Annotated in this window: 49 protein-coding genes and 1 tRNA gene (2 of these 50 cut by a window edge); 20 read left to right on the top strand and 30 right to left on the bottom strand. The window is 69.8% G+C overall.

Annotation, left to right across the window (positions count from 1 at the left end; translation table 11 throughout):
• Positions 1 to 249 carry the 5' portion of a choline ABC transporter substrate-binding protein gene (locus EV662_RS03640; RefSeq protein ID WP_132460787.1) on the bottom strand. 678 nt of this gene lie to the left of the window's left edge, so 249 of the gene's 927 nt are visible here — the first part of the coding sequence; it begins with the start codon at positions 247 to 249; its stop codon lies beyond the left edge, outside the window.
• A gap of 81 nt (positions 250 to 330) precedes the next feature.
• Here EV662_RS03640 and betI point away from each other — a divergent pair, with 81 nt between their 5' ends.
• The 5 genes from betI (at position 331) to EV662_RS03615 (ending at position 6,351) form a co-directional block, all read left to right on the top strand.
• On the top strand, positions 331 to 927 hold the full coding sequence (betI, locus tag EV662_RS03635; protein ID WP_132460786.1) for a transcriptional regulator BetI: 597 nt from the start codon (positions 331 to 333) through the stop codon (positions 925 to 927).
• Positions 924 to 2,381: a betaine-aldehyde dehydrogenase gene (gene betB / locus EV662_RS03630; protein WP_132460785.1), complete on the top strand. Its 1,458-nt coding sequence runs from the start codon at positions 924 to 926 to the stop codon at positions 2,379 to 2,381. The genes betI and betB overlap by 4 nt, the downstream gene beginning before the upstream one ends.
• Before the next feature lie 11 nt (positions 2,382 to 2,392).
• The gene (betA, locus tag EV662_RS03625; RefSeq protein WP_132460784.1) at positions 2,393 to 4,051 is read left to right on the top strand and encodes a choline dehydrogenase; all 1,659 of its coding nucleotides are present in this window, start codon (positions 2,393 to 2,395) and stop codon (positions 4,049 to 4,051) included.
• A gap of 225 nt (positions 4,052 to 4,276) precedes the next feature.
• Positions 4,277 to 5,137, top strand: a complete 861-nt coding sequence (locus EV662_RS03620) for an HTD2 family dehydratase (RefSeq protein ID WP_132460783.1) — start codon at positions 4,277 to 4,279, stop codon at positions 5,135 to 5,137.
• Positions 5,134 to 6,351: a CoA transferase gene (locus tag EV662_RS03615; RefSeq protein ID WP_132460782.1), complete on the top strand. Its 1,218-nt coding sequence runs from the start codon at positions 5,134 to 5,136 to the stop codon at positions 6,349 to 6,351. Before EV662_RS03620 ends, EV662_RS03615 begins: the two co-directional genes overlap by 4 nt.
• 213 nt (positions 6,352 to 6,564) lie before the next feature.
• Here EV662_RS03615 and EV662_RS03610 read toward each other — a convergent pair whose 3' ends face one another.
• Positions 6,565 to 7,425, bottom strand: coding sequence for a lysozyme family protein (locus tag EV662_RS03610; RefSeq protein WP_243695760.1), 861 nt, complete (start codon positions 7,423 to 7,425; stop codon positions 6,565 to 6,567).
• An 83-nt stretch (positions 7,426 to 7,508) separates the two neighbouring features.
• Positions 7,509 to 9,536 (bottom strand): M3 family metallopeptidase, encoded by a 2,028-nt coding sequence (locus EV662_RS03605; protein ID WP_132460781.1) that lies wholly within the window; start codon positions 9,534 to 9,536, stop codon positions 7,509 to 7,511.
• Between the two features lie 316 nt (positions 9,537 to 9,852).
• Between EV662_RS03605 and EV662_RS03600 the strand changes: the two genes are divergently transcribed.
• Together EV662_RS03600 and EV662_RS03595 are read left to right on the top strand one after the other, a co-directional pair.
• Positions 9,853 to 10,407 carry a putative pterin-binding protein gene (locus EV662_RS03600; protein ID WP_243695759.1) on the top strand — a complete coding sequence of 185 codons (555 nt, stop codon included), beginning with the start codon at positions 9,853 to 9,855 and terminating at the stop codon, positions 10,405 to 10,407.
• Complete coding sequence (locus EV662_RS03595; RefSeq protein ID WP_132460780.1) at positions 10,394 to 12,652, top strand: PAS domain-containing hybrid sensor histidine kinase/response regulator; 2,259 nt, start codon at positions 10,394 to 10,396, stop codon at positions 12,650 to 12,652. Before EV662_RS03600 ends, EV662_RS03595 begins: the two co-directional genes overlap by 14 nt.
• A gap of 6 nt (positions 12,653 to 12,658) precedes the next feature.
• Here the strand turns inward: EV662_RS03595 and EV662_RS03590 are convergent, their stop codons facing one another.
• The 3 genes from EV662_RS03590 to EV662_RS03580 are packed head-to-tail and all read right to left on the bottom strand — an operon-like array spanning position 12,659 to position 16,165.
• A complete protein-coding gene (locus EV662_RS03590; RefSeq protein WP_132460779.1) occupies positions 12,659 to 14,278 on the bottom strand; it encodes an ABC transporter ATP-binding protein in 1,620 nt (539 codons plus the stop codon).
• Positions 14,268 to 15,188, bottom strand: coding sequence for an ABC transporter permease (locus tag EV662_RS03585; RefSeq protein ID WP_132460778.1), 921 nt, complete (start codon positions 15,186 to 15,188; stop codon positions 14,268 to 14,270). Before EV662_RS03585 ends, EV662_RS03590 begins: the two co-directional genes overlap by 11 nt.
• On the bottom strand, positions 15,185 to 16,165 hold the full coding sequence (locus EV662_RS03580; RefSeq protein ID WP_132460777.1) for an ABC transporter permease: 981 nt from the start codon (positions 16,163 to 16,165) through the stop codon (positions 15,185 to 15,187). The genes EV662_RS03585 and EV662_RS03580 overlap by 4 nt, the downstream gene beginning before the upstream one ends.
• Positions 16,166 to 16,414: 249 nt before the next feature.
• On the opposite strand from EV662_RS03580, the gene EV662_RS03575 reads away from it, so the two are divergent.
• Positions 16,415 to 18,028 carry an ABC transporter substrate-binding protein gene (locus tag EV662_RS03575; RefSeq protein ID WP_132460776.1) on the top strand — a complete coding sequence of 538 codons (1,614 nt, stop codon included), beginning with the start codon at positions 16,415 to 16,417 and terminating at the stop codon, positions 18,026 to 18,028.
• Positions 18,029 to 18,062: 34 nt separating this feature from the next.
• On the opposite strand, the gene EV662_RS03570 is transcribed toward EV662_RS03575, so the two are convergent.
• Positions 18,063 to 20,060, bottom strand: coding sequence for a CocE/NonD family hydrolase (locus tag EV662_RS03570; RefSeq protein WP_132460775.1), 1,998 nt, complete (start codon positions 20,058 to 20,060; stop codon positions 18,063 to 18,065).
• 185 nt (positions 20,061 to 20,245) lie between these two features.
• Between EV662_RS03570 and EV662_RS03565 the strand changes: the two genes are divergently transcribed.
• Both EV662_RS03565 and hemP read left to right on the top strand, forming a co-directional pair.
• Positions 20,246 to 20,428 (top strand): hypothetical protein, encoded by a 183-nt coding sequence (locus EV662_RS03565; RefSeq protein WP_132460774.1) that lies wholly within the window; start codon positions 20,246 to 20,248, stop codon positions 20,426 to 20,428.
• Between the two features lie 19 nt (positions 20,429 to 20,447).
• Positions 20,448 to 20,612 carry a hemin uptake protein HemP gene (gene hemP, locus EV662_RS03560; RefSeq protein WP_132460773.1) on the top strand — a complete coding sequence of 55 codons (165 nt, stop codon included), beginning with the start codon at positions 20,448 to 20,450 and terminating at the stop codon, positions 20,610 to 20,612.
• Positions 20,613 to 20,618: 6 nt separating this feature from the next.
• Here hemP and EV662_RS03555 read toward each other — a convergent pair whose 3' ends face one another.
• The 3 genes from EV662_RS03555 to EV662_RS03545 all read right to left on the bottom strand — a co-directional run bounded on the left by EV662_RS03555 (position 20,619) and on the right by EV662_RS03545 (position 23,600).
• Positions 20,619 to 21,938: a TRAP transporter large permease gene (locus EV662_RS03555; protein WP_132460772.1), complete on the bottom strand. Its 1,320-nt coding sequence runs from the start codon at positions 21,936 to 21,938 to the stop codon at positions 20,619 to 20,621.
• Positions 21,939 to 21,941: 3 nt separating this feature from the next.
• Positions 21,942 to 22,451: a TRAP transporter small permease subunit gene (locus EV662_RS03550; RefSeq protein WP_132460771.1), complete on the bottom strand. Its 510-nt coding sequence runs from the start codon at positions 22,449 to 22,451 to the stop codon at positions 21,942 to 21,944.
• 66 nt (positions 22,452 to 22,517) lie between these two features.
• Complete coding sequence (locus tag EV662_RS03545; RefSeq protein WP_132460770.1) at positions 22,518 to 23,600, bottom strand: TRAP transporter substrate-binding protein; 1,083 nt, start codon at positions 23,598 to 23,600, stop codon at positions 22,518 to 22,520.
• Between the two features lie 227 nt (positions 23,601 to 23,827).
• Here EV662_RS03545 and EV662_RS03540 point away from each other — a divergent pair, with 227 nt between their 5' ends.
• On the top strand, positions 23,828 to 24,709 hold the full coding sequence (locus tag EV662_RS03540; protein ID WP_132460769.1) for a polysaccharide deacetylase family protein: 882 nt from the start codon (positions 23,828 to 23,830) through the stop codon (positions 24,707 to 24,709).
• A gap of 13 nt (positions 24,710 to 24,722) precedes the next feature.
• Here the strand turns inward: EV662_RS03540 and EV662_RS03535 are convergent, their stop codons facing one another.
• From EV662_RS03535 to EV662_RS03525, 4 genes are all read right to left on the bottom strand, one after another.
• The gene (locus EV662_RS03535) at positions 24,723 to 26,009 is read right to left on the bottom strand and encodes a serine hydrolase domain-containing protein (RefSeq protein ID WP_165915508.1); all 1,287 of its coding nucleotides are present in this window, start codon (positions 26,007 to 26,009) and stop codon (positions 24,723 to 24,725) included.
• Positions 26,010 to 26,025: 16 nt separating this feature from the next.
• Complete coding sequence (locus EV662_RS19430; protein WP_165915507.1) at positions 26,026 to 27,171, bottom strand: hypothetical protein; 1,146 nt, start codon at positions 27,169 to 27,171, stop codon at positions 26,026 to 26,028.
• A 137-nt stretch (positions 27,172 to 27,308) separates the two neighbouring features.
• Complete coding sequence (locus EV662_RS20005) at positions 27,309 to 30,437, bottom strand: ATP-binding protein (RefSeq protein WP_165915506.1); 3,129 nt, start codon at positions 30,435 to 30,437, stop codon at positions 27,309 to 27,311.
• A 576-nt stretch (positions 30,438 to 31,013) separates the two neighbouring features.
• The gene (locus EV662_RS03525) at positions 31,014 to 31,271 is read right to left on the bottom strand and encodes a helix-turn-helix domain-containing protein (protein WP_243695758.1); all 258 of its coding nucleotides are present in this window, start codon (positions 31,269 to 31,271) and stop codon (positions 31,014 to 31,016) included.
• Positions 31,272 to 31,613: 342 nt separating this feature from the next.
• Here EV662_RS03525 and EV662_RS03520 point away from each other — a divergent pair, with 342 nt between their 5' ends.
• The 3 genes from EV662_RS03520 (at position 31,614) to EV662_RS03510 (ending at position 34,206) form a co-directional block, all read left to right on the top strand.
• Positions 31,614 to 32,732 carry a glycosyltransferase family 4 protein gene (locus tag EV662_RS03520; RefSeq protein WP_132460766.1) on the top strand — a complete coding sequence of 373 codons (1,119 nt, stop codon included), beginning with the start codon at positions 31,614 to 31,616 and terminating at the stop codon, positions 32,730 to 32,732.
• The gene (locus EV662_RS03515) at positions 32,729 to 33,721 is read left to right on the top strand and encodes a UDP-2,3-diacylglucosamine diphosphatase (RefSeq protein WP_132460765.1); all 993 of its coding nucleotides are present in this window, start codon (positions 32,729 to 32,731) and stop codon (positions 33,719 to 33,721) included. The genes EV662_RS03520 and EV662_RS03515 overlap by 4 nt, the downstream gene beginning before the upstream one ends.
• 110 nt (positions 33,722 to 33,831) lie before the next feature.
• Positions 33,832 to 34,206, top strand: coding sequence for a diacylglycerol kinase (locus EV662_RS03510; RefSeq protein WP_132460764.1), 375 nt, complete (start codon positions 33,832 to 33,834; stop codon positions 34,204 to 34,206).
• 170 nt (positions 34,207 to 34,376) lie between these two features.
• On the opposite strand, the gene EV662_RS19715 is transcribed toward EV662_RS03510, so the two are convergent.
• On the bottom strand, positions 34,377 to 34,613 hold the full coding sequence (locus tag EV662_RS19715; protein WP_207903585.1) for a hypothetical protein: 237 nt from the start codon (positions 34,611 to 34,613) through the stop codon (positions 34,377 to 34,379).
• Positions 34,614 to 34,978: 365 nt separating this feature from the next.
• On the opposite strand from EV662_RS19715, the gene dusA reads away from it, so the two are divergent.
• The 3 genes from dusA to EV662_RS03490 all read left to right on the top strand — a co-directional run bounded on the left by dusA (position 34,979) and on the right by EV662_RS03490 (position 37,711).
• Positions 34,979 to 35,962, top strand: coding sequence for a tRNA dihydrouridine(20/20a) synthase DusA (gene dusA, locus EV662_RS03500; RefSeq protein WP_132460763.1), 984 nt, complete (start codon positions 34,979 to 34,981; stop codon positions 35,960 to 35,962).
• A 64-nt stretch (positions 35,963 to 36,026) separates the two neighbouring features.
• Positions 36,027 to 36,851, top strand: a complete 825-nt coding sequence (locus tag EV662_RS03495) for a sulfite exporter TauE/SafE family protein (protein ID WP_132460762.1) — start codon at positions 36,027 to 36,029, stop codon at positions 36,849 to 36,851.
• Positions 36,852 to 36,934: 83 nt separating this feature from the next.
• The gene (locus tag EV662_RS03490) at positions 36,935 to 37,711 is read left to right on the top strand and encodes an enoyl-CoA hydratase-related protein (RefSeq protein ID WP_132460761.1); all 777 of its coding nucleotides are present in this window, start codon (positions 36,935 to 36,937) and stop codon (positions 37,709 to 37,711) included.
• Between the two features lie 66 nt (positions 37,712 to 37,777).
• Here the strand turns inward: EV662_RS03490 and gltA are convergent, their stop codons facing one another.
• Both gltA and gltX read right to left on the bottom strand, forming a co-directional pair.
• Complete coding sequence (gene gltA / locus EV662_RS03485; RefSeq protein ID WP_132460760.1) at positions 37,778 to 39,073, bottom strand: citrate synthase; 1,296 nt, start codon at positions 39,071 to 39,073, stop codon at positions 37,778 to 37,780.
• Between the two features lie 82 nt (positions 39,074 to 39,155).
• Positions 39,156 to 40,571 (bottom strand): glutamate--tRNA ligase, encoded by a 1,416-nt coding sequence (gene gltX, locus EV662_RS03480; RefSeq protein WP_132460759.1) that lies wholly within the window; start codon positions 40,569 to 40,571, stop codon positions 39,156 to 39,158.
• Positions 40,572 to 40,699: 128 nt separating this feature from the next.
• Here gltX and EV662_RS03475 point away from each other — a divergent pair, with 128 nt between their 5' ends.
• Positions 40,700 to 42,673, top strand: coding sequence for a ComEC/Rec2 family competence protein (locus EV662_RS03475; RefSeq protein WP_243695756.1), 1,974 nt, complete (start codon positions 40,700 to 40,702; stop codon positions 42,671 to 42,673).
• On the opposite strand, the gene lexA is transcribed toward EV662_RS03475, so the two are convergent.
• From lexA to EV662_RS03445, 6 genes are all read right to left on the bottom strand, one after another.
• Positions 42,667 to 43,359, bottom strand: coding sequence for a transcriptional repressor LexA (gene lexA, locus EV662_RS03470; RefSeq protein ID WP_132460757.1), 693 nt, complete (start codon positions 43,357 to 43,359; stop codon positions 42,667 to 42,669). The two genes, EV662_RS03475 and lexA, sit on opposite strands and share 7 nt — an antisense overlap.
• A 73-nt stretch (positions 43,360 to 43,432) precedes the next feature.
• Positions 43,433 to 44,602, bottom strand: a complete 1,170-nt coding sequence (locus EV662_RS03465) for a molybdopterin molybdotransferase MoeA (protein WP_132460756.1) — start codon at positions 44,600 to 44,602, stop codon at positions 43,433 to 43,435.
• Entirely contained in the window at positions 44,599 to 45,078 is a 480-nt protein-coding gene (gene moaC / locus EV662_RS03460; protein ID WP_132460755.1) for a cyclic pyranopterin monophosphate synthase MoaC, read from the bottom strand. Before moaC ends, EV662_RS03465 begins: the two co-directional genes overlap by 4 nt.
• On the bottom strand, positions 45,078 to 45,887 hold the full coding sequence (gene trpC, locus EV662_RS03455) for an indole-3-glycerol phosphate synthase TrpC (protein WP_132460754.1): 810 nt from the start codon (positions 45,885 to 45,887) through the stop codon (positions 45,078 to 45,080). The genes moaC and trpC overlap by 1 nt, the downstream gene beginning before the upstream one ends.
• A complete protein-coding gene (gene trpD / locus EV662_RS03450) occupies positions 45,884 to 46,903 on the bottom strand; it encodes an anthranilate phosphoribosyltransferase (protein WP_132460753.1) in 1,020 nt (339 codons plus the stop codon). The genes trpC and trpD overlap by 4 nt, the downstream gene beginning before the upstream one ends.
• Complete coding sequence (locus EV662_RS03445) at positions 46,900 to 47,481, bottom strand: anthranilate synthase component II (protein ID WP_132460752.1); 582 nt, start codon at positions 47,479 to 47,481, stop codon at positions 46,900 to 46,902. Before EV662_RS03445 ends, trpD begins: the two co-directional genes overlap by 4 nt.
• Positions 47,482 to 47,636: 155 nt before the next feature.
• Here EV662_RS03445 and EV662_RS03440 point away from each other — a divergent pair, with 155 nt between their 5' ends.
• A complete protein-coding gene (locus EV662_RS03440) occupies positions 47,637 to 49,361 on the top strand; it encodes a polysaccharide deacteylase family 2 protein (RefSeq protein ID WP_132460751.1) in 1,725 nt (574 codons plus the stop codon).
• A gap of 61 nt (positions 49,362 to 49,422) precedes the next feature.
• Here EV662_RS03440 and EV662_RS03435 read toward each other — a convergent pair whose 3' ends face one another.
• From EV662_RS03435 to EV662_RS03410, 7 genes are all read right to left on the bottom strand, one after another.
• Positions 49,423 to 50,166 carry a proteasome-type protease gene (locus tag EV662_RS03435; RefSeq protein WP_132460750.1) on the bottom strand — a complete coding sequence of 248 codons (744 nt, stop codon included), beginning with the start codon at positions 50,164 to 50,166 and terminating at the stop codon, positions 49,423 to 49,425.
• A 23-nt stretch (positions 50,167 to 50,189) separates the two neighbouring features.
• Complete coding sequence (locus EV662_RS03430) at positions 50,190 to 50,987, bottom strand: transglutaminase family protein (protein WP_132460749.1); 798 nt, start codon at positions 50,985 to 50,987, stop codon at positions 50,190 to 50,192.
• A gap of 4 nt (positions 50,988 to 50,991) precedes the next feature.
• A complete protein-coding gene (locus EV662_RS03425) occupies positions 50,992 to 51,933 on the bottom strand; it encodes an alpha-E domain-containing protein (RefSeq protein ID WP_132460748.1) in 942 nt (313 codons plus the stop codon).
• A gap of 6 nt (positions 51,934 to 51,939) precedes the next feature.
• Positions 51,940 to 53,361, bottom strand: a complete 1,422-nt coding sequence (locus EV662_RS03420; RefSeq protein WP_132460747.1) for a circularly permuted type 2 ATP-grasp protein — start codon at positions 53,359 to 53,361, stop codon at positions 51,940 to 51,942.
• 132 nt (positions 53,362 to 53,493) lie between these two features.
• Positions 53,494 to 53,670, bottom strand: coding sequence for a hypothetical protein (locus EV662_RS19425; RefSeq protein ID WP_165915505.1), 177 nt, complete (start codon positions 53,668 to 53,670; stop codon positions 53,494 to 53,496).
• A 129-nt stretch (positions 53,671 to 53,799) separates the two neighbouring features.
• Positions 53,800 to 53,874 (bottom strand) — tRNA-Asn (locus tag EV662_RS03415).
• A gap of 71 nt (positions 53,875 to 53,945) precedes the next feature.
• A complete protein-coding gene (locus tag EV662_RS03410) occupies positions 53,946 to 54,842 on the bottom strand; it encodes an MBL fold metallo-hydrolase (protein WP_132460746.1) in 897 nt (298 codons plus the stop codon).
• A gap of 45 nt (positions 54,843 to 54,887) precedes the next feature.
• Between EV662_RS03410 and EV662_RS03405 the strand changes: the two genes are divergently transcribed.
• Positions 54,888 to 55,536, top strand: partial view of an ATP-binding protein gene (locus EV662_RS03405; RefSeq protein WP_132460745.1) — the 5' end (the start) only. 671 nt of this gene lie beyond the right edge of the window; 649 of the gene's 1,320 nt are visible here — the first part of the coding sequence; its start codon is at positions 54,888 to 54,890; its stop codon lies beyond the right edge, outside the window.

The following is a 55,536-nucleotide window of genomic DNA, read 5'->3' as shown; positions in this document are numbered from 1 at the left end:
CGTGGGCATCCAGTTGCCCAGGAACACGTCGATATCGCCTGCGGCCAGCGAATTGTAGGTCACCGGCACCGCCAGCAGCTTGGTGTCGGTGTCATAGCCCAGCGCCTCGAGAACGGCGGTGGTGGCGGCGGTGGTCGCGGTGATGTCGGTCCAGCCCACGTCCGAGAACACCACCGTGTCGCAGTCGGCCAGGGCGGGCGTTGCCGCCAGTGCAAGAATCCCGGCGGCCAAAGTCGTTGTGAAGCGCATCGCTTCCTCCCCGTTTTTTTAGATTGACTGATCAATCAAAAACAAATTTATCCTCCCGGGGCAACCCCAAGAGGCGGACCCATGCCCAAGGTCGGAATGGAGCCTATCAGGCGCGAGGCGCTTATCAACGCCATCATCGCCGAGATCGGCGAGGCGGGCACGCTGGACGTGCCGGTGGCGCGCATCGCGCGCCGGGCGGGCGTGTCCAGCGCGCTGGCGCATCATTACCTGGGGTCCAAGGAACAGATGTTCCTGACCGCGATGCGCCACACGCTGGCCCGGTACCGTGCCGACGTGGTGCAGGCCCTGGCCGCGGCGGACGGCCCGCGGGCGCGGTTGCGCGCGATCGTCGCGCAAAGTTTCGCGCCCGGCCATTTCCAGCGCGGCACGATCAGCGCCTGGATGAATTTCTATGCGCTGGCTCATGCCCACCCGGTGGCGCGGCGCCTGCTGGAGATCTATCGCCGGCGGCTGCGGTCGAACCTGCGCCATGACCTGCGGCCCCTGGTGGGCGCGCGGGCGGCGGGCGTGGCGGATCGCGTCGCCTTCCTGATCGACGGGGCCTACCTGAACGAGGGGCTGGGCGAGGCGCCGCCCGACGGGGCGGGCGCGGCGGCCCATGTCCTGGCCTATCTCGACCTCGAACTGAGCCGCCCCGAGAAAGGATCCCAGCGATGACCCATGACGCCCAGCCCACCGCCAGCCATTTCGTCAACGGCGCCTACCTGGAGGATACCGCGGGCGCGCCGATCCCGGTGATCTACCCTGCCACCGGCGCGGTGATCGCGACCGTCCACGCCGCCACCCCGGCGGTGATCGAGGCGGCGCTGGCGGGTGCCGTGGCGGCGCAGGCCGAGTGGGCGCAACGCTCGGGGACCGAGCGGGGCCGGGTGCTGCGCCGGGCGGCCGACATCATCCGCGCGCGCAACCGGGAATTGTCGCGGCTGGAGACGCTGGATACCGGCAAGCCGTTGCAGGAAACGCTGGTGGCAGATGCGACCAGCGGGGCGGACGCGCTGGAATATTTCGGGGGCATGGCCGCCACGCTGACCGGCCAGCATATCCCGCTGGGCGCGGACTGGGCCTATACGATCCGCGAACCGCTGGGGGTCTGCGTGGGCATCGGGGCGTGGAACTATCCCACGCAGATCGCCTGCTGGAAGGGGGCGCCGGCCCTGGCCTGCGGCAACGCGATGGTGTTCAAGCCGTCCGAGGTGACGCCGCTTTGCGCGCTGAAGATCGCGGAAATCCTGGTCGAGGCGGGGGCGCCCGCGGGCCTGTTCAACGTGGTGCAGGGGGCGGGTACCGTGGGCGGTGCGCTGGTCGCGGACCCGCGGGTGGCCAAGGTGTCGCTGACCGGCTCGGTGCCCACGGGGCGCCGCGTCTATGCCGCGGCGGCCGAGGGGATGAAGCATGTCACCATGGAACTGGGCGGCAAGTCGCCCTTGCTGATCTTTGACGATGCCGACCTGGACGACGCGGTGGGGGGCGCGATCCTGGGGAATTTCTACTCCACCGGGCAGGTCTGTTCGAACGGCACGCGGGTTTTCGTGCAGAAGGGCATCAAGGAGGCGTTCCTGGCCCGGCTGACCGCGCGGCTGGCCGGCGCGCGGATGGGCGACCCGCTGGACGAGGCCACCAATATCGGCCCGATGGCGAGTGCCGCGCAGCGCGACATCGTCAGGGGCTATATCGAGAAAGGCATCGCCGAGGGCGCGCGGCTGGTGGCGGGCGGCGGCCTGCCCGAGGGCCCGGGATTCTGGGTGGAACCGACCGTCTTTGCCGACGTGACCGACGCGATGACCATCGCGCGCGAGGAAATCTTCGGCCCGGTGATGTGCGTCCTCGACTTCGAGGACGAGGAGGAGGCCATCGCGCGGGCGAACGCCACGGAATACGGCCTGTCGGCGGGGGTATTCACCCGCGACATTTCCCGCGCGCACCGGGTGGTGGCGCGGCTGCAGGCGGGGACGTGTTTCGTCAATTCCTACAACGATGCGCCGGTCGAGGTGCCCTTCGGGGGCGTCAAGATGTCGGGCGTGGGGCGCGAGAACGCGGCCGCCGCCATCGCGCATTATTCGCAGCTGAAATCGGTCTATGTCCGCATGGGCCGTGTCGAGGCGCCGTTCTGAGGGGGCATCGCATGGAGGCCGATTTCGTCATCGTGGGCGCGGGGTCCGCGGGCTGCGTGCTGGCCAACCGGCTGTCCGAGGGCGGGGCGCGGGTGCTGGTGATCGAGTATGGCGGGACGGATGCCGGGCCGCTGATCCAGATGCCCGGCGCGCTGAGCTATCCGATGAACATGGCGCGTTACGACTGGGGCTATCGCACCGAGCCCGAGCCGCACCTGGGCGGGCGGCGGCTGGCCTGTCCGCGGGGCAAGGTGATCGGGGGGTCGTCCAGTATCAACGGCATGGTCTATGTCCGGGGGCACGCGCGCGACTTCGACCACTGGGCGCAGGCGGGCGCGGCGGGCTGGGCCTATGCCGACGTGCTGCCCTATTTCAAGCGGATGGAGCATTGGCATTCCGGCGGGCATGGCGGGGACGCGGCCTGGCGCGGCCGGTCGGGGCCGCTGCATGTCACGCGGGGGCCGCGGGCCAACCCGCTGTACCACGCCTTTGTCGAGGCGGGGCGGCAGGCGGGCTATCAGCTGACCGACGACTATAACGGCGCGCAGCAAGAGGGCTTTGGCCCGATGGAGCAGACCGTCTGGCGCGGGCGGCGCTGGTCGGCGGCGAATGCCTATCTGAAACCGGCGTTGAAACGGGCGAATTGCGGGCTGGTGCGCGGGCTGGCGCGGCGCGTGGTTTTCGAGGGGCGCCGCGCGGTGGGCGTCGAGATCGAGCGCGGCGGGCGCATCGAGGTGATCCGCGCCGCGCGCGAGGTGATCGTCGCGGCCTCGGCGATCAACTCGCCGAAACTGCTGATGCTGTCGGGGATCGGGCCGGGGGCGGACCTGGCCCAGCATGGCATCGAGGTGATCGCCGACCGGCCCGGCGTGGGCGCGAACCTGCAGGACCACCTGGAGCTGTATATCCAGATGGCCGCCAGCCAGCCGGTGACGCTTTATCGTTATTGGAACCTGTTCGGCAAGGCGCTGGTCGGCGCGCGGTGGCTGTTCACCCGGCAGGGGCCGGGGGCGTCGAACAATTTCGAAAGCGCGGCCTTCATCCGGTCGCGCGCGGGCGTGGATTACCCCGATATCCAGTACCATTTCCTGCCCATCGCGGTGCGCTATGACGGGCAGGCCGCGGCCGAGGGGCACGGGTTCCAGGCCCATGTGGGGCCGATGCGCAGCCCCTCGCGCGGGCAGGTCACGCTGGCCGGTTGCGACCCGGCCGAGCCGCCGCGCATCCGGTTCAACTACATGTCGACGGAGCAGGACTGGCGCGACTTCCGCACCTGCATCCGGCTGACCCGCGAGATCTTTGCCCAGGAGGCGTTCCGCCCCTTCACCCGCCACGAGATCGCGCCGGGGGCGGGGGTGCAGAGCGACGACGAGATCGACGATTACGTCCGCCAGCATGTCGAAAGCGCCTATCACCCCTGCGGCACCTGCCGGATGGGGGCGGCGGACGATCCAGGCGCGGTGGTCGACCCCGAGACGCGGGTGATCGGGGTCGAGGGGCTGCGGGTGGCCGACAGCGCGGTGTTCCCGCGCATCCCCAACGGCAACCTGAACGCGCCCACGATCATGCTGGCCGAGAAGGCGAGCGACCACATCCTGGGCCGCGCGGCCCTGCCGCGTGAAGAGACGCCGGTCTGGATCCACCCGGAATGGGAAACGCGCCAGCGCTGAGCCGGATTTCGGGTTTCGCCCCGGCTGACGCCGGGGCGACCCGCGCGGGGGGCGCTGCCCCCCGCGACCCCCCGGAGTATTTCGGCCAAGAAAAAGCACGGGGCTGCGCGGTGGCGTCGCGGCCGGGCGGGGCCGTGCGCAACAATCTTGCACAGGGTCGGGGCGGCGGACTAGGCTGCCAAGGCTGCGGGCCGGGCGGCCGCGGCGCCGAACAAGGGAGGGGGCATGGAAGCCATTGCGAATGTCGACGGGCGGGACTGGATCGGGCGGGTCGAGACCCGCGAGGGGTGCCTGACGCCGAACCTGGCCGGCATGTTGGCGGGCGCGCTGGGCCATCCGGCCGCGCCGGTGCCGGCGCTTGCGCCCGGGGCGCCGATGCCCACGCTGTGGCACTGGGCGGCGTTTCCCGAATTCGTGCCGCTGGGCGAGTTGGGAACGGATGGGCACCCGCGGCTGGGCGGCTTTCTGCCGCCCTTGCCCTATTCGCGGCGGATGTGGGCCGGCGGGCGGCTGCGGTTCGAGGGGGGATTTGCCATCGGCGAGGCGCTGCGCAAACGCTCGGAAATCCTGGCAGTGGACGAAAAGCGCGGGGCGACGGGGCCGATGGTCTTTGTCCGCGTGGGCCATCGCATCGAGGGCGCGCATGGCGGTTGGATCGACGAGGAACAGGACATCGTCTATCTCGACATCCCCGAGCGGTTTACCCCGCCGAAGAAGATCCCCGTGCCCGGGGGCGCCGATTTCACCGAGACGGTGCCGGTGAACGAGGCGCGGCTGTTCCGCTATTCGGCGGCGACCTACAACGCGCATCGCATCCATTACGACCTGCCCTATGCGCGCGAGATCGAGAAATACCCCGCGCTGGTGGTGCATGGGCCGATGCAGGCCACGCTGGTGATGGAGGCCGCGCTGCGCCACGCGGGCGGCACGCCCCGCGCCTTCCGGTTCCGGGGCGTGCACCCGATGTTCGCCGACGAGGACATGACGCTGACGGGCACGCGGGGCGAGGACGGCGCGCTGGAGCTGTGCACCGGGGCGGCGGGATCAGGGCATCAATGCCTGCAGGCCCGGCTGGAGCTGGCGTGATGGGCATCCTGAAGGGCATGCGGGTGGTCGAGGGCTCGGCCTTCGTGGCGATCCCGCTGGCGGGGATGACGCTGGCGCAGATGGGCGCGGACGTGATCCGGTTCGACCGGCTGGAGGGCGGGCTGGACGCCACGCGCTGGCCGGTGACGAAGGACGGACGCAGCCTGTTCTGGGCGGGGCTGAACAAGGGCAAACGCTCGATCGCCATCGACATGAAGCACCCGAGGGGCCGCGAGATCATCACCGAGATCATCTGCGCGCCGGGCGACGACGCGGGGCTGTTCCTGACCAACCTCGCGGTGCGCGGGTTCCTCGACTACCCGACGCTGTCGGCGCGGCGGGCGGACCTGGTGATGGTCTCGCTGTTGGGCGACCGGCACGGGCGGCCGGCGGTGGATTACACGGTGAACCCCTCGGTGGGCTTTCCCGACGCCACCGGCCCCGAGGGCAGCACCGATCCGGTGGCCCATGTCCTGCCCGCCTGGGACTGCATCGCGGGGAACATGGCGGTGACGGGCCTGTTGGCGGCCGAGCGCCACCGGCTGCGCACCAGTCGGGGCCAGCTGGTCGAGATCGCGCTGAAGGACGTGGCCGCGGCGATGCTGGGCAATCTCGGGATCATCGGCGAGGTCGCGGTGAACGGGGTCGACCGGCCCAAGGGCGGCAACGCCCTTTACGGCGCCTACGGGCAGGATTTCCTTTGCGCCGACGGCGAGCGGGTGATGGTGATCGGCCTGACCGAGCGGCAGTGGCACAATCTCGTCAAGGTCACGGGCACGGCCGAGGCGATGGCCGCGCTGGAGGCGGAACTCGGCGTGAGCCTGGCCGAGGAAGGCCAGCGCTGGCTGCACCGGGCGCGGATCAGCGCGGTGCTGGCGCCGTGGTTCGCCGCGCGCCGGGTGGCCGAGTTCGCCGACGCCTTCGAGGCGGCGGGCGTCACCTGGTCGACCTTCCGCAGCTTTGCCCGCGCGCTGCGCGAGGATCCCGATTTCGCGCCGGGCGAGGCGGCGTTGTTCACGGATCTGGACCAGCCGGGGATCGGCCGCTACCCGGTGCCGGGCTCGCCCTTCGGCTTTTCGGCCGCGCCGCGAGAGGCGCCCGCGCCCGCCCCAGCGCTGGGCCAACATACCGAGGAAATCCTGGCCGACGTGGCCGGGCTCCCGGAGGGCGAGATCGCCCGGCTGTTCGACGCGGGCATCGTCAGGGGCGGCTAGGCGCATGGCGGGCAATCGCGCGCCCATCGCCCTTCGGGTTTCGCCTTGGCTGCGCCAAGGCGACCGGCTGGGGGGCTTTGCCCCCCAGACCCCCCAGTGTACTTGTACCAAGAAGAAGAACCCTGTGTCTTCTTCTGGCCACAAATATCCAGGGGGGAGTCCGAAGGACGGGGGGCAGCGCCCCCCTTTGGTCCGGCCCCGGCCGGACGCACCCTAGCCGGGGAAGATCTGCGCCATCTCGGCGTCGAAGCGGGCCCAGGTCATGGTGGCGCGGTTTCCGGCGAAGCCGTGGTAATGCGACTTGCCGCTGGAGGTGGGCAGCCCGGCCCAGATCTGGGCGAGGTTGTTCATGAAGCGGGTGCGGGTGATCCGCCCGGCGGTGAACTCGGCGAACCCGGCATCCTCGAGCAGCAGGTCGGCGAGACGGTCCTGGATCCCGGGCGAGAAAACGGTGTTCAGGTCGATCCCCAGCTCGCGCACCAGCTGGCGCAGCGTCGAGGGGATGAACTGGTAGCGGCCGATGGCGTGCGGCTGGCCCGGCGTGGCGGCGATCCAGGCATAGATTTCGGCGATGGTCATCCGGGTCGGCGGTTTGGCCGGGCGCACCCGTGCGCCGTGCTGGACCGCGTCATAGCCGTCGCGCCCGGCCTCGGCCCGCGCGATCAGGTGGCGGATGCGCGCGGCGGCGTCGGCCGTGGGGCCCGGGGCGTGCAGTGCGGCGCGCAGGCTGGTGCGCATCGCGGCCTCGGGCGCGGGGGGGCGGGGTGCGCGTGGGGCGAACAGGCCGGTGCCCGCGCGCCCGGCGAACAGGCTGGCGCCGTGTGCCGTGGGGGCGGGGTCGGCCGGGGCGGCCGCGGGATAGGCGGCCGGGGCGGCCGTGGGATAGGCGGCCGGGGCGATGTCGGCCGGCGCGGCGGGTTGGGGAATGGGCTGGGCGGCGGGCACCAGCGCGCCGCGCGCGGCGAAAAGCGAGCTGCCCGCCAAGAGCGAGACCGGTTCCGCCGCCGCCGGCGGCGGGGCGGTTGCCAGCGCGGTGACCAGGGCAAGCGCGCGGGTGCGGCCGGTCGGAATCATCCTGTCCTCGTTCTGAGAGCAAGTCGGTTCCGGCGAGCCTCGCCGCAAGAGGTTCACATTTCGTTGCCGCCGGCCCGCGCGGCTCAGGCCGCGGGGACCAGCTTGCGCCCTTTCAGCAGCGCCTCGACGCCGGGCAGGCGGCCGCGGAAGCCGGTATAAAGCGCCTCGGGATCGGCGGTGCCGCCGGTGGACAGCACGTGCCGTTCCAGCGCCCGGGCGGTTTCCGGGTCGAACGGGTCGCCCGTTTCCTCGAAGGCGGCGAAGGCGTCGGCGTCCATCACCTCGGACCACATGTAGGAGTAGTAGCCCGAGGCATAGCCGCCGCCGGCGAAGACATGGGCGAAATGGGGCGTGGCGTGGCGCATGCGGATCGCGCGCGGCATGCCGATCGATTCCAGCACCTCGGCCTGGCGCTGCATCGGGTCGGCGGGGGGCGGGCCGTCGTGGAAGTCGAGATCGACCAGCGCAGAGGCGATGAACTCGACCGTCTGGAAGCCCATGTCGTAGGTCGCGGCCTCGATCAGCCGGGTCAGCAGCGCCTGGGGCATCGCCTCGCCGGTGTCGGCATGGGTGGCGAAGGTCTGCAGGACCTCGGGCACCTCGAGCCAGTGTTCGTAAAGCTGGCTGGGCAGTTCCACGAAATCGCGGGCGACCGAGGTGCCCGAGAGGCTTTCGTAGGTCACGTCGCTGAGCATCTGGTGCAGCGCGTGGCCGAATTCGTGGAACAGGGTTCGCGCGTCGTCCCAGGACAAAAGCGCGGGGCGCCCGGCGGCGGGTTTGGCGAAGTTGCAGACGTTGAGCACATGGGGCCGGATCTCGCCGGCAAGCTTTTGCTGGCTGCGCAGCGCCGAGCACCAGGCGCCCGACCGCTTGCCCGCGCGGGCGAAGTAATCGCCGATGAAGACGCCCATGTGGCGGCCGTCGCGGGTGACTTCCCAGGCGCGGGCGTCGGGGTGGTGAAGGGGGATGTCGAGCGGGGCGAAGTCGAGGCCGAACAGGCGGTGCGCGCAGTCGAAGGCGGCCTCGATCATCCGGTCGAGCTGAAGGTAGGGTTTCAGTTCGGCCTCATCGAGGTCGTGCAGCGCGCGGCGGCGTTTCTCGGCGTAGAAATGCCAGTCCCAGGGTTCGAGGGGGGCGGGATGGCCGTCGTCTTGCAGCATCTGTTCGAGCTGCCCGGCATCGGCCTCGGCGCGGGCGCGGGCAGGGCCCCAGACGGCCATCAGCAACTCGCGCACCGCGGCGGGCGTCTTGGCCATCTCGGTTTCCAGCTTGTAGGCGGCGAAGTTGTCATAGCCCAGAAGTGCGGCGCGTTCGGCGCGCAGCGCCAGCGTTTCGGCGACGATGGCGCGGTTGTCGGTGGCCCCGCCCCGGGCGCCGCGCGCGGTCCACGCCTCGTAGGCGCGGCGGCGCAAGTCACGGTGGGGGGAGAATTGCAGGAAGGGCACGATGACCGAGCGGGACAGCGTGACCACGGGGCCATCGGCGCCGCGTTCGGCACCGGCGGCGCGGGCGGCGTCGGCCACGAAGCCGGGCAGGGCGGCGAGGGCGTCTTGGGGCAGGGGCATCGCCCAGTCGCGTTCATCGGCCAGGAGGTTCTGGGCGAAGGCGGTGCCCAGTTCCGCAAGGCGCGTGTTGATCGCGCGCAGCCGGTCGCGGTCGGCCCCTTCCAGCGCCGCGCCCGCGCGGACGAAATCGCGGCGCTTGATCTCCAGCAGGCGGGCCTGTTCGGGGGTTAGGTCGAGGGTGTCACGGGTCTGCCATAGCGCCTCGATCCGGGCGAAGAGGGCGGCGTTCAGGGTAACGTCGGAGGAGAACTCGGCGAGTTTCGGCGAAAACGCGCGTTGCAGCGCCTCGCGTTCCGGCGTCGCGTCGACCGAGGCCAGCAGGAAGAACACCGACAGCACGTCGGAGAGCGCCCGGCCCGAGCGTTCCAGCGCATGAATCGTGTTCTCGAAATCGGCGGGCGCGGGGTCGGCGGCGATGGCGTCGATCTCGGCCCGGGCCTGGGCCAGCGCGGTGTCGAAGGCGGGCGCGAAGGCGTCGTCGGACAGCGCGGCGAAATCGGGCAGGTCGAAGGGCAGGGTGCGGTCTGCGAGCAGGGGATTGGTCATCGGGGCCTCCGTGTTGGGGAAAGGCTTAGCCGGATCGGTGAGGGGTTCAAGCCCGGACGGCGCAGGACAGGCGATTCGGCGGGGCGGGCCGATGCCCCGTGCCGCCGGACGGGCGGTTTGCGCGCGATCCCGAAACAGAGGTTTGGTACAATTTTAATTTTCTTGTCTACGTTTCCGGCCGGGAAACGATTTAACCAAATTGCCACGTCCAGGCCTGCCGGCGGCGACATAGTGGCTATCCTTGGCCGGTCCCTGGGCGTGTCCTGCGCGGTGGCGTCCGGGGGCCGGGGGCGTGTTGGACTGGAGGATCGGAGCGATGCCCGATGCGTTGATGCCCCTTGCCCGCCCGCTGGCCGGTCTGGCCCGCCTTGCCCTTGCCGGGCTGGTGGCTGGGCTGGCCGCGCTGGGCGCCGCGCGGGCCGAGCCTGTGCCGCTGCCGGTGCCGGCGGGCCCGGTGATCCTGAGCGTGACCGGCGAGATCGCGGTCGCCAATGCGGGGGCGGCGGCGGAGTTCGACCTGGAGATGCTGCGCGCGTTGCCCGTGCGCACGATCCGCACCACGACGATCTGGACCGAGGGCGAGCTGGAACTGACCGGCGTTCCGCTGCAGGCGCTGCTGGCGCGGCTGGGGGTCGCGGGCGGGCGGCTGACGGCGACCGCGATCAACGATTACGCCATCGAGATCCCGGTATCGGACGCGGTGCCGGGCGGGCCGATCGTGGCCTACCTGGAGAACGGCCAGCCGATGGCGCGGCGCAAGCGGGGGCCGCTTTGGGTGGTCTACCCGTTCGACAGCGACCCGGCCTATCGGTCCGAGGTGATCTATTCGCGCAGCATCTGGCAGCTGGACCGGCTGCATGTCGGGCGCTGAGGCGATGGGCCCGTCGGCGCCGCCGTTCCGCCGGGATTGCACCGGTGGCCCGTTCCGGCCCTGGCCCGCGCGCCCGGTGCGGATGGCGGCGGTGGCGGGCATGCTGGCGCTGCTGCTGGGGGTGATCGGGTTCCTGTCGCTGCATGTCATGGGCCGGATCGATGCGCTGGCCACGGCGCGGTCGGACAACGTGCAATGGACCTATTCGGCGGTGCGGGTGGAACTGGTCGAGTTGCATTCGGCGCTGTTGCGGGCCGAGCACGAGGGGCTGCCGCTGGACGAGGTGCGGCGCCGGTTCGATATCCTTTACAACCGCGCCGATATCGCCACGAGCGGGGGCATCTACGCGGCGATGATCGCGCAGGCGGGGCTGGAGCCGGAGGCCGCGCATATCCGCGCCGTGCTGGACGGGGCAATCCCGCTGATCGACGGGCCCGACGCGGCGCTGGCCGCGGCGCTGCCCGCGCTGCGCGCCCGGATCGGCGGGCTGGCCGGGCCGTTCCGGGCGCTGGCGATGGGCGGGGTTGACCTGATGGCGGCCGAGGCCGACCGCCAGCGCGGCGCGGTGGTGGACCTGCTGAGCCGGCTGGCGGCGGTGACCTCGGGGCTGGTGGTGCTGTTGTTGGGGGCGCTGTGGGTCCTGGGGCGGCTGAACCGCGACATGGGGGAACGGACGCGGGCGTTGCAGATGACCACCTCGCGGCTGTGCGCGACGGTGGGCAGCGCGATCGACGCGGTGATCGTGGCCGATACAGAGGGCCGGATCCTGGATTTCAACCCCGCCGCCGAAGAGATCTTCGGCTATCGCCGGGACGAGGTCCTGGGCCGGCCGATGGACGAGATGATCGTGCCCGCCCATGCCCGCCCCGCGCTGCGCGCCGGGATGGAGCGGTTCCGCGAGACCGGCCAGTTGCGCCGGTTCGCCGAGGGCCGGGTCGAGATGGAGGCGCGCCGGCGCAACGGCGAGGTGTTCCCGGCCGAGGTGTCGGTCAGCACCGCCGAAAGCGAAAGCGGCGTGATCCTGGTGTCGTTCCTGCGCGATATCTCGGCGCGCAAGGCGGCCGAGGCCGAACTGATGCGGGCGCGCGACGAGGCGCTGGCGGGCGAACGGGCCAAGGCGACCCTGCTGGCGGTGATGAGCCACGAGATGCGCACGCCGCTGAACGGGCTGTTGGGCACGATGGAGTTGATGCGCGACACCGGGCTGGACCGGGTCCAGCGCGAGCACCTGGCGATCATGGAGTCGGCGGGGCGGCTGTTACTGCACCATGTCAACGACGTGCTGGACCTGGCGCATCTCGATTCCGGGCAGGCGGCGGCGCGGGCCGAACGGTTCGACCTGAGCGCGCTGCTGGAGGAAACCGTGTCGATGCACCGGGCGCTGGCGGCGGTGAACGACAACCGGCTGGTGCTGGAGCCGGGCGCGGGTCTGGGGCCGGTGACGGGTGACGCGCCGCGGCTGCGCCAGGTGCTGGTGAACCTGGTCGGCAACGCGCTGAAATTCACGCGGGGCGGGCGGGTGACGGTGCGCGCGGCGCGGGCGGGCGACCGGGTCGAGATCGCGGTCGAGGATACCGGGCGGGGCATTCCGGCCGAGGACCGGGTGCGCATCTTCGACGAGTTCTATACCGGCGATCCGACCTATGGGCGCGAGGCGGGCGGCACCGGGCTGGGCCTGGCGATCACCGCGCGGCTGGTGCGGCTGATGGGGGGCGAGATCGCGGTGGACAGCCGCCCCGGCGCGGGCAGCGTGTTCACCCTGCGCCTGCCGCTGCCGGTGGCGGCGGGCGACGCCCCGGCGCTGGCGCCCGAGGCGGAGGACGCGCCGGGCGCGGCGGCCCCGTTGAACCTGTTGCTGGTCGAGGACAACCGGGTGAACCGGCGCGTGGCCCGCGCGATGCTGGAAAAGCTGGGCCACCGGGTGACCGAGGCCGAGGACGGGCTGGAGGGGGTCGAAATGGCGTTTCACGGGGCCTATGACGCGATCCTGATGGATGTCTCGATGCCCCGGCTCGACGGGGTGGAGGCCACGCGGCGCATCCGGCTGGGCGGGCGGTCGCGGCACGCGCGGATCATCGGGCTGACCGCGCATGCCCTGCCCGAGGAGGTCGCGCGGTTCCGGGCGGCGGGGATGGATGCGGTGGGCTGCAAGCCGGTGTCGCGCGCGCAGCTGCGCGGGTTGCTGGCCGACACACCCGCGCCGGACCTGGAGCGCGCCGGGGATCGGGCGGCGGCTCGGGCCTGAGCGGGGTCAGCCGCCGGACGCGGTTCGGGCCTGGGCGGCGATCCGGTCTTCCAGCCAGCCGGTTTCCATCTTCGGCACCGAGGACAGCAGAAGTTCGGTATAGGCGGGGTGGGGCGGCGCGAATATCTGTTCCTTGAGCCCCTGTTCGACCACTTCGCCCTGGAACATCACCACCACCTCGTCGGCGATGGCGCGGACCGTGTCGATGTCATGGGTGATGAAGATGTAGCTGAGGCCAAGCGTGCGCTGCAGCTTCATCAGGAGTTTCAGGATGCCTTCCTGCACGATCTGGTCGAGCGCCGAGGTGACCTCGTCGCAGATGATGACGTCGGGTTCGGCGGCCAGCGCGCGCGCGATGCAGATGCGCTGTTTCTGGCCGCCCGAAAGCTCGCCCGGCAGGCGGTCCATGAAACTGTCGTCGAGTTCGATCATGTCGAGCAGTTGCGACACCCGCGCGGTGACCTCGGCCCCCGACTTGCCCAGGTAGAACTGAACCGGGCGGCCGATGATCTCGTGCACGGTGTGGCGCGGGTTCATCGCGGTGTCGGCGCTCTGGTAGATCATCTGGATGCGGCGCAGCTGGTCGCGGCTGCGGCCCCTGAGCGCCGGGGGAAGCGGCGCGCCCTCGAACCGCACCTCGCCCGCGACGGGGGGCAGAAGGCCGGTGATGACCCGCGCGGTGGTCGACTTGCCCGAGCCGCTTTCGCCCACCAGCGCCACGGTCTTGCCGCGCGGCACCGCGAGGCTGATATCCCTCAGCACCGGGATGGTGCCGTAGGCGGCGGTGATGCCGTTGAGTTCCAGCACCTTGTCGGGGCCGGTCTCGCCCGGTTTCCGGATCGCGCGCACCGCCCAGAGCGATTTGGTGTAGGGGTGTTTCGGCGCGGCCAGCATGGTTTCGGTGGGCGCCTCCTCGACCTCTTCGCCGTAGCGCAGGACCTTGATGCGGTCGGCCATCTGGGCGACCACGGCGAGGTCGTGGGTGATGTAGATGGCGGCCGTGCCGAATTCCCTGATCGCCTTGCGCATGGCGGCCAGCACGTTGACCTGGGTGGTCACGTCGAGCGCGGTGGTCGGTTCATCGAAGATGATGAGATCGGGTTTCGCGCACATCGCCATGGCGGTCATCGCGCGCTGAAGCTGGCCGCCCGAGACCTGGTGCGGGTAACGGTCGCCGATGGTGTCGGGGTCGGGCAGGTCCATCGCGGCGTAAAGCGTGCGGGCATAATCGGCGGCCTCGGCCGCGGACATGAGGCCGTGGCGCACGGGGGCCTCGATGGTCTGTTCCAGAAGGGTATGCGCGGGGTTGAAGGCGGCGGCGGCCGATTGCGCGACATAGGCGATGCGCACGCCGCGCAGCGCCTGTTTCTCGGCCTCGCTCGCGCGCATCAGGTCGATGCCGTCGAACAGGATCTCGCCGCCCGAGATGCGGCAGCCGGGGCGCGCAAAGCCCATCGCGGCCAGCCCCAGCGTGGACTTCCCCGCGCCGGATTCGCCGATCAGGCCCAGCACCTGCCCACGATGAAGCGTCAGGTCCACGCCCTTGACGATGGGGGTCCAGCGTTCGTCGGCGAACCCGTCGATGCGCACGCCGCGCATGGTCAGAAGCGGGGTGTCAGTGTTCATCCTTGAGCCCGCTTGTCTGCATCAGGAACCAGTCGACCACGAAATTCACGCCCACGGTCAGCAGCGCGATCGCCGCCGCCGGCAAAAGGGGCGTGATCCCCGCCTTGAGGTCGTATTGCGCGAACTGGATGAGGGACGCGTTCTCGCGCACCATCGAGCCCCAGTCGGCGGTGGGCGGCTGGATGCCGAGGCCGAGGAAGGAGAGCGCGGCGATCGTGAGGAACACGAAGCAGAAGCGCAGGCCGAACTCGGCCACCAGCGGCGGCATGATGTTGGGCAGGATCTCGCGGCGCATGATCCACCAGGTGCCCTCGCCCCTGAGCCGCGCGGCCTCGACATATTCCATCACGACCACGTTCATCGCGACCGCGCGGGTGATGCGGAACACGCGGGTGGAATCCAGAACCGCGATGATCACGATGAGCGACAGCACCGAGGCGCCGAAGATCGACAACAGCATCAGCGCGAAGATCAGCGACGGGATCGCCATGAGCACGTCGACGAGGCGGGACAGGATCTGGTCGGTCCAGCCGCGCGCGATGGCCGCCACCAGCGCCAGCCCGCCGCCGATCAGAAAGGCGAGCAACGTGGTTGTCAGCGCGATGCCGATGGTGTTGCGCGCGCCGTAGATCAGCCGCGAGAGGATATCGCGCCCGATCTGGTCGGTGCCCAGCGGATGGTTGGCCGTCCATGGGGCGTAGGGCTGGGCGAAGACCTGCGCCTCGCCATGGGGGGCCAGCAGCGGCGCGAAGATCGCCACCAGCGCGTAGGCGCAGATCACGACCAGGCCGAACCAGGCCGAGACGGGGGCCTTTTTCAGGGCGAGCCAGGCGCGTGTGCCGGGGCCGCGCCGGGTGCGTGGGGCGCCGATTTCGGCCGCGGCCGAATAGGTTTCGGGCGTGTCGGTCATCGCGGGTGCAAGAGCCTGGGGTTGGTGACGATCGAGAGGATGTCGGCGATCAGGTTCAGCGTGATGTAGGTGCCCGCGAAGATCAGCGCGCAGGCCTGCACCACGGGAATGTCGCGGCTGGTCACCGCGTCGACCATGAGCTGGCCGATGCCGGGATAGACGAACACCACCTCGACCACGACGACGCCCACGACGAGATAGGCCAGGTTGAAGGCGATCACGTTGACGATGGGCGCCCAGGCGTTGGGCAGCGCGTGATAGAGGATCACCCGGCGCGCGGACAGCCCCTTGAGCCGGGCCATCTCGATATAGGGGGAGGCCAGCAGGTTGATGATGGCCGCCCGCGTCATCCGCATCATGTGCGCCACGATCACCAGCATCAGCGTGGCGGACGGCAGGATACAGCGCCAGATGCGTTCGCCGAGCGGCATTTCCGGCGTGACGTTGGCGAGCGAGGGGAAGATCGGGACCAGCGAGCCGAAGACCAGGATCAAGATATAGGCCACGAAGAATTCGGGCATCGAGATGGTCGACAGCGTCGCCGCGTTCACCGCCCGATCGTAGAGCGAATTGCGCCAGAGCGCCGCGGTAATGCCCAGGAACAGCGCCAGCGGCACGGCGACCAGCGCGGTCATCCCCGCCAGGAACAGCGTGTTCATCAGCCGGGGCGCGACGAGGTCCACCACCTCGCGCGAGCGGTTGACGCCCGAGGCGGCGCGGCCCGAGAAGGACGTGCCGAAATCGCCCTGCACCACGCCGCCGATCCAGTCGAGATAGCGGGCCCAGGCCGGCTGATCGAGGCCGAGTTCGCGGCGGAAGGCGGCGACGGTTTCCTCGGTCGCGGACTGGCCCAGCACGGCCTGGGTGAAATCGCCCGGCAGGAATTCGACCGCGCTGAAGATCAGCAGCGAGACCAGGAACAGCGTCAGAAGCCCCAGCGCGAGGCGCTGGATCACGGTGGTCAGAACCGGGTGCACCGGCTGCTCTCTCCCTGTTGTTGCGGCCTGCACCGGGTGCGGGCCGTGTCGCTTTTGTATTACTGCCCGAACGGCGGGTGCAGGGTAGACCACGTCGGGCCGGAATGGCAACGGCATCGAAATCCATATGAAACAAGGGGTTGATGGGGATGGGGCGCGGGTGCCGATATCGGCTTGCCATGGCGGCGCGTTTGGGCGCAGTCTTTCGGAAGCCAAAAAACGACATCCATCCAACGGGAGGATCCCCCGATGACCGATCGGAAAGACGCGTTCATTGCGCAGCGCAAGGCACAGCTTGCCCGGGGCCGCATCGACCGGCGCAGCTTCATCACCTCGCTGGTGGCCGCGGGCGTGGCGGTGCCGGCCGCGCTGTCGATGGCCGATCGGGCCCGGGCGGCGACGCCACAGCGCGGTGGGACGTTCCGCCTGGGCATGGCGCACGGGTCGACCACCGACAGCCTGGACCCGGCGACCTATGAAAACGGGATGATGACCAATACCGGGTTCACCTATGGCAACAACCTGATCGAGGTCGCCCCCGACGGGTCGCTGCGCCCGGAACTGGCCGAAAGCTACGAGGCGCTGGACGGTGGCAAGAGCTGGGCGTTCCGCATCCGCAAGGGGGTGGAGTTCCACAACGCCAAGACGATGACCGCCGACGACGTGATCGCCTCGATCAACTATCACCGGGGCGAAGCGTCGAAATCGGCGGCCAAGGGGTTGCTGACGTCGATCACCGACATCCGCAAGGACGGCGAGGACGTGGTGGTGTTCGACCTGGACGCGCCGAACGCCGATTTCCCCTTTGTCATCACCGATTACCACCTGCTTATCCTGCCCAGCGAGGACGGCGAAATCGACCCCACGGCGGGGATCGGCACGGGCGGCTACGTGATCCGGAACTTCGAGCCGGGCGTGCGGATGCAGGCGACGCGCAACCCGAACTATTTCAAGGAGGATGCGGCGTTCTTCGACGAGGTGGAACTGGTCTCGATCATCGATGTCACCGCGCGGCAGAACGCGCTGATGTCGGGCGAGGTGAGTGCCGCCGACCGGCTGGACCCCAAGACCGTTGCGCTGCTGCAGCGCGCGCCGAACGTCAACATCATCGAGCAGGTTGGGTACCTGCACTATACCTTCCCGATGCGGCTGGATACGGCGCCCTTCGGCGATTACGACCTGCGGATGGCGCTGAAATACGCGGTGAAAAAGCAGGAGATGGTCGACAAGATCCTGCTGGGCCACGGCACGATCGGCAACGACCACCCGATTTCGCCCATCGTGCCGTTCCATGCCGAGGGGCTGGAACAGCGCGAGTTCGATGCCGACAAGGCGAAGTTCCACTACGAGAAATCCGGCCATTCCGGCCCGATCCAGCTTTCGGCATCGACCGCGGCCTTTGCGGGTGCGCTGGACGCGGCGCAGCTGTTGCAGGCCTCGGCGGCGGAATGCGGGATCGAGGTCGAGATCGTGCGCGAACCCAGCGACGGGTATTGGTCGAACGTCTGGAACAAGAAGGGCTGGTGCGCCTGCTACTGGGGTGGGCGGCCGACCTGTGACTGGATGTTCTCCTCGGGCTATGTCGAAGACCAGGAATGGAACGACACCGCCTGGCGCGGCACCGAGGCCGCGGACCGGTTCAACGCCCTGGTGGTCGAGGCCCGCGCGGAACTGGACGAGGCCAGGCGCGCCGAGATGTATTTCGAGTGCCAGCGCCTGATCCATGATGATGGCGGGTCCATCGTGCCGATGTTCGCCAATTACATCATGGGCGCGGGCCGGGGCGTGCAGACGCCCGAGGTGATCGCCGGGAACTGGGAGAACGACGGCTACAAGTCGGTGGAACGCTGGTGGTTCGCCTGATCGGGACGCGGGCGCGGCGTTTGCGTCGCGCCCGTCACAGGTTGTCGCGCGGGATCGTGCCGTCGAAACTCTTGTCGAAGATCAGCCGCTCGCCCTCGTAGGTCCTGAGCCGCGCGGAGAGGTGGAAATCGGTCGCATCGGCGGTCAGCCGGGTGGTGCCCCGGGTGCGCACGGCCCAGTCGCCGCGCGACATCTCTTTCTCGATCTGCATCTCGGCGGTGGCCGACAGTGGATCGTCGGGGCGGATCGTCCAGCGCTCGCGCGTGATCGACGAGGTGGCGAGCCCATGGCCGGCATCGCGCATCGCGCCCGCGTCATGGGTGATCGCCAGGCGGGTTTCGCCGGTGGCGAGGTCTTGTGACGTCTCGCGCGTGAAGGCGGGGGCGCGCAGGGTCTCGGCGGGCCAGGGCGGGGCGCCCTCGGCGGGTTCGAAGGCCCATTCGTCGCCGGTGGCGGTGGGGCGGATCGGGATCGCGACATGGCCCGCGTGGAGCGTCAGCGTTGCCGCCTCGGGCGCGGGCCAGAGGAAGGGCCAACAGGCGGTGGAAATCGCCACCCGCAGCCGGTGGCCCGCGGGCAGGCGATAGGCGATCTGGTCGAGGTCGAGTTCCACCGCGACCGGGTCGCCGGGCGGCAGCGGTTCGGGCGCGGCGTGGGAGGCGCGGTGCGCGAGGTTCAGCACGCCGTGGGTGATGAGCGCCGAGGTGCCGTCGGGAAAGACATCGCACAGGCGCACGGCAATCTGGCCCTGCGGCCGGTCCGACGACACGGTCAGCGCGATCCGCGGGGCGCCGACGATGTCGGTCTCGGCCGCGGCGGGCGGGGCGTCGAAACAGGCGGAGCGGGCGTCGTCGGCGTTCTGCGCGTCGGGCAGTTCCGGGCCATAGGCGAAGGGGAAGAACTCGCCCGCCGCCGCGCCGCAATCGGCGGGGGAGGCGACGCGGGCGGAAAGGGGGGCGGGCGCCGCCGCCAGCCCCGCATCGGTCAGGTGGAGCGTTCGCGGGGCGATGCCGGGGGCGGGCCAGTCGGCCTCGGCGATCCAGCGGCCGGGGCGGTGGGTCAGGTGGCGGGCCGGCGGCACGCTGTCCATCAGCCACAGGCGCATCGCGGGGTCGCGGTCCACGCCGGTGTCGCGGCCTTTCAGCCAGTGATCCCACCAGCGCAGCGCCTCTTGCAGGAAGCCGATGGTCGGGCCGGGTTCGGCGATATGGGGATACTTGTGGTTCCAGGGGCCGACGATGCCCCTGGCCGGGGCGTCGAGGTTTTCGACCAGCTTTGCCACCGTGTTCCGATAGCCGTCATGCCAGCCGCCGATGGCCAGAACCGCGGCCTTTATCGCGCCCCAGTCCTCGCAGACCGAGCCGTGCCGCCAATAGGCGTCGCGGCGCTGGTGGGCGAGCCAGTCGGACAGGTGGAAGGGCTGGTGTTCCAGCCGGTTGAGCCACATCGCGCGCCAGCGGTCGCCCACCACCGCCGGGTCGGGCGGGCGCGCGGAATAGCCCAGCATGGTCGTCGCCCAACCCAGGTTCTCGCCCAGCAGGCAGCCGCCCTTGTAATGGATGTCGTCGGCGAAGCGGTCAGCGCTGGAACAAAGGGTGACGATGGCCTTGAGCCCCGGCGGGCGCCGCGCCGCGACCTGCAGCGCGTTGAACCCGCCCCAGGAGATGCCCATCATCCCGCAATCGCCCGTGCACCAGTCCTGTGCCCGCGCCCAGGCGATGACGTCGCAGGCGTCCTGCAATTCGGTTTCGGTGTATTCGTCGGCCATCAGCCCGTCGCTGTCGCCGTTGCCGCGCATGTCGACGCGCAGGCAGGCATAGCCATGGCCCGCGAACCACGGGTGGGTCAGGCTGTCGCGCGCGATGGTGCCGTCGCGCTTGCGGTAGGGCAGGTGTTCGAGGATCAGCGGCACCGGGTCATCGGTGCCCTCGGGCCGCCAGAGCCGGGCGGACAGGCGGGTGCCATCGGGCATGGGGATGGCGATGTCGTCATGGACGGTGACGGGGTGGGGGAACCGGGTGCGGGTGCGCATGGGGCCAGCCTAGCCGCGGGGCGGGGGCGGCGCCAAGGGCGGCGTGCCGCTGACGGGATCGTGACCGGCCTGGTGGTGCGGCCGGGGCTTTACATACCTGACAGTTTAAGTCAGTTTTAGGGGGCAGATTCCCAGCCAACCCCTCGGGACCAGCCCGGAGTCCACCGTTCCAGGAGGAGTTGACCATGAGCCTTGCCGAAACCTGCCCCGGCGCCGCCCGGCGCCCGTCCCGTCCCGCCCGCGTCTCGCCCGAGTTCGGCGATTTGCGCGACCTGCTGCACGAGATGGCCGCGATGGGCCTGTTCGAGGTGTCCTCGGGTTCGCGTGTGCTGGAGCACATGCTGGACCGTGTCGAGCACCGCCCCTGAGCCCGCGCGGAGCGCACGGATGAGCCAGACCCCCGAGCCGACGGAAGAGGACTGCCCGCCGCCGCTGCCCGCGCATGATGCGCGGGTGCTGACCGGCGGCGGGGTATGCGCGCGGATCGTGCTGGACGGCACGGCCTATACCTTGCGCATCACCCGTGGCGGCAAGCTGATCCTGACCAAGTGACGGGCGCTACCAGCCGATGGCGTTCGGCAGCCAGGTGGCGATGCCGGGCACCAGGAACAACAGCACCAGCGCGACGACCTGGATCGCGATGAAGGGCAGCACGCCACGATAGATCATCCGCGTCGTCACGCCGGGCGGCGCGGCACCTTTCAGGAAGAACAGCGCCCAGCCGAAGGGCGGCGTCAGGAACGAGGTCTGCAGGTTCAGCGCGATGAGGGCTGCGAGCCAGACCATGTCGGTGCCCGCCTCGACGAAGAACGGCAGCAGGAGCGGCAGCGCGATATAGCTGATCTCGATCCATTCGAGGAAGAAGCCGAGGACGAAGAGAAGCAGCATCAGGAACAGGAGCGCCCCGGTCTCGCCGCCGGGCAGGAGGGCGAGCGTGTCCTTCACGAGATCCTCGCCATGCAGGCCGCGGAATGCCACCGAAAACACCTGCGCCGCGATCAGGATGAAGAAGATCATCGCCGAGATTCGCAGCGCCGACTGGGCGGCGTCCCAGATCATCCGCAGGGTCAGGCGGCGGTAAAGCGCGGCGATCAGGATCGAGAGCGCGGCGCCGACGCCCGCGGCCTCGGTCGGGGCGGCAAGGCCGCCGATGATCGTGCCCAGGACGCCACCCACCAGCAGGAGCGGGGGGGCGAGGGCGAGGACGGCCTTGCGGGCCAGCGCAAGGCCGCGAATGTCGTTGCGTTCGGCCTCGGGGATGGGGGGCATCAGGGCGGGGCGGAAATGGCCCAGCGCCAGGATGAAGGCGATATAGAGCAGTGCCAGCATCAGCCCCGGCCCCATCGCCGCGGCAAACAGGGTGCCCACGCTTTCGCCCATGATGTCGGCCAGAAGGATCAGCACCAGCGAGGGCGGGATGATCTGGCCCAGCGTGCCGGACGCGCAGATCGCGCCCGAGGCAAGGCCGCCGTCATAGTTGCGTTTCAACAGCACCGGCATGGTGAGCATGGTCAGCGTGACGACCGTGGCGCCCACGATGCCGGTCGAGGCCCCCATCAGCACGCCGACGACGATCAGCGCCACCGCCATGCCGCCATGGAGCCGCCCCGACAGCCGGCCGATGACGTCCAGCATGTCCTCGGCCACGCGGGATTTCTCCAGCATCACGCCCATGTAGACGAAGAGGGGAATGGCGAGGAATTCGTACTTGGTGACAACGCCGTAGATGCGGGCGGGGACCAGGTTGAACAGGAAATCCCCGAACCCCATCCAGCCGAACAGGAAGCCCGACAGCGCGATGCCGATGCCCACGGGCATGCCGATCAACAGCGCCAGCATGAAGCCCAGGATCATCAGGACGGCCAAGAGTTCGCCCATGTCTTACGCCCCCCGGCCGCGCAGCGCCGCGGCGTGCCGGATGGCGTTGGCCAGGCATTGCAGCGCGAACAGCCCGAAGGCGACCGGGATCATCCCCTTGAGCAGCCAGCGCCCGGGCAGCCCGCCCGGGTCGGGCGAGCCTTCGCGGATCGACCAGGCGCTGTCGACGAAGCCCAGCGAATACTTGATGAGCAAAAGCGCGATCACCGCGCCCACCAGCATCGAGAACAGGTCGAGCGCGTGGCGCGCGCGCTCGGGCAGGCGTTCGAACACCATGTCGACGCGGACATGGCCGTTTTCCAGCATCAGCACCGTGATGCCCAAGAGCGCGATGGGCGCCATCAGGTGCCATTCCAGTTCCTGCGCCCAGACCGGGCTGCCGCCGATCACGTAGCGCCCGAAGACGTTGAAGAAGACCAGCGCCACCAGGGCCAGCAACAGCGCCGCGGCCAGCCGGCCGGCCAGGCGCGTCAGCCTGTCGATGCCATCCGCGATGGCGAGTGCCCGTGTCATGTCCTGCCCCGTTCCGTGTTATCGGCCCGGGCGGGGATGCCGCCCGGGCCGGTCCTCCCGCGCCGCTCAGGCGTCGCGCAGTTCCGAATGCCAGACCTGTTCCGAGGCGGCGGCCCAGATGTCGTGCTGTTCCTTGAAGGCGAAGTAGTTCTCCATCACCTTCTTGAACTGCGGGTCCTGGGCGGCGAGTTCGTCGTAGACCGGGCCCATCTCGCGTTTCAGGGCGGCGACCACGTCGGCGGGCAGCACGCGCAGTTCGGTCCCGCTCGCCTTGAACTCTTCCAGCGCGGCGGCGTTGTTCGCCTCGGCCCAACTGTGCGAGATGACGTTGCAGGCGGCCGCGGCGTTGGTGACGATGGCCTGAAGCTCGGACCCGAGGCTGTCCCATTTCGCCTTGTTGATGGCCAGTTCGGTGACGGTGGTCGGTTCGTGCCAGCCGGTGGTGTAGTAGTATTTCGCGGCGTTGTTCAGGCCGAGGATCTTGTCCTGCGCGGGGCCCACCCATTCGGCCGCGTCGATCACGCCGCGTTCGAGGGCGGGGAAGATCTCGCCCCCCGGCAGGAGTTTCACGTCGACGCCGACGCGGGCATAGGCCTTGGCGGCGAGGCCCGGGATGCGCATGCGCAGGCCCTGAAGGTCGTCGAGCGAGTTGATTTCCTTGTTGAACCAGCCGGTCATCTGGACGCCGGTCGCGCCCACGGGCATGGCGACGAGGCCAAGGGGTTCATAGGTCTCGTTCCACAGGTCGATGCCGTCGCCGATGTAGAACCACGCGTTCTGGCCCTGGGTCGACATGCCGAAGGGGACCGCGCCGAAGAACTGGGCGGCGGGCACCTTGCCCGCGCCGAAATAGCTGACCCAGCCGTTCATCTCGACGATGCCCTGGCGGACGGCGTCGAAGCCTTCGAAGGCGGGGACCAGTTCGCCGGCGTGGTAGACCTGGATATCCAGCGCGCCGCCGGACATGGCGCGCACCCGGTCGGTGAAATCGGTCAGCGAGCCGGGGCCGGTGGAATAGAACGGCTGGCCCGGCGGGAAGGCGGTGGTCATCTTCCAGCTGATGGTCTGGGCGCGGGCGACGGACGGGGCGGCCAGCGCCGCGCCCCCGATGCCGATCCCCGCGGTGGTCAGAAACTTGCGACGCTCCATGTTCGGTCCCCTTGTCGTTATGGATGTCCTGCGATGGGGTTGGGCTTAACGTTTCGCCGCGCGGCGGCGAGGCGAGGGCCGGAATTCGGATGGTCCGAGGCGGCGAAAATCGTAAAGCGCCCCGGATTTCAGCCGAAAAATACGGCTTTTGCGCAAAACTTTCGCAGGACTTCGGGGCGGGGCGATGGCACTACGCGGGGAGACGTTGTGCGACAGGAGGACGCGCCATGCCACGGCTGCCCCATCACGGCCGCTATGCCTATTCGGCGATCACGGACCGCCCGGATTTCGACTGGCCGGGCGGGCGGCGGCTGGCGGTTTACCTGGGCATGAACCTGGAATGCTTCGCCTTCGGCGAGGGGCTGGGGGCGGAACTGGCACCGGGCGGGCCGCAGCCCGACGTGCTGAACTATGCCTGGCGGGATTACGGCAACCGGGTGGGCGCGCCGCGGATGCTGGAGCTGTTCGACCGGCACGGGGTGCCCGCCACGGTGCTGGCCAATGCGTGGCTGTATGACGAGGCGCCGGGGCTGGTCGAGGCGTTCCGCGCCCGCGGTGACGAGATCGCGGGCCATGGGCGGACCAACGCGGAACGGCAGGGCGTGCTGGCCGAGTCCGAGGAACGCGCGCTGATCGAAGAGGCGACCCGCATCCTAACGGCGCGCGAGGGGCGGGCGCCCAAGGGCTGGCTGGGCCCGTGGATCAGCCAGAGCGCGGTCACGCCCGACCTGCTGCAGGAGGCGGGGTATGACTACCTCCTGGACTGGTGCCACGACGATCAGCCGGTCTGGATGGCGACACGGTCGGGCCGCATCCTGTCGGTGCCCTATCCGCAAGAGCTGAACGACATTCCCCAGATCGTCGGGCGCAAGCGCGAGGGCGCCGAGTTCGCCGACATGATCTGCGATGCCTTCGACGTGATGCTGGAGGAAAGCGCGCGCCGGCCGCTGGTGATGGGCATCGCGCTGCATGGTTACCTGATGGGGCATCCGCACCGGCTGAAGCACCTGGACCGCGCGCTGGGCCACATGCGCGAACGGGGGGGCGATGCGGTGTGGTGGACGACGGCGGGCGCGATCAACGATGCCTGGCGGGGGCTGGGCCTGTAGCGGGCGGCGCGGGCTAGGGCGTGGGCCGGGCCAGGCCGATATCGCCGGGGGTGGGCACCCGGACGGTCGGCGTCACCGCGGCGTCATAGCCCCGCACCAGCGCGCCGCGGAGGTTGGGACCGGCGCCCCCGGCCGAGGAATTCGCGATGGCGGCGGCGACATAGCCGTTCGGGAACACGATCACCTCGGCCTTGGCGTCGCCGCCCCAGCGGCTGCCGTTATGGGCCACGGCAAAGCCGTCGGCGACGCGGGTGCGGCTGGCAAAGACCAGCCGGTCGTCGCCGGACGAGAACATCAGGTCGTGATTGGCGTCGATCACCTCGCGCGTGGTGGCGATGCGGTGGATCACCGCCGACAGGTCGCGGGTGGACATGAACCAGCCGCCGATGGCGCAGGGCCGGCCCGGGTCCGCCCGGTCGGTGCCGCGTTCGCTGTCGGGTCCGTCATAGGTAAAGGCGCGGTGCATCGGGTCGGTATAGACGTTGCAGCCCCCCGAAACGTCCAGCGGGTCGAACAGCACCTTTTCGACCGTCTCGCGATAAAGCCGGTAGGCATGCACCAGAAGGTAGCTGTCATAGGTGATTTCGCCGGGCTGATAGGCGGCCTCGATCGTGGCCCATTTGCGCGGCGTCAGCGAGGCGGTGCTGACGTTCCACAGCGCGAAGGACGTGTTGGCATAGCAGCGTCGGGTGACCGGGGCGGGCACGCAGGTGCGGCTGCCCTTGGCGATGTCCTGGGCGCGGACGAGATAGCTTTCCTCGCCCAGCGCATAGCGTTCCTCGAGGGTGAATTCGTGGCCCCAGAGCGTCTTGCCCGACTTGGCGAAGCCGCCGCGATGTTCCAGCAGGTTGCGCAGCGTGACCGGGTCCAGCGAGGCGTGCAACGCCGGGCGCCAGCGCGCGGGCAGGTAGTCGCGGAACGGATCGTCCAGCGAGACGCTGTCCAGGGTTTCGGCGCGGTGGATGACGGTCGCCGCGGTCAGCGCCTTGGACACAGACCCGATGGGCGAGACGGTGCGGCCATTGAATGTCTTGGCGCCGCCGTCCTCGCAGGGGGTGCGGGCATAGCCGCGATTGACCTGGGCGATGACCGCGCCCGAGCGCGCGCGCAGCGTCACGGCATAGCCCATGAAGCGGTCGCCCAGCGCCTCGGCCACCTCGTCGGCGAAACGCGCGGTGTCGAACCCGGCGCGCGGCGCGGTATCGACGAAGGATGGCCGGGTGGCGGGCAGGTCGCAGGCAAGGGCCGGGCCGGCCAGGCCGAATGCCGCGAGGACGGTCAGGATCCTGGCGCGGAACATGGTCTCCTCCACTTGGTCAGTGCGAAAAACCGGGCGCGTGCGGGGCGCGCCGCGCCCGAAGCAGCGACAAAAGCCCCAGCGCGCCCCCCAGAAGCCCGATCCCCGCCGGAAGCGGCACCGGCGCGGGCAGGTATTCGACCGCATTCGCCTGGGTATAGGCGGTGGTCATGAGCGCGGTTTCGCCCGGGGCGAGGCTGAGGCGCAGAAGGAAGGCATGTTCGGCCTCCAGCGTGGCCTCGGTAAAGCCGCCATCGCCCAGCGCCGTCGTGCTGGCCGAGAAGCGCAGCCCCAGCGTGCCGGGCTGGTTCGCGACCAGCGCCTCGGTCACGCTGGCGCCGGGGGCGGTGTCGTCGGTCGTGAGGAAATAGGTATCCAGCGGCAGGTAGGTCAGCGCATCGGCCGCGATGCCGGAGAACAGCAGCTCGATCACCGTGCTGGTGCGCGCGAACCCGTCCGCGCCGCTATAGCGGGCCAGAAGGTCGACGTCGAAATGGCCCAGGATGTTGAAGGCCACCGTCTGGCTGCCCTGGTTCGAAAAGCTGTTCACCCGGGCATTCGTGAAGGACGATTGGGCCGCGGCCGGGGCGGGGGTCGAGGTGAGGCGCGCCTGGGCAAGACCGCTGGCCGTGATCTGGCGTTCGCCGATGGCGAAGAAGGCGGCGCCGGTGTCCTGAACGATCAGCGAGTCGATGTCGTGGCGGGCATCGGCGAATTCGGTGGGGTCGGGCCGGTTGGTGCGGTGTTGGCCGGTTTCCTCGTAGGGGTAGGGCGGATCGCAGGTGGCGCAGCCGACGGTGGCGGTCAGGCTGTCGGCGGCCAGCGTGGCGGCGGCATCGCCGATCATGCTGTGATTGCTGCGGTCGATGGTCGGGCCCGAGACGGAAGACACGATGCCCGCGGGCGCGGCGCCGCCGGCGATGGCAAAGCCGTGCCGGACCTGAAGGTAGCTGAGCGCATCGATGGGGGCGGCGCGGGCGGCGGGGGCGGTGGCCAGTGCGGCCAGCACGGTGGCAGAGGCAATCAGGTGTTTCATACGGGTCTCGCGGAAATGATGTGACGGTTTCCAGCCGGGCGAGGGCGTCGGCGCCCGGGGCGTCAGGGCCGACACGGCGGTGCCGGTGGTTGGCGCGGTGGTCCTGTCCGGGTGGTTCGACATGGTCATGGTCTGGCCCCTTCCTCCCGCCCCGCCGGCGCCCCTGCGCCGGGGGGGCGACGCTGGGAAAGGGTAGGGGGAACGGCGGCGCGGAGTCCTGACCGAATCCTGACCGGGTTCTGACCATGGTTGCCCGAGCGCGGCGGTCAGTTGGGCAGGGCCAGGTTCAGCACATGGGCGCCCATGCCGAAGCGGCGCGCCAGCGCGGCGGCCTGGCGGTCATGGTCGGCGGCCCGGTCCGGGTGGCCCAGCCGGGCCTGCGCGCGGGCCGCGACGGCGTGGATGCGGGGGGTGAAATACACATCCTCGGCCCGCCTGGCGCAGGTCAGCGCGTGCTGCGCGGCCCCCAGTGCCGCCCTGTCGCGGCCCGCCGCCAGCAGGGTTTCGGCGCGCAGCCCGTGCCAGTTGGCCAGTTGCACCCGCGCATCCGTCGCCTCGAACACGGCGATGCCCTCGTCATAGGCGGCGAAGGCGGCGTGATGCGCGCCCTGCCGGCCCAGCGCCCAGCCGCGCATCACCAGCCCGGTGCCCAGCCAGAACGCGAAATCATGGTCGCGGCTGAGGGCAACGGCGCGGTCGGCATAGTCGAGGCAGGCCGGCACGTCATCGGCGACCATGTAGCTTTCGGAACAGAGCGCGAAATGGATCGCCGCGGCGAAGGGGTTTTCCTGCAGCTCGGCCAACGCGCGCGAGCGGTCGAGGAACGCCGCCGCCTGGGCCTGGCGGCCCATCATCCGCGCCACCCAGGACGCGTAGGCCGCGCAGGAGGTGGCCGCGTTCTGGGCGGGCATGGTGGCGGGCGGCGCGGTCTCGATCGCGGCCAGCCCGGTGGCGAGGTGATTCAGCGCCGTGGCCAGCGTGCCGCGATGCATCAGCACCTGGCCCCGGCTGGCATGGGCCTGAAGGGTCAGCGCGGGATCCCCGATCCGGTCGGCCAGCGCCAGAAGCCTGTCGGCATGGCGCAGCGACTGGGCCAGCCGGCCGCGCACCCATGTGTGGATCCACAGCCCCACCCGGACGCGGATTTCCGAACGCACCGTGCCGACCCGCCGGTTCAGCCGGTCGGCGCGGGCATAGGTGCGCCCGACATCCTGGGAGCCGAAACCGCGCAGCGCGGTCAGCGCGGGGGCAAGGCACAACAGCAGGTCCAGTTCGTGGCGCGCGTCGTCGGGCGTGTCGGGGTCGATCAGCGCAAGCCCGCTTTCGGCGAAGGCGACCGCCTCGGTCCGGGCGGAGCGGTGCAGCGCCGCGCGGCTGGCCGCGATCCAGCAGGGGATCGCCCGGTCGCGCGCGCCCGCCTCCTGGTGGTGCCAGGCCAGCCGCTCGGGGTCGGGCGGCGGGTCGGTTCCCGCGGTTTCCTGGTGGGCGGCGATCCGGCCATGCAGGCGCGTGCGGTCGGCGGGCGCGACCATGGCATAGGCGGCGTCGGCGATCAGGATGTGGCGAAAGCCCAGCCCCGCCGGGCCGTCATGGACGAAGCCGCGGCGCACCAGATCGGCGATGCCGGGCGCGATCCGGGCCGGGTCCTGGCCCAGAAGATGCGCGACCAGTGCAGGCGGCGCGGGCGGTCCGATCACCGCGATGACATAGACCAGCCGGCGCAGCCACGGGTCGAGCGCGCCGATGCGCACCGCGATCACCGCCTGCACGGTGCCGGGAAGATCGACCGCCGGATCGCCCCCGGCGCGCGCGGCAAGCGCCAGTTCCTCGATGAAGAACGGGTTGCCCTGGGCGCGGTCCACCAGGATTTGCGCGGCCTCGGCGGCGAGGTCCGCCTCGGGGCAGGTCTCGCGCAGGAGCGCGAGGCTTTCCGCGCGGCCCAGCGAGGACAGGTTCAGCACGGTTTCGGCCGGCGGCGGGGCCTCGGTCGGGCGGGTCGTCAGCACCACCATCAGCCGTTTGCCGTCGATCCCGGCCAGCAGGTGGTCGAGGTAATCGCGCGAGGTCGCATCCAGCCAGTGGACATCCTCGAACACGATGACCAGCGGGCGGTCGGCGCCATGGGTCGTCAGGATGCGGTCGACAAGCGCGCGGCCGCGCTGGCGGCGCTGGTGGTCGGACAAGGTCTGAAGCGCGGGGGACTCGGGCGGGGCGGCGCCCAGGAGATCCTGCAAGAGGGCCGCGTCGACCGCGTCGGTCACCGTGCCCGCGGGCGGCAGCGCGCAGAGCGCGCGGCAAAGCGCCCGGATCGGGGCAAGGGGCGTGTTGGACAGCGCGGGCAGGCAATGCACCGTCTCGATGCGCAGCGCCGCCCCGTCCAGCCCGGCGAGGAATTCCGCCACCAGCCGGGTCTTGCCGATGCCCGCCGGCCCGCACAGCACCACCGCCTGGCCGTGCCCGGCCAGCAGCATGTCGCGCTGGGCGGCGAGGAAGGTCATCTCGGCGGTGCGGCCGACGAAGCGGGGCGGGCGGGCGCGGGGGCGGGCGGGGATGCCTGCGCGCATCGGCGCGACCGAGACCAGGCGGAACCCGGTGCGGGCGGGCGCGGTGTCGGCCTCGCCGCGCAGCTGGTCGCGCACCGCGGCGCTGAGCAGGACATGGCGGGGCTGCGCGGCCTCGGCCAGCGCGATGGCGCCGCGCTCGATCTCGCCGGGCAGGGCCCAGGCGCCCCTGTCGGCCGGGCGCAGCGCGCCGCTGTCCAGCCCGAAGCGCCAGTCGACGCCGTCCGGCACGGTATCGAGCGCGGCCAGCGCGGCGGCGCAATGCACCGCCCGCCGCGCCCCGTCCTCGTAAAGCGGGTCGAGGCCGAAGGCGGCGGTGAACCCGTCCAGCATCATCCGCAACAGCCGGCCCTGGTGACGCTCGACCATGTCGCGGGCCCGGGCCAGCAGCGTCTCGACCGCGGCCGCGGGGCCGGCACCCGTTTCGAGCGTCACGCAGAGCACCGTGGCGGGGTGGCGTTCGTCCAGCGGCAGGGCGTCGGGGCGGGGGTCGCCGGGCGGCGGCAGGGCGGCGGGCGGCGGCGCGGTGTCGGTGACGGGCGCGGCGAACCGGATGCCGCGGCCGTGATAGGTGCGCAGCGCCGCGCCGCCCCCGGGATCGGCCGTGCCCAGCGCCTTGCGCACCTGGCTGATTGCCTTTTGCAACGCCGCCTCGGTCGTGTTGGCGGGCCAGAACCGGTCCATCAGCTCGGCCTTGGGCACCATACGGTCGTGATGGGTCACCAGATAGGCCAGCAGGTCGAACGCCTTGGGCGGCAGCGCGACGGGATGGCCCCGGGCCAGAAGCTCGCGCCGCCCGGTGTCGAGCTCGAAGGTCAGGAACCGGTAGGCCATTGGAACCGCGTCTCCTGGGGATCGGGACAGGTTCCCGCAACCGGCCGCCCGAGTAAAGCGTTGCCATCCGGCCCCGGGGCCGGGAGGGGGCACCGTTTCCGGGCGAAAGTGACGTAACGGCACCCGCTGCCGGGAAATCGGAAAGTACCTGTGCGGGAAGGAAAAAAAGATCTTGTGCATGCAAGGCGGGAATAAGCGGGAAAGGGAAGTTGCGCCAAATCCTGTCGCGGAAAACAGGTTTCGCCGGGTCTCCATTGCCTTTCCCACGGGGTGTGCGATCCCCTTGACCTTTTAGAAAAATTCGAATGCCTGTATTCCCGGGGACACGATCGCGCCGGTTGGGGACATTTGTTCAGCTTTGAACGATCTTTCTTCGATGACAGGTCGCACTGCGGACTTGCAAAGGCGATTGCGGGCCGTGGGCGGGGCACGCCTGAATAAGGTCTGCAAGATGTCCGCAAAGCGTCGGCCGTTTCGTTTCGCCGGGCGCGGCGTTCGGATCGGCCCCGTCCCTGGGCGGCGGACGCGGGCGATCCGCGATGCGCCGCCAATGCGATATTGGCTAACGGTCGGGTTTTACTTGTTATTGCGAAGCCGGACGCCCACGGTCCCGTCTTCTTCCTCGAAGAAATCCACGCCTGCCGCCTCGAGCGCCTGGCGGATGATCGCCAGGGTTTTGGGCTTCAGCCGCTCGCCCCGTTCGAGACGTGCGATCGTGTCGGGCGAGACGCCGGCGGCCTTGGCCAGGTCGCGCACCCCGAGGCCGGTGGCAGCGCGCGCCATTCGGGACTGAACAGCGTCTATTTTCTGCATGCGGTCGAATGGTTTGTTCATTGCATATCGCTGGAAGATTAATTTCGTAACAGTGTTATGAGGTCGTCGGCGGAATTCCGAAGCTTTACAAAGTTAATAAAGTAAACGTGGTCATTTCAAGCCCCATTCATTGTCAGCGACAAAACGAAACAGGCGGAGGGCGCAAAGCCGCGATGCCGGGTATTGCCAAAGGCGTCGGCGGAGTTCTGCCCATTCCTGCGACGTTTGCGCCGCGGTGCCGCCCGGGATGCCGAAATCGCCACGCCGGCCGGCCAACCGCTGACATACCCGCGTTACAGACCGGATTTATGCGAAGCCGACAAACCGGCGGTGGTCCGGGGCAAGCGAAGGAATGGAGGTTCCGTGTCGACACTCCTGACGGAAACGGGCGCGAACCGGCCGCGCGAGGCCACCGGGCCGGCGCAGGTGCAGGGGGATGCGGCGCTGCCCCGGCGCATCCTGATCGTCAGCGATGCCTGGGCGCCGCAGGTCAACGGCGTCGTGCGCACCTATGAAAACATCATTCGCCAGTTCGACGGCACCGACTGCGAGATGCGCGTCATCGGCCCGGCGGATTTCGCCAACACGGCGCTGCCCTCCTATCCCGAGATCCGGCTGGCGCTGCCGCGTCCCGGCCAGCTTGGGGCGATGATCGAGCGGTTCGACCCGCAGGCGATCCATATCCCGGTCGAGGGGCCGCTGGGCTGGGCGGCGCGGCGGTGGTGCCTGCGCAACAGGCGGGCGTTCTCGACCGCGTTCCACACCAATTTCCCCGCCTATGTGGCGGTGCGCGCGCCGCGCCCGCTGCGCGCCCGGGCGCAGGCGGGCGCGATCGCGGCGCTGAGGCGGTTTCACGCGCCCGCGCGGTTCATCTATGTCGCGACCCCGGCGCTGGAGGCGCAACTGGGGGGCTGGGGGTTCGCCAATCGCTGTGTGCGGCTGTCGCGCGGGGTCGATCCGGTGCTGTTTCACCCGCGCGCGGACGAGGCCGGGGCAGGGGGCGAGCCGGTCCTGCTTTATGTCGGCCGGGTGGCGCCGGAAAAGAACATCGAGGCGTTCCTGTCGCTGAAGGTGCCGGGGCGCAAGGTCGTGGTGGGCGACGGGCCGTCGCTGCCGGCGCTGCGCGCGGCCCATCCCGAGGTGACCTTCCGCGGAATGCTGGTCGGGGCGCCGCTGGCCGAGGCCTATCGCGCGGCGGATGTGTTCGTCTTTCCCTCGCGCACCGACACCTTTGGCAACGTGCTGCTGGAGGCGCTGGCCTCGGGGCTGGCGCTGGCGGCCTATGACGTGCCGGGACCGCGGGACATCATCGGGGGCGACGCGCGGCTGGGCGCGGCCGACGACGACCTGGGCGCGGCGGTGGCCCGCGCGCTGGCCAGTCCCGGCACGCGGCAGGACCGCCACGCCGTGGCGCGGACGCGCTATGGCTGGGAAAAGGTCGCCCGCGATTTCCGCCGTCATGCGTCGGAGTTGATGCGGTGACCGGGCAGGGCGCGCGCCGGGTGCGCAGCGTGTTCGTGTCCGACATGCACCTGGGCTACAAGGGGGCGGATATCCGCGCGCTGAACGCCTTTCTGCGCGCCCACCGGTTCGACAACCTGTACCTGGTGGGCGACGTCCTGGATGGCTGGAAGCTGGAGAAACGCTGGTACTGGTCGCAGGACTACAGCGCGTTCCTGGACCTGCTGCTGGAGCTGGCCGCGCGGCAGGTGCGGATCACCGTGCTGACCGGCAACCACGACGAAAAGCTGCGCGACCTGCTGGCGGTGCTGTTCCGGCCGGTGCTGCTGCGCCGGTTCGGCATCCGGGTGGAGGAACGTGCGGTGCATCGCGCCGGCGACGGGCGGCGGTACCTGGTGATGCATGGCGACCAGTTCGACGGGGGGCTGGTGCGGGGAACGTCCAAGCTTGCCGATCGGATATGGTCGTGGCTGGGCGAAAAGGCGCTGGTCCGGCCGCGCGCCGAGATCACGGTCGTGGGCGGACGGCGCATCCGCTGGTCGCTGGGCAAGGCCATCGCCACCAACGCGCTGTCGCTGGTGGGGCGCTATACCGAATGCGCGCTGCGCCGGGCCAGGGAGGACGGGATGGACGGCATCGTCTGCGGCCACAGCCACGTGCCGGGCCTGTCCGGGCGGGGCGGGCTGGTCTTTGCCAATTGCGGGTCATGGACCGGGGCGCGCGGGCCGGGGGACTGTCACACCGCGGTGGTCGAGACGCTGGACGGCAGGCTGGACATGGTGCGCTGGCCGGCGATGCGCCGCGATCCGGGGGTCGAGCGCCCCCGGTCGCTGCCGCCCGAGCGCCCGGCCACGCGCAACCCCGATGCCGCCCGGCTGGTGCGCCTGATCCACCGGCTGTGGACGGCCCCGCCCGGGCGGGCGGTGGCGCGCCCCGCCGCGGCGGGGCGGCGCGGCCAGGGGCCGGTGCGGGCCGCCGGTGGCTGGCCTGGCCGCGGCGCGATGCGCTGAGCGGTCGGCCCGCGGGCACGACCGGCGCAGTGCCCGGTTGATCCCGCCACGGGGCAAGGGATATGGCGGGGGCGCAGCGAACCGCAGGCAACCCACCAGGGAAAGGGGCAATGCAAAAGACACCGCTCAAGGGCCTCGCCCGGCTTCGGGCCGCTTTCGTGAACTCGATGACCGGTCTGCGCGACGTCTGGCGCAACGAAGAGGCGTTCCGGCTGGAGGCAGCCGCGCTGATGCTGGCGGTGCCGGCGGCCGTGTGGCTGGCCGACAGCGTGTTTCAAGGCGCCATCCTGGTCGCCAGCGTCCTTTTGGTGATGATCGTCGAGGTCCTGAACACGGCGGTCGAGGCGGTGGTCGACCGGATCGGCCCCGAGCGGCATGAATTGTCGCGCATCGCCAAGGACCTGGGGTCGCTGGCGGTGCTGCTGGCCTCGGTGCTGGCGGCGATGGTCTGGCTGGCCGCGCTGGTCGACGGCCTGCTGGCCTAGGCGTTTGATCGGCTCTGTTGCACAGCTCCCGTAAGAGAGCCATCTCGTGAATCCGGCGTGGGATCCGGGTTGCGTGGGCAGACCAACAGCCCCGCCCTTGAGGATCAGGCCCTGGCCAGCCGACAACGAAGGCTGAATCGCCCCGGTTTGGCCGTTGGCTTTGCTTGAACTCAAAGCCCCCGGAAAGCGGCGGAGTTCGTGTCCATCGACAGGACCGGACGCGGTTGCCGGCAGGCAAGAAATAGAACCGCGATCTTGCTCGTGAACCCTTTGCTGCCGATGTCGATCCCGAGCGTCACCGGACCCGCTCGTCGCTCCGCGCGCATCTTGTCGTAGTCGGTCAGGCTCGAGCGGTCGAAGTGGCCGATCCGTTGCTTGCCGAGATCGCGCTTGAGCGTGGTCAGCATGGCGGACTTGCTTCGCCGGGGCGGTTTCCCTACGTCGCACATATCGGCTATAGGAAGGTCGATGAACTCGCCAAAGGTCTGGAAACGGACGTGCTTGTAGGCGCCATCCCCTGATCGACCCGGGTCTCCGCCTGGCGGGCCCAGCGATGGGCGCTGTGGCGGCGAAGGAACGTCTCGCTCGCGTGAGCCACCCTTTCGTCTGATCTGGACCGAGGTCAGGCACCGGAAGGAAGCTGGGAAATGGTGGCCATTTCGTGTGCGGCTCATGCGTGCAATGAGCCGTCTCAAAGGGGAAAATTCGGGGATATCCGGGCGTATTCCAGCGTGAGCCACCGCCGCCGCCAGCAGTTTGAAGATACACAAAAATGCAAATAAAACAACATGCTAGATTGTCCGCGGCCCCCATGATGGACTGGACCGACCGCCATTGCCGGTATTTCCACCGGATGCTGAGCGCGCGGACCCTGCTTTATACCGAGATGGTCACCGCGCCTGCGCTGGTCAAAGGCGGTGCGCGGCATCTGCTGGCGTTCGATCCGGCCGAACACCCGGTGGCGGTGCAGCTGGGCGGGTCGGACCCGGGGGAACTGGCGCAGGCCACGCGGATGTGCTGCGACGAGGGCTATGACGAGGTGAACCTGAACGTGGGCTGCCCGTCGGACCGGGTGCAGTCGGGGACCTTCGGCGCGGTGCTGATGAAGACGCCGGACGTGGTGGCCGACTGCGTGGCGGCGATGGGGGCGGCCTCGGGCGTCGAGGTCACGGTGAAATGCCGGATCGGCGTCGACGAGCAGGACCCGCGCGAGGTGTTGCCCGCCTTCCTGGAAACCGTCGCGGCGGCGGGCGTGACGCGGTTCATCATCCATGCGCGCAAGGCGTGGCTGCAGGGGCTGAGCCCCAAGGAGAACCGGGATATCCCGCCGCTGGATTACGACCTGGTGCTGGAGATGAAGCGGGCCTTTCCGGGGCTGCATGTTTCGATCAATGGCGGCGTCGAGACGCTGGAGGCGGCGCGGGCCCTGCTGGAGGCGGGGCTGAACGGGGTGATGATCGGGCGGGCGGCCTATCACGACCCGGCGGCGATCCTGCTGGGCGCGGACGAGACGATTTTCGGCGTGCCCGGGCGCAAGACCCGGACGCAGGTGGTCGAGGAGATGAAACCCTATATCGCGCGCCACCTGGCCGCGGGCGGACGGCTGCACAATGTCACGCGCCACATGCTGGGTCTGTTCGCCGGGCAGCCCGGGGCGCGGGCCTGGCGGCGGGTGCTGAGCGAGGAGGGCGTGCGGCCCGGCGCGGGTCTGGAGGTGCTGGACGCGGCGCTGGCCGCGCTGCCGCGCGCGGCGTGATCGCGCTGGCGCGGGGCGGGGCGCTGGGGTAAGGGGCAGGAAACCCGCACCGGAGGCCCATGCCATGCCCGAGCTTTCGCTGATCCTGCCGATGCTGGCGCTGCTGCTGGCGATCGGGGCCGTGGCGGGCGTGATCGCGGGGCTGTTGGGCGTGGGCGGCGGGCTGATCCTGGTGCCGGCCTTCTTCTACGCCTTCGGGGTGCTGGGCTATGACAGCCCGCAGATCATGCAGATCTGCCTGGCCACGTCGCTGTCGACGATCATCGTGACCTCGGTCCGCTCGGTGCTGGCGCATCATGCCAAGGGCGCGGTGGACTGGGGCATCCTGAAGGGATGGGCGCCCGGGCTGGTGGCCGGGGCGGTGCTGGGCGTGCTGGTCGCGGCGGGGCTGCGCTCGGTCGTGTTGCAGGGTATTTTCGGCGTTCTGGGCGTGCTGGCGGGGGGCTACCTGGCCTTTGGCCGGTCGGGCTGGCGGCTGGCCGAGGCGATGCCGGGGGGCGCGCTGCGTGCGGGGCTGTCCGGCGTGGTGGGTTTTCTCGCGGTGCTGATGGGGATCGGTGGCGGGCTGTTCGGCGTGCCGCTGATGTCCGCCTACGGCCAGCCGATCCACCGCGCGGTGGCGACGGCCGCCGGGTTCGGCGTGCTGATCGCGGTGCCCTCGGTCATCGCCTTTCTGATGGTCGACGTGGCGCCCGCGGGGCGGCCGCCCTTTACCGTGGGGGCGGTGAACCTGCCCGCCTTTGCGGTGATCGTGGGGATGACGCTGATCACCACGCCCCTGGGCGTGGCGCTGGCGCACCGGATGGACCCGAAACCGCTGCGCCGGGTGTTCGCGGTTTTCGCCATCGTGGTGGCGGGCAACATGTTGCGCAAGGCGGCCGGCTTCTGAGGCGGCCCGCGCCGCCGCGTTCCCCTTTCCCTCGCCGCGCGCCGCGGTAAGGTGGCGGCCAGGCGGAACGGAAGGGAGCGGCCATGGTCTATACGGTGATCGACTGGCAGGCGAAGGACGGGATCGGCATTCTTGCGCTGAACCGGCCCGAGGTGATGAACGCGCTGAACACCCAGATGCGGGCCGAGATCCTGGACGCGGTGCGCCATGCCCCCGACGAGGCGCGGGTGCTGGTCATCACCGGGGCCGGGCGGGCGTTCTGCTCGGGGCAGGATCTGGGCGACGGGGCGAATGTGGCCGATATCGACCTCGAACGCACCCTGCGGGACGAATACGAACCGATGCTGCGAGCGATCTTCGACTGCCCGATCCCGACCATCGCGGCGGTGAACGGCGCGGCGGCCGGGGCGGGGGCGAACCTGGCGCTGGCCGCCGACGTGGTGATCGCCTCCGAGGCGGCGATGTTCCTGCAGGCCTTTACCCGGATCGGGTTGATCCCCGACGCAGGCGGCACCTACTGGCTGCCGCGCCAGGTGGGGTTCGCCCGCGCGATGGGGGCGGCGCTGTTCGCCGAACCGGTGCCCGCGCGGCAGGCGGCCGAATGGGGCATGATCTGGGAGGCAGTCCCCGAGGACGGGTTCGAGGCGCATTGGCGGGCCCGTGCGGCACAATTGGCCAAGGGGCCGACGGTGGCCTATGCCAAGCTGAAGGCGGCGATCCGGGCGTCCTATGGCAACGACCTGGAGGCGCAGCTGTCGCTGGAGGCGCAGTTGCAGGGCGATTGCGGCGCGACGCGGGATTTCAAGGAGGGCGTCGTCGCCTTCCTGGAAAAGCGGGCGCCCCGGTTCGAAGGGCGCTAGCGCGGGGTCGGCCATCGTGGCCGTGCAATGCGCAAGGGCCGCCCCGTGGGGCGGCCCAGGCTGGTCTCAGCGGTCCTCGACCTCGACATAGTCGCGCTTGGTCGGGCCGGTATAAAGCTGGCGCGGCCGGCCGATCCGCATATTCGGATCGGCGATCATCTCTTTCCACTGGGAGATCCAGCCCACCGTGCGGCTGACCGCGAAGATCGGCGTGAACATAGAGGTGGGGAAGCCCATCGCGTCGAGGATGATGCCCGAGTAGAAATCGACGTTGGGATAGAGCTTCTTCTTGACGAAATACTCGTCCTCCAGCGCGATCTTCTCCAGCTGCATCGCGACCTTGAGGGTTTCGTTGTTCTCCACCCCCAGAAGTTCCAGCACCTCGTGGGCGGACTGTTTCATCACCTTCGCGCGCGGGTCGAAATTCTTGTAGACGCGGTGGCCAAAGCCCATCAGGCGGAAGGGGTCGTTCTTGTCCTTGGCCTTGGCGACATATTCGGGAATGCGGTCCACGGTGCCGATTTCGCGCAGCATTTCCAGGCAGGCCTGGTTGGCGCCGCCATGGGCCGGGCCCCAGAGGCAGGCGATACCCGCGGCGATGCAGGCGAAGGGGTTGGCGCCCGACGACGAGGCCAGCCGCACCGTCGAGGTGGACGCGTTCTGTTCGTGGTCGGCATGCAGCGTCAGGATGCGGTCCATCGCGCGGGTCAGGATCGGGTCGACCTCGTATTCCTCGGCCGGCACGGCAAAGCACATGCGCAGGAAGTTCGAGGCATAGTCCAGATCGTTGCGCGGATAGACGAAGGGCTGGCCGACGGTGTACTTGTAGGCCATCGCCGCGATCGTCGGCATCTTGGCGATCAGCCGGATCGAGGCGACTTCGCGCTGCCAGGGATCGTTGACGTCGGTCGAGTCGTGGTAGAAGGCCGACATCGCGCCCACGACACCCACCATGACCGCCATCGGGTGCGCATCGCGCCGGAAGCCGGTGAAGAAACGGTGCATCTGTTCGTGCACCATGGTGTGGCGGGTGACGCGGTTCTCGAAATCCTCGAGCTGCGCGCCGGTCGGCAGTTCGCCGTAAAGCAGCAGGTAGCAGACCTCGAGGAAGTGCGATTTCTCGGCCAGCTGGTCGATCGGGTAGCCGCGATGCAGAAGCTCGCCCTTTTCGCCGTCGATGAAGGTGATCGAGCTTTCGCAGGACGAGGTCGAGGTAAAGCTGGGATCGTGCGTGAACACGTTCAGCCCGCCATACAGCTTGCGGATGTCGATCACGTCGGGGCCGGCCGTGGGGCTGAGCACCGGCAGGTCCAGCGACTTGTCTCCCAGGGTCAGTGTTGCGGTTCTGCTGCTGTCGGCCATGGATGTCCCTCTTCGTTCGAGAGACCGGGCCGCGTTCCCCTGCGGCACGGTCGGGTGGCGTGCGGGGGCGTGCGGCGTTCCCTTAGCCTCGGCCCTGGGCGTCAGCCAGCCGGGTGAGCGTTTCCTCCCGGCCGATGACGAGCATCATGTCGAAGACGCTGGGCGAGACAGAGCGCCCGGCGAGCGCCGCCCGGAGCGGGCCTGCAAGCTTGCCGAGGTTGGTTTCATGGGCCTCGGCGACCTGCTTGACGGCCGCTTCCAGCGCGTCGCGCTCCCAGCTAGCACTTTGCAGATGCGGCGTCAATTCAGCCAGTATACCACGGGATACATCATTGAGCGCCTTGGCCGCCTTCTCGTCCGGCACGATCGGGCGGTCGGCAAGGACGAAGTTCGCCTTTTCAATAAGTTGCGGCAATGTCTTCACGCCGCCTTTCAGCAGCGGCATCGCCGCGGCCAGGCCGGTCCGCTGCCGCTCGGTCAGGGCGGGCTGGCCGGTGGCGGCCAGGAACGCCTGCAATTCGCGCAGCAGCGCAGCATCCTCCATGGCGGCGATATGCTGGCCCGACAGGTTTTCCAGCTTCTTGAAGTCGAACCGCGCGGGCGAGCGGCCGATTCCCTCGAGCCCGAACCAGTCTTGCGCCTGGGCGTCGGTGAAGAATTCGTCGTCGCCATGGCTCCAGCCGAGCCGCGCGAGGTAATTGCGCATGCCCGCCGCCGGATAGCCCATGTCGCGGTATTCCTCGACCCCCAGCGCGCCGTGGCGTTTCGACAGTTTCTTGCCGTCGGGGCCGTGGATCAGCGGGATATGCGCCCAGACCGGCACGTCCCAGCCCATCGCGGCATAGATCTGCATCTGCCGCGCGGCGTTGTTCAGGTGGTCGTCGCCGCGGATCACATGGGTCACGCCCATGTCGTGATCGTCGACCACGACGGCCAGCATGTAGGTGGGCGTGCCGTCCGAGCGCAGCAGCACCATGTCGTCAAGCTGGTCGTTGGCGATGGTCACGTCGCCCTGCACGCGGTCCGCGATGACCGTTGCCCCTTCGCGCGGGGCCTTGAGCCGGACGACGTAGGGCGCGTCGGGGTGGCTGGCGGGATCGGCGTCGCGCCAGGGGCTTTGGTACAGCGTCGAGCGGCCCTCGGCCTTGGCCTGTTCGCGGAACGCGGCGATCTCGTCCTGGGTGGCGAAGCATTTATAGGCATGGCCGGAGGCCAGCATCTGGTGGGCCACCTCGGCGTGGCGGTCGGCCCGGGCGAACTGGCTGACCGGGTCGCCGTCCCAGTCGAGCCCCAGCCAGGTCAAGCCCTTGAGGATCGCCTCGGTCGCCTCGGGGGTGGAGCGGGCGCGGTCGGTATCCTCGATCCTGAGCAGGAATTTCCCGCCGCGGCCGCGCGCGAACAGCCAGTTGAACAGCGCCGTGCGCGCGCCGCCGATATGCAGGAAGCCCGTGGGAGAGGGGGCGAAGCGGGTGACGACGGGGGTGTCGGACACGGGCATTAACCTTTTGTTCACCATGGTGGAGATAGCGTTGCCGCCTGTCTAGGAGATCGCTCGGGAGAGAACAAGCGGTGGGGCCGCTCAGCGCGCTAGAAGCCCGGCGGGGGCATCTTTTCCCGTGGACGCCGGTGCTGCTTGCGGTTGGCATCGGCGGCTATTTCGCCTTGCCGGTCGACCCCCCGCCGTGGGGGTACGGCGCGGTTGCGGCGATGGCGGGGCTGGCCGCGGTGGGCGCCTGGCGCCTGCCCGAGATCTGGGGGCCGGTCTTCACGGCGCTGGCGCTGGTCTGTCTCGGGGTGCTGCTGGCCGGGGCGCGCACCCAGATGGTGGCCGCACCCAAGCTGGAGTACCGTTTCTACGGTGTCGTCGAGGCGCGCGTGCTGGTTCTGGACCGGTCGCTATCGGACGCGCCGCGGATCACGCTGGACCGGGTCTGGCTGGAGCGTGTGCCCCCCGAAAAGACGCCCCACCGCCTGCGCATCTCGCTGCACGGGGATGGCGGGGTGACCGACCCGGCGCCGGGCACGCGGATCGCGATGATGGCGCACCTGTCGCCGCCCTCGGCGCCCGCGGAACCGGGCGGGTTCGATTTCCGCCGGCATGCCTGGTTCGACGGGCTGGGCGCGGTGGGTTATGCGCGCACGCCTGCGGTGGCGCTGGAGCCGCCCGAGGGCGGGCTGACGTTGATCGTGCACCGGGCGCGGATGCACCTGTCGGCGGCGCTGCGCGACCGGATCCCCGGCGACCAGGGGGCGTTCGCCGCCGCGATCCTGACCGGGGACCGCTCGGCGATCTCGCGCGAGACGTTGCAGGAGTTGCGCGATTCGAACCTGGCGCACCTGCTGGCGATTTCCGGGCTGCACATGGGGTTGCTGACCGGCGTGGTCTTTGCCGCGCTGCGCTTTGGCCTGGCGATGATCCCGGCTGTCGCGCTGCGCCTGCCGATCAAGAAACTGGCGGCGGTGGGCGCGTTGGCCGCGGGGGCGGTTTACCTGGCCCTGTCGGGCGGCAACGTGGCGACGGAGCGGGCCTATGTGATGGTGGCCGTGGTGCTGGTGGCGGTGCTGGCGGACCGGCGCGCGCTGACCCTGCGGGCGGTGGCCTTCGCGGCGCTGATCATCCTGGTGATCGCGCCCGAAAGCCTGACGCAGGCGGGGTTCCAGATGTCCTTTGCCGCGACGACCGCGCTGATCGCGGTGTTCGGGGCGCTGCGTGATCTGCCCGAGGGGATGTGGCGCCCGCCGCGCTGGGCGCAGGGGGCGCTGGCGGTGGTGCTGTCCTCGGCCATCGCGGGGTTTGCCACGGCGCCCTTTGGTGCGGCGCATTTCAACCAGGTGTCGCAATTCGGCCTGCTGGCCAATGTGCTGAGCGTGCCGCTGATGGGGCTTTTGGTGATCCCGGCGGCGGTGGCCGCGGCCTGCCTGGCCCCGATAGGGCTGTCGGTGCTGGGGCTGGAGCCGATGCGCTGGGGCATCGCGTGGATCCTTGGCGTGGCGGAATGGGTGGCGGGGCTGGAGGGTGCGGTCTGGCCGGTCGTGGCGCCGGGGCCGTGGGTCTTGCCGCTGATTTCTCTGGGGGCGCTTTGGGTGATCCTGTGGACGGGGCGGGCGCGGGCGGCGGGGGCGGTGCCGATTCTGGCGGCCTTCGTTCTGTGGGCGCAGACCGAGCGCCCGGCGCTGCTGATCGCGGAAAGCGGCGGGCTGATCGGCGCGCTGGGGCCCGAGGGGCGGGCGCTGTCGAAACCGGGCGGCGAGGGGTTCGTCGCGCTATCCTGGCTGGAGAATGACGGCGACCGGGCGCGGCAGGAGGAGGCGTTCGCGCGGCCGGGGCTGGGCGGCGAACGCGGTTGCCAGAGTGCCGAGGTGGCGGGCGAGACCTTTACGCTGGTGACGGGGCGCGGATGGGCCGAGCGGCTGGCCCCGGCCTGCGCGGCGGGCTGGGTGGTCGTCCCGCAAGAGGTGGAGCAAGCGCCCGCGGGATGCCGGCTGCTGGACCGGGGGCGGCTGGCGCGCACCGGCGCGCTGGCCGTCTATCCGGGGCCGGACGGCCCCCGGATCGTCGCGGCGCGGCGGGTGGCGGGCGACAGGCCCTGGACTCAGTAGCTGCGGATCAGCCCGACGAGCCGGCCCTGAACCTTGACCTGGTCCGAACGCAGGATGCGGGTTTCATAGGCCGGGTTCGCCGCCTCGAGCGCGATCATGTCGCCCTTGCGGCGGAACCGCTTGAGCGTCGCTTCGTGGTCGTCGACGAGGGCCACCACGATCTCGCCGTTCTCGGCGGTGGTCTGTTCGCGGATCACCACCACGTCGCCATCGTTGATCCCGGCCTCGATCATCGAGTCGCCCTTGACCTCGAGCGCGTAATGCTTGCCGCGCCCCGAGACCATGCCGCCGGGCACCGCGACGTGGTGCGAGACATGGGAAATCGCCTCGATCGGCGTGCCGGCGGCGATGCGGCCCATGACGGGCAGTTCCAGCGCGCCCACCGTTTCGACATCCATCGCGCCGGGCGGGGCGGGCGGCGGCGGGCCGTCGCCCTCGATCACCGTGGGGCGGAAGCCGCGGGCCTCCAGCGCCTCGGGCAGCTTGACGATCTCGATGGCACGGGCGCGGTGGGCCAGCCGGCGGATGAAGCCGCGCTCTTCCAGCGCGGTGATCAGGCGGTGGATGCCCGACTTGGACCGCAGGTCCAGCGCCTCTTTCATCTCGTCGAAAGAGGGCGGCACGCCGTCACGCTGTGTCCGCTTGTGGATGAATTCCAGAAGGTCGAGCTGTTTCCGCGTAAGCATGGTCCATCCCCGCCATGGGCTTTGTTCCCCCATGTTCTAGGCATGTTCACGTTTTGTGTCAAGTTTTCGCTGGTCAGATCGGGATGTACGCGACCGTCTCGCCGGCCCGGCGTGCGCCGTCGCCGACCGGGCGCACGATCAGCGCGTCGGCCTCGCTGAGAATGGTCAGAAGCGCGCTGTCCTGCCTGTCGAAGGGGGCGATGCCGTCGGCGGTGATCCGGGCGCGCATGTAATGTTCGCGCGGGCCGTTGGCGTCGAGGTCGCGGGCAAGGCGGCCCGTGCGCCGCGGGGCGGGGGCGGCGGGCAGGCCCAGCATCACGCGCAGCGCGGGCAACAGGAAAAGCTGTGCACAAACCAACGCCGACACCGGGTTGCCGGGCAGGCCGATCATCGCGGCCGTTCCCATGCGGCCCGCCATCAGCGGTTTGCCGGGGCGCATCGCTACCTTGTAGAAGGCCTGGTCCATGCCCAGGTCGGCGGCCACCTTGCCGACGAGGTCGTGATCGCCGACCGACGCGCCGCCGATGGTCACCAGCAGGTCGGTGCCCTCGGCCAACTCGAACACGGCCCTGAGCGAGGCCTCGGTGTCGCGCGCGATGGGCAGGAGGCGTGCATGCCCGCCCTCGGCCTCGACCATGGCCTTCAGGCCGAAGGCGTTCGAGGCGATGATCTGGTCGGGCCCCGGGGTTTCGCCCGGCATCACGAGTTCGTCCCCGGTGGCGATGATCGCGACATCGGGGCGGCGGTGGACGGGCAGGGCGGGAAGGTTCATCGCCGCGGCCAGCGCCAGGTCGGCGGGGCGCAAGCGGCGCGGCGCGGCGATGGTGTCGCCCAGTGCGAAATCGGCGCCAGCGGGGCGGATGTTCGGGCCGCTGCCGATCTCGGTCAGGGTGATGCGATCGCCGTTGCGGGTGACGTCCTCCTGGATCACCACGCGGTCGGCCCCCGCGGGGACCGGGGCGCCGGTGAAGATGCGCACGGCCTGCCCGGGGGCAAGCGTGCCCGCGAAGCCCTCGCCCGCGCGCGCGGTGCCGATCACCGTGAGCATGGCGCCGGGTCGGGCATCTGCCGCGGTCACGGCGTAGCCGTCCATGGCCGAGGCCGCGAAGGGCGGTTGGGTCAGGCGCGCGGAGACCGGGCGGGCCAGCACGCGGCCGGCACACTCGGCCAGCGGGACCTCTTCGACCGGGGTGGGCGCGACGAGGGCGAAGACCTTGTCCAGCGCCTCGGCAACGGAAATCATGTCGCTGCCTCGTAGCGGCCGGATTTGCCGCCCTCCTTGAGCGTGAGGCGGATGCCGCCGATCTGCATGCCCTTCTCGGCGGCCTTGAGCATGTCGTAGACCGTCAGCGCCGCGACCGAGACGGCGGTCAGCGCCTCCATCTCGACGCCGGTCTGGCCGGTGGTCTTGACGGTGGCCGTGATGCGGATGCCGGGCAGGGCGGGGTCGGGCTCCAGGTCGAGGGCGACCTTGGTTACCGGCAGTGGATGGCAGAGCGGGATCAGCGACGCGGTCTGTTTCGCACCCATGATGCCGGCAAGCCGCGCCACGCCCATGACATCGCCCTTTTTCGCCCGGCCTTCCGTCACAAGATCAAGGGTTTCCGGGGTCATCTTCACGTAGCCCTCGGCCACCGCCACCCGCGCCGTCACGGCCTTTTCCGACACGTCGACCATGTGGGCATGGCCTTCGGCATCGAAATGGGTGAGCGATGCCATCACTGGACGCCCATCGCAGGGTTGGCAAGCAGCGTCTTGGTCGCCGTGGCGACGTCGTCCTGGCGCATCAGGCTTTCGCCGATCAGGAAGCTGCGCACGCCATAGCGGGCCATCTCGGCCAGGTCGGCGGGCGTGGTCAGGCCGGATTCACTGACGATCTGGCGGCCCTCGGGCACCCGGCGGGCCAGGTGCCGCGTCGTGTCAAGAGTGGTCTCGAAGGTCTTGAGATTGCGGTTGTTTATCCCGATCAGGGGAGATTCCAGGCGGCAGGCGCGGTCGAGTTCCTCGGCGTCGTGCACCTCGATCAGGACGTCCATGCCCCAATGCCGCGCGGCGTCTTCCAGTTCGGCGGCCTGGGCGTCGGAGAGGCTGGCCATGATGAGCAGGATGCAATCCGCCCCCAGCGCGCGCGCCTCGGCGACCTGGTAGGGGTCGTACATGAAATCCTTGCGCAGACAGGGCAGTTTCACCTCGGCATGGGCCCGGGTCAGATAGTCCTTGGCGCCCTGGAAGGATGGCGTGTCGGTCAGCACCGACAGGCAGGTGGCGCCGCCCTCGGCATAGGCGCGGGCCAGCGCGGGCACGTCGAAATCCTCGCGGATGAGACCCTTGGACGGGCTTGCCTTCTTGATCTCGGCGATCAGGCCATAGCCCTTTTTCGCGGCATTGTGCAGCGCCTCGGCAAAGGGGCGGACAGGGGCGGCGGCGCGGGCCGCGGCCTCGACTTCCGAAAGCGGATGCGCGGCCTTGTCGGCGGCCACTTCCTCCAGCTTGTAGGCCTTGATACGGTCCAGGATGGTCTCGGTCATGCCGCCTCCGAGGTGATCTGTGCAAGCCCCTGCACCTTTGCGCGGGCGCGGCCCGAGTCGATGCTTTCAGCGGCCATTTCAACGCCTTCGCGCAGGGTCTTCGCGCGGCCTGCAACGACCAGCGCGGCGGCGGCGTTGAACAGCACCGCGTCGCGATAGGCCGACGCTTCGCCGTCGAGCAGCGCGCCGAACGCCCGCGCGTTATGCTCGGGCGTGCCGCCAAGGATGGACTCGAACGGATGTTCGGGCAGGCCCGCCTCTTCGGGGTGCAATTCGCGCTCGGTTACCTCGCCGCCGTCCAGCATCGCGACAAAGGAAATGCCGGAAATCGACAGCTCGTCGGTGCCGTCGCCGCCATGGACCAGCCAGGCCGCCTCGGAGCCCAGCGCGCCCAGGGTTTCGGCCATCGGACGGATCAGCGTGCGCGAGAACGCCCCGGTCAGCTGCCGTTTGACGCCCGCGGGGTTGGTCAGCGGCCCGAGGATGTTGAAGATCGTCCGCGTGCCAAGTTCCGCGCGCGTCGGGCCGACATGGGCCATCGCGGGGTGGTGCATCGGTGCCATCATGAAGCCGATACCGACCTCTTTTAGCGCCTTTTCAACCACATCCGGGCCGATCATCACGTTGATGCCCATCTGCGACAGTGCATCTGCCGCACCTGATTTCGACGACAGGTTGCGGTTGCCATGCTTGGCCACCGGCACGCCCGCGCCCGCCACCACGAAGGCCGTCGCGGTCGAGATGTTCAGCGTGCCCTTGCCATCGCCCCCGGTGCCGACGATGTCCATCGCGCCCTGGGGCGCGGCGACCTTGCGGCACTTGGACCGCATGACGGCGGCGGCGGCGGCGAATTCGTCCACGGTTTCGCCGCGGGTGCGCAGCGCCATCAACAGGCCACCGATCTGGCTGGGCGTCGCTTCGCCCTCGAACAGCGCCTCGAAGGCGGTTTCGGCCTCGGGCCGCGTCAGCGGGCGGTCGGCGGCGATGCCGATCAGCGGTTTCAGCGCGTCGCTCATGCGGGCTCCGTCACGGTGTCGAGGAAGGATTTCAGAAGGGCATGGCCGTGTTCGGACGCGATGCTTTCGGGGTGGAACTGTACCCCGTGGATCGGCAGGTCGCGGTGGCGCAGGCCCATGATCGTGCCATCCTCGAGCCAGGCATTGGCCAGCAGGCAGTCGGGCAGGCTTTCGCGTTCGACGATCAGGGAATGATACCGCGTCGCCTGGAACGGGCTGGGCAGCCCGGCAAAGACGCCGGTCGCATCATGGTGGATCGTGCCCATCTTGCCGTGAACGATCTCGGGGGCGCGGATCACGCGGCCGCCGAACGCCTCGCCGATGGTCTGGTGGCCCAGGCAGACGCCCATCAGCGGCGTGCCGGTTTCGGCGGCGGCGCGGGTCAGGGCCAGGCAGATGCCCGCCTGGGCCGGGTCGCACGGGCCGGGCGAGAGCAGGATCGCCGAAGGCCGCAGCGCCATCGCCTGCTGGACGTCCATCGCGTCGTTGCGGACCACGCGCGTTTCGGCGCCCAACTCACCCAGGTAATGGACGAGGTTGTAGGTAAAACTGTCGTAGTTGTCGATCAGAAGCAGCATGGTCGCGCCATCAGCGAAAGGGGGTGAACCGGCTTGCGGGTCGGGCTATACATGTTCAGAGCAGTGCGCCCCGGTCAAGGGGCGGTGGCGCGGGCAGATCCGCGCGCAAGGCAGAAGGCAAGAGGCGGCAGGCCGTTTTACCGAAGGAGCGAGGCATGGGCAGGGGGCTGTTCAGCGGGATCGTCTGGGGCATCGTCGTGACCGGGCTGGGCCTGGTCGTGCTGGCGCTGGTGGGGCCCGCGCCGACCGGGCCGGGCGAGGCGCCCGCGCCGCAGATGGCCGCCCGTCCCGAGGCGCCGGACCAGGGCACGTTGATGCCCGAAGCGGCGCCCCCGGTTCCGTCGGGGGGGCCTGCGTCGACGGGCCGGCCGGCGGTTCCCGCGCCGCTGGGCGGGCCGGCCACCGATATCGAGTTGCCGCCGGGGTCGGAATTCAACCGCCCGCCGCCCGAACGTGCGGCGAGCCTGCCCGATGCCGAGGCCGAGCCGCGCGGCGCGCCGCCGGTGCGCGGCCCCGAACCGGGCGACCTGATGGCCGAGGCGCCGTTGCCCGACACCGCGCCGTCCGCCGCGCCCGAGCCGGTGACCGATGGTCCCGACGGGCTGGCCCCGCCGCTGACCGCCGAGGCGCCGCCCGATCTGGGCGCCGAAGAGCCCTTCGTGCCGGCGCCCGGGGCCGATGCGCCCGCCGCGTTGCGTAGTGCCCCCGGGCCGGCGGCCGAATCCCGGCGCGAGACGCAGACCGCCCAAGCGGCCGATGCGGCGCCGGGCAGTCCCGCGCCGCAGCCGGACCTGCCCGAAACGGTGACCGATCCCGCGCCGGCGCCCCGCATGGATACCGCTGCCGCCCGGACCGCCGACACGGCGCCGCCCGTCGAACCGGAGCGCGCCGCCCCGGTTGCCCAGTCTTCGGATGATGGCGGGCCTGGAGTGGCGGAACAGCCGCGGGTGCGGCCGCTGCCGGGTCTTCCCGCCGATGCACCGACGCAGGACACCGCCGAGGACCCGTCGGACGTTGCGGGCGAGACAGGGCTGCGTGTGCCGGCGCCCGGGGCGACGGTCGGAACGACCGATATCCGCATCGGCCGCCTGCCCACGGTGAACGAGGCGGCGCCCGAACCGCCGGCCGCGGCCGAGGTGGTCACGGCGGCCCCCGCCGAAAGCGCTCAGGCCGCGGACGCGCCTGCGGAAGAGCCGGCCATCGCGCTTGGGGCGCTGGCGCGCAACGCGGTCCCGTTCCAGACCGAGAGCGACCGGCCGTTGTTCTCGGTGATCCTGATCGACGCGGGCGAGCAGGGGCTGGACCGCGAGACGCTGATGACCTTTTCGTTCCCGGTGACCTTTGCGGTGGACCCGACTCGGCCCGATGCCGCCGAGGCGATGGCGGCCTACCGGGCGGCGGGCTACGAGGTGGTGGCGCTGGCCTCGGCGTTGCCCGCGGGGGCCGTGCCGAGCGACCTGGAGGTCGTGCTGACCGCGCAGCGCGCGCTGCTCGACCGGGCGGTGGCGGTTCTGGACGTGGCCTCGGGCGGGTTCCAGGACGATCGGGCGCTGACCGCGCAGATGGTGGCCTTTGCCGGAGAGACCGGGCACGGGTTGGTGACCTATGACCGCGGGTTGAACAGCGCCGCGCGGCTGGCCGGGCAGGCGGGCGTGCCGCAGGCGACGGTGTTTCGGGTGATCGATGACGACCGCCCGAACGCGCCGACGATCCGCCGCGTGCTGGACCGGGCGGTGTTCAAGGCACGTCAGGACGGGCATGTGGTGATGGTCGGGCACAGCTATTCCGACACGGTGACCGCGCTGTATTCCTGGGCGCTGGAAGCCGAGGCCGAGCAAGTGACGCTGGCCCCGGTGTCGGCGGTGCTGCGCCAGCCCTGACCCGGCCGCGCCCGCAAGGCGCTGCGGGGGCGGGCGCCCGTCACGCGCCCCGCGGCGCGGCTCAGCTCTCGGCGGTCAGGTCGAAATCGGGAAGGCTGTCCAGAGCGGTCTTGAGCGCCTCGCCCCAGCCCGTCGAGATCGCCTGGAAATAGGGGGCGTCGGCGGCGATCCGCAGTTTCGGCCCCAGCTTGAGGGTACCGGTTTCATACAGCTGCAGGTCGAAGGGCGGGCCGACCGAAAGGTTGGCCTTGACCGTGCTGTCGAAGCTGACCAGCAGCAGTTTCACCGCGCGCTCGAAACTCATGTCCGGGTCATAGGCCCGCACCAGGATCGGGCGGCCGTATTTCGTTTCGCCGATCTGGAAGAACGGGGTGTCGGCCCCGGCCTCGATGAAATTGCCCTCGGGATAGATCAGGAAGAGCCGGACCGGCCCGCCCCTGATCTGGCCGCCGAGGATCAGCGTGGCGTTGAAGGTGCTGTCGGCGCGTTGGCCGGCCTCGGCATGGTTGGCGATGACGTCGCGCAGCGTGTCGGCCACCAGCCGGGCGGCCTGGAACATCGAGGGCACCTCGAGGATCGAGGGCGCGCGGTCTTCATGGGCCTTGGTGCGTTCGTCCAGCAGGCTGACCACGGCCTGGGTGGTGGCCAGGTTGCCCGCGGTCATCATCATCAGAACCCGCTCGCCCGGGACGTCCCAGGTGAAGAGCTTGCGGAAGGTCGAGATGTTGTCCAGGCCCGCATTCGTGCGGGTGTCGGCCATCATCAGAAGCCCCCGGTCCAGCATAAGCCCGACGCAATAGGTCATTGCCCGTCCCGCCTCTTGTGCAGCTATTGCTGCGCCACCTCGATTGCGACCGAAAGCGCCTCTCCCGCGCCGCCGACACGGGTGCCGCGTACCGGCGCGGCCTCGTCATAGTCAAGCCCGGTGGCCACGCGCACGTAGCGGATGTCGGGCGAGATCCCGTTCGACACGTCGAACCCGACCCAGCCCAGCCCGTTCACATGCGCCTCGGCCCAGGCATGCATCGCGTCCTGTTCGTCGCGGTCGTCCATGCTGAGATAGCCCGAGACGTAGCGCGCGGAAAACCCCATTTCGCGGGCGCAGGCGATGAAGACATGGGCGTGGTCCTGGCAAACGCCGCGGCCTTCGGCCAGGGCCTCTTCGGCGGTGGCCTCGGCGCCGGTTGCGCCGATCTCGTAGGCGACGGCGTTCAGGATCGCGTGCGACAGCGCGTGCAGCCGGTCGAGATCGGTGTCGCCCGCGACTTCGCGGATCAGGGCACGGCAGCCTTGACCGGCGCGCGTTCGCGGCGTGGCGCGACGGAACAGCCACAGCGGCGCGGGGCCGCGATGGGGCCCCACGACGCCGTGGGTTTCGGCCAGTTCGACCTCGCCCTCGGACCGCACGATCAGTTCGGTCACGTCGCGTTCGAAGCTGATCAATTCGACCGTGTTGTGGTGGTGATCCTCGAAGCTCAGTTCCTTGCGGCCGCCCTGCACGCTGGTGGACCAGTTCAGAACGTTTTGCTGGTGGCTGGATTTCGGCGTCTTGCGCAACTGCTGCAGCCCGTATGTCACCGGGTTCTCGAAGCGGTAGCGGGTGGTGTGGCTGATTCTCAGGCGCATGGGCTTACTCGTAGAACCGGTAGTCGATCTCGATCTGCCGGCCCAGACCGGCCAGCGCGCCGAGAAGATCCTGCAGGTATTCGTGCAGCCCGTAATCGAAGATCGCGTCGATGTCATGCGACAGGAAGCGGTGCACGAGCGTTTCCACCTGGGCATGGGATTCCAGCCGGGCCCCGTAATCCGAGGCCAGGTAATCGAGGTTGTCGCGGATCTTGGTGATCGAGAAGCGCAGGCTGCGCGGCATGCGCCGGTCGAGGATGAGGAAATTCGCGATGTCGACGGGGCTGGCCTGGTTGCCATGCACCATGCGGAACCCGCCGCGGGCCGAGACCGAGCGCAGGATCGTTTCCCACTGCACGTTGTCGATCGAACTGCCGACCGACTGCACGCCGGGCAGCAGCACGTAGTATTTCACGTCGAGGATACGGGCGATGTTGTCGGCGCGTTCCAGGTAGGTGCCGATGCGGGCGAAGTTGAAGATGTCGTTGCGCAGCATCGTGCCCTGCGTGGTGCCGCGCACCAGCGCGGTGTGTTGCTGGATGCAGTCGATCGCGGCGGGCAGGTCGCGTTCGTTGACCCGGCGGGCCAGTGCGCCGCGCACCTTCATGTAGCAGCCGTTCATCGCCTCCCACACGTCATGGGTCAGCGCGGTGCGCACCAGGCGGGCGTTCTGGCGTGCCTCGGAAATCGTCGACAGCACCGAGGACGGGTTGTCGCGGGCCCGCAGCATCCAGTCGATGGCGGCCTCTTTCGTGACCTCGTCGTGATGCGCCAGATAGCCGTCGGCCACGCCCGCGGTCTGCATGATCGACAGCCATTCGCCGTCGGAACTGTCCAGCCGGGTCAGCGCGATGCGCTGGCCGGTCTCGACCAGGCGCGAGGTGTTCTCGGCCCGTTCCAGGTAACGATACATCCAGAACAGCCCGTTGGCGGTCTTGCCCAGCATCGCGCCTCAGTCCTCCAGCACCCAGGTGTCCTTGGTTCCGCCGCCTTGCGACGAGTTCACCACCAGCGAACCCTTTTTCAGCGCCACCCGGGTCAGGCCGCCCGGCGTGATGTTGATGCCCTGCGGGCTGACCAGCACGAAGGGGCGCAGGTCCACGTGGCGCGGCGCCAGCCCCTTGCGGGTGAAGATCGGCACCGTCGAGAGCGACAGCGTGGGCTGGGCGATGTAATTTCCGGGCCGCGCCTTGAGCTTGCGGCGGAATTCGGCGAGGTCCTTCTTGGTCGCGGTCGGTCCGATCAGCATGCCGTACCCGCCCGACCCGTGCACCTCCTTGACCACGAGATCCTGCAGGTTGTCCAGCACGTAGGCCAGCGCATCGGCTTCGGAACAGCGCCAGGTCGGCACGTTTTCCAGAAGCGCCTTTTCGCCGGTGTAGAATTCGACGATCTCGGGCATGTAGCTGTAGATCGCCTTGTCGTCGGCGATACCGGTGCCCGGCGCGTTCGCGATGGTGATGCCGCCGGCGCGGTAGACATCCATGATGCCCGGGATGCCGAGTGCCGAGTCGGGATTGAAGTTCAGCGGGTCGAGGAAATCGTCGTCGACCCGGCGATACAGCACATCGATCGGCTGATAGCCCTGCGTCGTGCGCATCGCCACCTTGCCGTCGACCACGCGCAGATCGTTGCCCTCGACCAGTTCCACGCCCATCTGGTCGGCCAGGAAGGCGTGTTCGAAATAGGCCGAGTTGTAGATGCCGGGCGTCAGCACCGCGACCGTGGGCGGCCCCATGGTCGCCGGTGCGCAGGCCGCCAGCGAGCGGCGCAGGTCGGCGGGGTAGGATTGCACCGGCTGCACCCGGTTCTGGGCGAACAGCTCGGGGAACATCTGCAGCATCGTCTCGCGGTTTTCCAGCATGTAGCTGACCCCGGACGGCGTGCGGGCGTTGTCCTCGAGCACGTAGAACTGGTCGTCTCCGGTGCGCACCAGGTCGATGCCGACGATATGGGTGTAGATGCCGCCCGGCGGTTCGACCCCGATCATCTGCGGCAGGAAGGCGTCGTTGCGCGAGATCGCCTCTTCGGGGATTCGGCCGGCGCGGACGATTTCCTGGCGGTGATAGATGTCGTGCAGGAACGCGTTGATCGCGCGCACCCGCTGTTCGATGCCCTTGGACAGCCGCAGCCATTCGCGCCCCGAGATGATGCGGGGGATGATGTCGAACGGGATCAGCCGTTCCTCGGCCTCGGCGCGGCCGTAGACGTTGAAGGTGATTCCGGTCAGGCGGAACACCTCTTCGGCCTCGCGCTGCTTGGCCCGAAGGCGGGCCATGTCCTCGCCTTCCAGCCAATGTTGAAACCGCGCATAGGGTGCGCGCAGGGCCTCGTCGCGGCCCCACATCTCGTCAAAGATCGGCGTGTCGTTCATGGCTCAACGCTAGGCAGCGGTGCGGGCGGCGGCAACTGGGAAGCGCGCAAAGCGGGGCGGATTGGCAATCGGGTGCCTGTTTTTTGGGCGATGCAAGGCAGGGGACGGGGAGGGATCATCGGGCGGGCCGTCCTAGCGCATCTTTCGCACCTCGTTGATCCAGGCGACCATGGCGGCGTCGATCTGTTGCAGGATCTCGACCGCGCGCTCGGGGTCGGACTGGTTGACCAGCGCATCCAGCGCCATGTGCACGCCGCGGTGCATCTGCTGGATATCGTCCAGGGCTTCGCGGCTGGCGACCTTGCGCATGGTTCCTCCGGTTTGTGCGGCGCTGTGTGCCGGACGGATTTTGGCGCGATCCCCGGACATCCACAAGGCCAGCCGGCCCGACGCCGGGCGTACCCGTGCGAAAGGATCAGGGCCTATCGGTGGTGATTTTGGCTCCGGCGGTAGGATTCGAACCTACGACCAATTGATTAACAGTCAACTGCTCTACCACTGAGCTACGCCGGAACGTGGGGCGCCGTATAGCAAGTGGATTCCGCCCCGTCCAGAGGGTTTTGCGCGGAAAAATGGATGCGCGGTCAGAGCCGGTGCCAGCGGGCCTGGGCGGAGATCTCGCCCTCGGGCGTGGCCAGGGATTTGTCCGCCAGTTCAATGAGATGGGCCAGCACGTTGCGGGTGGCCGCGGGCAGGAGTGCGGCGGGCGTGTCGGCATAGACGGTGCGCGCGATCTGGCCGGGGGTCGCCGGGCCCGCGGCCAGGGCGGCGAGGATTTGAGCCCCGCGGGCGCGGCGATGCGCGATCAATTTGGCGATCCGTGCGGGGCCGTTCGCGACCGGTGCGCCGTGGCCGGGATAAAGCACCGCCTCCGGGCGCGCGGCCAGCCGGTCGAGCGAGGCCATGAAGGCGGCGAGATCGCCATCGGGGGGCGAGACCATCGAGGTTGCCCAGCCCATCACGTGGTCGCCCGAGAAGATCGCGTCCTGCCAGGCGAAGCTGAGGTGGTTACCCATGTGCCCGGGCGTGTGGATCGCCTTCACCCGCCAGCCATCGCCCGCGACCGTTTCGCCATCGGCAAGGCGGGCGTCGGGTGTGAAATGCGTGTCCACCCCTTCGCCGCCGCCCAGCCCGGAGAGTGCGGCGAGATCGGCGCGGCGCCCCGCCGCGCTGTCGCCGAAGGCCAGCACCGGGGCCCCCGTCGCCCGGGCCAGCGGGCGGGCCAGCGGCGAATGGTCGACATGGGAATGGGTCACCAGGATGTGGCTGACGGTTTCGCCCGGGGCGAGGGCGGCCAACAGCGCGTCGAGATGCGCGGGCAGGGCGGGGCCGGGGTCGATCACCGCGACGCGGCCCTCGCCCAGGATATAGCTGTTGGTGCCGCGAAAGGTCATCGGCGAGGGATTCGGCGCCAACACCCGGCGCAGCCCGGGGCGCAGGGTGTCGCAGGCACCGGGTGTGGGGTCGAAACGGTCGGTCATCTGTCGAGGCTTCCCTGGCGGCGGCGGGGCCGGTATGGCTTTAGCATGCAGGAGCGCTGGATCAAACGGATGCTGCCGCGGGGGCTGTATGGCCGGGCCGCGCTGATTCTGCTGGTGCCGATCGTGACGCTGCAACTGGTGGTGTCGGTGGTCTTCATCCAGCGCCATTTCGAGGATGTCACGCGGCAGATGTCGCGGGCGATCGTGCTGGAACTGGCCTACCTGGTGCGCCTTGTCGAAGAGGCACCCGACCGGGCGACGGCCGAGGCCGCGGCGCGCGAGATCGCCGCGCCGCTGGCATTGTCCGTTGCGCTGAAGGCAGACATTCCGACCGGCGAAAGCCGCCTGTTCTATGATCTGTCCGGCAAGACCGTGAGGGCCACCATGCAGGAGGGGCTGCCGCAGTTTCGCGGGATCGATCTGGCGACCAACATGCGGCAGGTGCGGGTGGGGCTGGAGACGGCGTTCGGTCCGATGGAGGTCGGTTTCGACCGGCGCCGGGTGTCGGCCTCGAACCCGCATCAATTGTTGGTGCTGATGGTGGTGACCGGCATCCTGATGACGCTGATCGCCTATCTGTTCCTGCGCAACCAGCTGCGCCCGATCACCCGGCTGGCGGCCGCGGCCGATGCGTTCGGCAAGGGGCGCACCATGCCCTACAAGCCATCGGGCGCGACCGAGGTGCGCGCGGCGG

The organism is Rhodovulum marinum (assembly GCF_004343075.1).
Classification (GTDB): Bacteria; Pseudomonadota; Alphaproteobacteria; order Rhodobacterales; family Rhodobacteraceae; genus Rhodovulum; species Rhodovulum marinum.
Note: the sequence above shows the minus strand (reverse complement) of the source record. Positions and strands in the feature narration are given on the sequence as shown.

What these genes read in the sequence shown, in the direction of transcription:
- EV662_RS03465 (WP_132460756.1), bottom strand. Translation starts at nt 44,602, where the DNA reads ATGATTTCCGTTGCCGAGGCGCTGGACAAGGTCTTCGCCCTCGTCGCG.
- EV662_RS03605 (WP_132460781.1), bottom strand. Translation starts at nt 9,536, where the DNA reads ATGACCAATCCCCTGCTCGCAGACCGCACCCTGCCCTTCGACCTGCCC.
- EV662_RS03550 (WP_132460771.1), bottom strand. Translation starts at nt 22,451, where the DNA reads ATGACACGGGCACTCGCCATCGCGGATGGCATCGACAGGCTGACGCGC.
- dusA (WP_132460763.1), top strand. Translation starts at nt 34,979, where the DNA reads ATGCAAATAAAACAACATGCTAGATTGTCCGCGGCCCCCATGATGGAC.
- gltX (WP_132460759.1), bottom strand. Translation starts at nt 40,571, where the DNA reads ATGCCCGTGTCCGACACCCCCGTCGTCACCCGCTTCGCCCCCTCTCCC.
- EV662_RS03555 (WP_132460772.1), bottom strand. Translation starts at nt 21,938, where the DNA reads ATGGGCGAACTCTTGGCCGTCCTGATGATCCTGGGCTTCATGCTGGCG.
- EV662_RS20005 (WP_165915506.1), bottom strand. Translation starts at nt 30,437, where the DNA reads ATGGCCTACCGGTTCCTGACCTTCGAGCTCGACACCGGGCGGCGCGAG.
- EV662_RS03510 (WP_132460764.1), top strand. Translation starts at nt 33,832, where the DNA reads ATGCAAAAGACACCGCTCAAGGGCCTCGCCCGGCTTCGGGCCGCTTTC.
- EV662_RS19430 (WP_165915507.1), bottom strand. Translation starts at nt 27,171, where the DNA reads ATGACCATGTCGAACCACCCGGACAGGACCACCGCGCCAACCACCGGC.
- EV662_RS03410 (WP_132460746.1), bottom strand. Translation starts at nt 54,842, where the DNA reads ATGACCGACCGTTTCGACCCCACACCCGGTGCCTGCGACACCCTGCGC.
- EV662_RS03540 (WP_132460769.1), top strand. Translation starts at nt 23,828, where the DNA reads ATGCCACGGCTGCCCCATCACGGCCGCTATGCCTATTCGGCGATCACG.
- EV662_RS03495 (WP_132460762.1), top strand. Translation starts at nt 36,027, where the DNA reads ATGCCCGAGCTTTCGCTGATCCTGCCGATGCTGGCGCTGCTGCTGGCG.
- EV662_RS03570 (WP_132460775.1), bottom strand. Translation starts at nt 20,060, where the DNA reads ATGCGCACCCGCACCCGGTTCCCCCACCCCGTCACCGTCCATGACGAC.
- EV662_RS19425 (WP_165915505.1), bottom strand. Translation starts at nt 53,670, where the DNA reads ATGCGCAAGGTCGCCAGCCGCGAAGCCCTGGACGATATCCAGCAGATG.
- hemP (WP_132460773.1), top strand. Translation starts at nt 20,448, where the DNA reads ATGAGCCAGACCCCCGAGCCGACGGAAGAGGACTGCCCGCCGCCGCTG.
- EV662_RS03595 (WP_132460780.1), top strand. Translation starts at nt 10,394, where the DNA reads ATGTCGGGCGCTGAGGCGATGGGCCCGTCGGCGCCGCCGTTCCGCCGG.
- betI (WP_132460786.1), top strand. Translation starts at nt 331, where the DNA reads ATGCCCAAGGTCGGAATGGAGCCTATCAGGCGCGAGGCGCTTATCAAC.
- EV662_RS03425 (WP_132460748.1), bottom strand. Translation starts at nt 51,933, where the DNA reads ATGCTGGGCAAGACCGCCAACGGGCTGTTCTGGATGTATCGTTACCTG.
- lexA (WP_132460757.1), bottom strand. Translation starts at nt 43,359, where the DNA reads ATGCTTACGCGGAAACAGCTCGACCTTCTGGAATTCATCCACAAGCGG.
- EV662_RS19715 (WP_207903585.1), bottom strand. Translation starts at nt 34,613, where the DNA reads ATGCTGACCACGCTCAAGCGCGATCTCGGCAAGCAACGGATCGGCCAC.
- EV662_RS03600 (WP_243695759.1), top strand. Translation starts at nt 9,853, where the DNA reads ATGCCCGATGCGTTGATGCCCCTTGCCCGCCCGCTGGCCGGTCTGGCC.
- EV662_RS03575 (WP_132460776.1), top strand. Translation starts at nt 16,415, where the DNA reads ATGACCGATCGGAAAGACGCGTTCATTGCGCAGCGCAAGGCACAGCTT.
- trpD (WP_132460753.1), bottom strand. Translation starts at nt 46,903, where the DNA reads ATGAGCGACGCGCTGAAACCGCTGATCGGCATCGCCGCCGACCGCCCG.
- gltA (WP_132460760.1), bottom strand. Translation starts at nt 39,073, where the DNA reads ATGGCCGACAGCAGCAGAACCGCAACACTGACCCTGGGAGACAAGTCG.
- betA (WP_132460784.1), top strand. Translation starts at nt 2,393, where the DNA reads ATGGAGGCCGATTTCGTCATCGTGGGCGCGGGGTCCGCGGGCTGCGTG.
- EV662_RS03585 (WP_132460778.1), bottom strand. Translation starts at nt 15,188, where the DNA reads ATGACCGACACGCCCGAAACCTATTCGGCCGCGGCCGAAATCGGCGCC.
- EV662_RS03545 (WP_132460770.1), bottom strand. Translation starts at nt 23,600, where the DNA reads ATGGAGCGTCGCAAGTTTCTGACCACCGCGGGGATCGGCATCGGGGGC.
- EV662_RS03435 (WP_132460750.1), bottom strand. Translation starts at nt 50,166, where the DNA reads ATGACCTATTGCGTCGGGCTTATGCTGGACCGGGGGCTTCTGATGATG.
- EV662_RS03445 (WP_132460752.1), bottom strand. Translation starts at nt 47,481, where the DNA reads ATGCTGCTTCTGATCGACAACTACGACAGTTTTACCTACAACCTCGTC.
- EV662_RS03490 (WP_132460761.1), top strand. Translation starts at nt 36,935, where the DNA reads ATGGTCTATACGGTGATCGACTGGCAGGCGAAGGACGGGATCGGCATT.
- EV662_RS03420 (WP_132460747.1), bottom strand. Translation starts at nt 53,361, where the DNA reads ATGAACGACACGCCGATCTTTGACGAGATGTGGGGCCGCGACGAGGCC.
- EV662_RS03525 (WP_243695758.1), bottom strand. Translation starts at nt 31,271, where the DNA reads ATGAACAAACCATTCGACCGCATGCAGAAAATAGACGCTGTTCAGTCC.
- trpC (WP_132460754.1), bottom strand. Translation starts at nt 45,887, where the DNA reads ATGACCGAGACCATCCTGGACCGTATCAAGGCCTACAAGCTGGAGGAA.
- EV662_RS03440 (WP_132460751.1), top strand. Translation starts at nt 47,637, where the DNA reads ATGGGCAGGGGGCTGTTCAGCGGGATCGTCTGGGGCATCGTCGTGACC.
- EV662_RS03535 (WP_165915508.1), bottom strand. Translation starts at nt 26,009, where the DNA reads ATGTTCCGCGCCAGGATCCTGACCGTCCTCGCGGCATTCGGCCTGGCC.
- EV662_RS03610 (WP_243695760.1), bottom strand. Translation starts at nt 7,425, where the DNA reads ATGATTCCGACCGGCCGCACCCGCGCGCTTGCCCTGGTCACCGCGCTG.
- moaC (WP_132460755.1), bottom strand. Translation starts at nt 45,078, where the DNA reads ATGGCATCGCTCACCCATTTCGATGCCGAAGGCCATGCCCACATGGTC.
- betB (WP_132460785.1), top strand. Translation starts at nt 924, where the DNA reads ATGACCCATGACGCCCAGCCCACCGCCAGCCATTTCGTCAACGGCGCC.
- EV662_RS03430 (WP_132460749.1), bottom strand. Translation starts at nt 50,987, where the DNA reads ATGCGCCTGAGAATCAGCCACACCACCCGCTACCGCTTCGAGAACCCG.
- EV662_RS03620 (WP_132460783.1), top strand. Translation starts at nt 4,277, where the DNA reads ATGGAAGCCATTGCGAATGTCGACGGGCGGGACTGGATCGGGCGGGTC.
- EV662_RS03590 (WP_132460779.1), bottom strand. Translation starts at nt 14,278, where the DNA reads ATGAACACTGACACCCCGCTTCTGACCATGCGCGGCGTGCGCATCGAC.
- EV662_RS03565 (WP_132460774.1), top strand. Translation starts at nt 20,246, where the DNA reads ATGAGCCTTGCCGAAACCTGCCCCGGCGCCGCCCGGCGCCCGTCCCGT.